This is a genomic window from Salinihabitans flavidus (genome assembly GCF_900110425.1).
Taxonomy (GTDB): Bacteria; Pseudomonadota; Alphaproteobacteria; order Rhodobacterales; family Rhodobacteraceae; genus Salinihabitans; species Salinihabitans flavidus.
Genome location: NZ_FODS01000015.1, coordinates 56,040 through 104,844 on the forward strand (window position 1 = coordinate 56,040; position 48,805 = coordinate 104,844).

At 64.3% G+C, this 48,805-nt stretch carries 59 protein-coding genes (1 of these 59 running past the window's edge); 42 read left to right on the plus strand and 17 right to left on the minus strand.

Annotated features, from left to right (window positions below; genetic code table 11):
- The 4 genes from BMW66_RS12600 to BMW66_RS20350 form a co-directional block, all read left to right on the plus strand.
- Positions 1–43 carry the final stretch of a DUF6362 family protein gene (locus BMW66_RS12600; protein WP_093119012.1) on the plus strand. It extends 404 nt beyond the left edge of the window, so only the last 43 of its 447 coding nucleotides appear in the window; its start codon lies beyond the left edge, outside the window; the stop codon is at positions 41–43.
- Positions 44–652: 609 nt separating this feature from the next.
- Positions 653–1,534, plus strand: a complete 882-nt coding sequence (locus tag BMW66_RS12605; protein ID WP_093119013.1) for a DMT family transporter — start codon at positions 653–655, stop codon at positions 1,532–1,534.
- A gap of 31 nt (positions 1,535–1,565) precedes the next feature.
- Positions 1,566–2,885 (plus strand): site-specific DNA-methyltransferase, encoded by a 1,320-nt coding sequence (locus BMW66_RS12610; RefSeq protein WP_093119014.1) that lies wholly within the window; start codon positions 1,566–1,568, stop codon positions 2,883–2,885.
- A complete protein-coding gene (locus tag BMW66_RS20350) occupies positions 2,885–3,025 on the plus strand; it encodes a hypothetical protein (RefSeq protein WP_175483239.1) in 141 nt (46 codons plus the stop codon). The genes BMW66_RS12610 and BMW66_RS20350 overlap by 1 nt, the downstream gene beginning before the upstream one ends.
- A 40-nt stretch (positions 3,026–3,065) precedes the next feature.
- On the opposite strand, the gene BMW66_RS12615 is transcribed toward BMW66_RS20350, so the two are convergent.
- From BMW66_RS12615 to BMW66_RS12625, 3 genes are read right to left on the minus strand one after another with little or no spacing between them, the layout of a single operon-like run.
- The gene (locus BMW66_RS12615) at positions 3,066–3,257 is read right to left on the minus strand and encodes a hypothetical protein (RefSeq protein ID WP_093119016.1); all 192 of its coding nucleotides are present in this window, start codon (positions 3,255–3,257) and stop codon (positions 3,066–3,068) included.
- 1 nt (position 3,258) lies between these two features.
- The gene (locus tag BMW66_RS12620; RefSeq protein WP_093119018.1) at positions 3,259–3,672 is read right to left on the minus strand and encodes a hypothetical protein; all 414 of its coding nucleotides are present in this window, start codon (positions 3,670–3,672) and stop codon (positions 3,259–3,261) included.
- Positions 3,672–4,127, minus strand: a complete 456-nt coding sequence (locus BMW66_RS12625; protein WP_139196175.1) for a hypothetical protein — start codon at positions 4,125–4,127, stop codon at positions 3,672–3,674. The genes BMW66_RS12620 and BMW66_RS12625 overlap by 1 nt, the downstream gene beginning before the upstream one ends.
- A 116-nt stretch (positions 4,128–4,243) precedes the next feature.
- On the opposite strand from BMW66_RS12625, the gene BMW66_RS12630 reads away from it, so the two are divergent.
- Positions 4,244–4,462, plus strand: a complete 219-nt coding sequence (locus BMW66_RS12630; protein WP_093119022.1) for a DUF7220 family protein — start codon at positions 4,244–4,246, stop codon at positions 4,460–4,462.
- On the opposite strand, the gene BMW66_RS12635 is transcribed toward BMW66_RS12630, so the two are convergent.
- From BMW66_RS12635 to BMW66_RS12650, 4 genes are all read right to left on the minus strand, one after another.
- Entirely contained in the window at positions 4,459–5,304 is an 846-nt protein-coding gene (locus BMW66_RS12635) for a DUF429 domain-containing protein (protein WP_093119024.1), read from the minus strand. The two genes, BMW66_RS12630 and BMW66_RS12635, sit on opposite strands and share 4 nt — an antisense overlap.
- A 50-nt stretch (positions 5,305–5,354) precedes the next feature.
- Positions 5,355–5,882 carry a DUF3489 domain-containing protein gene (locus tag BMW66_RS12640; RefSeq protein ID WP_093119026.1) on the minus strand — a complete coding sequence of 176 codons (528 nt, stop codon included), beginning with the start codon at positions 5,880–5,882 and terminating at the stop codon, positions 5,355–5,357.
- Positions 5,883–5,978: 96 nt separating this feature from the next.
- Positions 5,979–6,380 carry a hypothetical protein gene (locus BMW66_RS12645; RefSeq protein ID WP_093119028.1) on the minus strand — a complete coding sequence of 134 codons (402 nt, stop codon included), beginning with the start codon at positions 6,378–6,380 and terminating at the stop codon, positions 5,979–5,981.
- Positions 6,381–6,434: 54 nt separating this feature from the next.
- A complete protein-coding gene (locus BMW66_RS12650; RefSeq protein ID WP_093119030.1) occupies positions 6,435–6,782 on the minus strand; it encodes a hypothetical protein in 348 nt (115 codons plus the stop codon).
- A 112-nt stretch (positions 6,783–6,894) separates the two neighbouring features.
- Between BMW66_RS12650 and BMW66_RS12655 the strand changes: the two genes are divergently transcribed.
- Positions 6,895–7,497, plus strand: a complete 603-nt coding sequence (locus BMW66_RS12655) for a hypothetical protein (protein ID WP_093119032.1) — start codon at positions 6,895–6,897, stop codon at positions 7,495–7,497.
- Positions 7,445–9,430, plus strand: a complete 1,986-nt coding sequence (locus BMW66_RS12660; RefSeq protein ID WP_175483240.1) for a phage terminase large subunit family protein — start codon at positions 7,445–7,447, stop codon at positions 9,428–9,430. The genes BMW66_RS12655 and BMW66_RS12660 overlap by 53 nt, the downstream gene beginning before the upstream one ends.
- 9 nt (positions 9,431–9,439) lie before the next feature.
- On the opposite strand, the gene BMW66_RS12665 is transcribed toward BMW66_RS12660, so the two are convergent.
- Positions 9,440–10,333, minus strand: a complete 894-nt coding sequence (locus BMW66_RS12665) for a DUF1186 domain-containing protein (protein ID WP_093119119.1) — start codon at positions 10,331–10,333, stop codon at positions 9,440–9,442.
- A gap of 128 nt (positions 10,334–10,461) precedes the next feature.
- Positions 10,462–11,337: a lysophospholipid acyltransferase family protein gene (locus BMW66_RS12670; protein WP_093119035.1), complete on the minus strand. Its 876-nt coding sequence runs from the start codon at positions 11,335–11,337 to the stop codon at positions 10,462–10,464.
- Positions 11,338–11,424: 87 nt separating this feature from the next.
- On the opposite strand from BMW66_RS12670, the gene BMW66_RS12675 reads away from it, so the two are divergent.
- The 7 genes from BMW66_RS12675 to BMW66_RS12705 are packed head-to-tail and all read left to right on the plus strand — an operon-like array spanning position 11,425 to position 16,625.
- Positions 11,425–11,640, plus strand: a complete 216-nt coding sequence (locus BMW66_RS12675) for a phage head-tail joining protein (protein WP_093119037.1) — start codon at positions 11,425–11,427, stop codon at positions 11,638–11,640.
- A gap of 3 nt (positions 11,641–11,643) precedes the next feature.
- A complete protein-coding gene (locus BMW66_RS12680; RefSeq protein ID WP_245729475.1) occupies positions 11,644–13,167 on the plus strand; it encodes a phage portal protein in 1,524 nt (507 codons plus the stop codon).
- Between the two features lie 4 nt (positions 13,168–13,171).
- Positions 13,172–14,245, plus strand: a complete 1,074-nt coding sequence (locus BMW66_RS12685; RefSeq protein WP_175483241.1) for a head maturation protease, ClpP-related — start codon at positions 13,172–13,174, stop codon at positions 14,243–14,245.
- A 6-nt stretch (positions 14,246–14,251) separates the two neighbouring features.
- Positions 14,252–14,623, plus strand: a complete 372-nt coding sequence (locus BMW66_RS12690; RefSeq protein ID WP_093119041.1) for a head decoration protein — start codon at positions 14,252–14,254, stop codon at positions 14,621–14,623.
- Between the two features lie 57 nt (positions 14,624–14,680).
- A complete protein-coding gene (locus BMW66_RS12695; protein ID WP_245729478.1) occupies positions 14,681–15,685 on the plus strand; it encodes a major capsid protein in 1,005 nt (334 codons plus the stop codon).
- Positions 15,685–15,996, plus strand: a complete 312-nt coding sequence (locus tag BMW66_RS12700) for a head-tail joining protein (RefSeq protein WP_093119044.1) — start codon at positions 15,685–15,687, stop codon at positions 15,994–15,996. The genes BMW66_RS12695 and BMW66_RS12700 overlap by 1 nt, the downstream gene beginning before the upstream one ends.
- On the plus strand, positions 15,993–16,625 hold the full coding sequence (locus tag BMW66_RS12705) for a DUF6441 family protein (protein ID WP_093119046.1): 633 nt from the start codon (positions 15,993–15,995) through the stop codon (positions 16,623–16,625). The genes BMW66_RS12700 and BMW66_RS12705 overlap by 4 nt, the downstream gene beginning before the upstream one ends.
- 76 nt (positions 16,626–16,701) lie before the next feature.
- Here BMW66_RS12705 and BMW66_RS12710 read toward each other — a convergent pair whose 3' ends face one another.
- Entirely contained in the window at positions 16,702–17,319 is a 618-nt protein-coding gene (locus BMW66_RS12710) for a hypothetical protein (RefSeq protein WP_093119048.1), read from the minus strand.
- 73 nt (positions 17,320–17,392) lie between these two features.
- Positions 17,393–17,941, minus strand: a complete 549-nt coding sequence (locus BMW66_RS12715) for a hypothetical protein (protein ID WP_139196176.1) — start codon at positions 17,939–17,941, stop codon at positions 17,393–17,395.
- Positions 17,942–18,160: 219 nt separating this feature from the next.
- Between BMW66_RS12715 and BMW66_RS12720 the strand changes: the two genes are divergently transcribed.
- Complete coding sequence (locus BMW66_RS12720) at positions 18,161–18,583, plus strand: acyl-CoA transferase (RefSeq protein ID WP_093119052.1); 423 nt, start codon at positions 18,161–18,163, stop codon at positions 18,581–18,583.
- On the opposite strand, the gene BMW66_RS12725 is transcribed toward BMW66_RS12720, so the two are convergent.
- The gene (locus BMW66_RS12725; protein ID WP_093119054.1) at positions 18,556–18,948 is read right to left on the minus strand and encodes a bactofilin family protein; all 393 of its coding nucleotides are present in this window, start codon (positions 18,946–18,948) and stop codon (positions 18,556–18,558) included. The genes BMW66_RS12720 and BMW66_RS12725 overlap by 28 nt on opposite strands.
- A gap of 72 nt (positions 18,949–19,020) precedes the next feature.
- Between BMW66_RS12725 and BMW66_RS12730 the strand changes: the two genes are divergently transcribed.
- The 3 genes from BMW66_RS12730 to BMW66_RS12740 all read left to right on the plus strand — a co-directional run bounded on the left by BMW66_RS12730 (position 19,021) and on the right by BMW66_RS12740 (position 20,686).
- On the plus strand, positions 19,021–19,962 hold the full coding sequence (locus BMW66_RS12730; protein ID WP_093119056.1) for a phage tail tube protein: 942 nt from the start codon (positions 19,021–19,023) through the stop codon (positions 19,960–19,962).
- Positions 19,962–20,345 (plus strand): hypothetical protein, encoded by a 384-nt coding sequence (locus BMW66_RS12735; RefSeq protein WP_093119058.1) that lies wholly within the window; start codon positions 19,962–19,964, stop codon positions 20,343–20,345. Before BMW66_RS12730 ends, BMW66_RS12735 begins: the two co-directional genes overlap by 1 nt.
- Before the next feature lie 149 nt (positions 20,346–20,494).
- Positions 20,495–20,686 (plus strand): DUF7697 family protein, encoded by a 192-nt coding sequence (locus BMW66_RS12740; protein ID WP_093119121.1) that lies wholly within the window; start codon positions 20,495–20,497, stop codon positions 20,684–20,686.
- Here the strand turns inward: BMW66_RS12740 and BMW66_RS12745 are convergent.
- Together BMW66_RS12745 and BMW66_RS12750 are read right to left on the minus strand one after the other, a co-directional pair.
- The gene (locus tag BMW66_RS12745) at positions 20,657–20,947 is read right to left on the minus strand and encodes a HigA family addiction module antitoxin (RefSeq protein ID WP_093119060.1); all 291 of its coding nucleotides are present in this window, start codon (positions 20,945–20,947) and stop codon (positions 20,657–20,659) included. The genes BMW66_RS12740 and BMW66_RS12745 overlap by 30 nt on opposite strands.
- A 12-nt stretch (positions 20,948–20,959) precedes the next feature.
- Positions 20,960–21,241, minus strand: a complete 282-nt coding sequence (locus BMW66_RS12750; protein WP_093119062.1) for a type II toxin-antitoxin system RelE/ParE family toxin — start codon at positions 21,239–21,241, stop codon at positions 20,960–20,962.
- Positions 21,242–21,288: 47 nt separating this feature from the next.
- Here BMW66_RS12750 and BMW66_RS12755 point away from each other — a divergent pair, with 47 nt between their 5' ends.
- The 17 genes from BMW66_RS12755 (at position 21,289) to BMW66_RS12840 (ending at position 34,275) form a co-directional block, all read left to right on the plus strand.
- Positions 21,289–23,700 carry a phage tail tape measure C-terminal domain-containing protein gene (locus BMW66_RS12755; RefSeq protein WP_093119064.1) on the plus strand — a complete coding sequence of 804 codons (2,412 nt, stop codon included), beginning with the start codon at positions 21,289–21,291 and terminating at the stop codon, positions 23,698–23,700.
- Positions 23,697–24,290, plus strand: coding sequence for a hypothetical protein (locus tag BMW66_RS12760; protein ID WP_093119066.1), 594 nt, complete (start codon positions 23,697–23,699; stop codon positions 24,288–24,290). The genes BMW66_RS12755 and BMW66_RS12760 overlap by 4 nt, the downstream gene beginning before the upstream one ends.
- Positions 24,290–24,850: a hypothetical protein gene (locus BMW66_RS12765; protein ID WP_093119068.1), complete on the plus strand. Its 561-nt coding sequence runs from the start codon at positions 24,290–24,292 to the stop codon at positions 24,848–24,850. Before BMW66_RS12760 ends, BMW66_RS12765 begins: the two co-directional genes overlap by 1 nt.
- Before the next feature lie 307 nt (positions 24,851–25,157).
- Positions 25,158–25,556, plus strand: a complete 399-nt coding sequence (locus BMW66_RS12770; protein ID WP_093119070.1) for a DUF6950 family protein — start codon at positions 25,158–25,160, stop codon at positions 25,554–25,556.
- Positions 25,557–25,559: 3 nt separating this feature from the next.
- Positions 25,560–28,124 (plus strand): phage tail protein, encoded by a 2,565-nt coding sequence (locus BMW66_RS12775; RefSeq protein WP_093119072.1) that lies wholly within the window; start codon positions 25,560–25,562, stop codon positions 28,122–28,124.
- On the plus strand, positions 28,124–28,354 hold the full coding sequence (locus BMW66_RS12780; RefSeq protein ID WP_093119074.1) for a hypothetical protein: 231 nt from the start codon (positions 28,124–28,126) through the stop codon (positions 28,352–28,354). The genes BMW66_RS12775 and BMW66_RS12780 overlap by 1 nt, the downstream gene beginning before the upstream one ends.
- Before the next feature lie 50 nt (positions 28,355–28,404).
- On the plus strand, positions 28,405–28,716 hold the full coding sequence (locus tag BMW66_RS12785; RefSeq protein ID WP_093119076.1) for a phage holin family protein: 312 nt from the start codon (positions 28,405–28,407) through the stop codon (positions 28,714–28,716).
- Positions 28,717–28,764: 48 nt separating this feature from the next.
- A complete protein-coding gene (locus BMW66_RS12790; protein WP_093119078.1) occupies positions 28,765–29,037 on the plus strand; it encodes a hypothetical protein in 273 nt (90 codons plus the stop codon).
- Positions 29,038–29,134: 97 nt separating this feature from the next.
- Complete coding sequence (locus BMW66_RS12795; protein WP_093119080.1) at positions 29,135–30,070, plus strand: C40 family peptidase; 936 nt, start codon at positions 29,135–29,137, stop codon at positions 30,068–30,070.
- Positions 30,070–30,300, plus strand: coding sequence for a hypothetical protein (locus tag BMW66_RS12800; RefSeq protein ID WP_093119082.1), 231 nt, complete (start codon positions 30,070–30,072; stop codon positions 30,298–30,300). Before BMW66_RS12795 ends, BMW66_RS12800 begins: the two co-directional genes overlap by 1 nt.
- Entirely contained in the window at positions 30,297–30,554 is a 258-nt protein-coding gene (locus BMW66_RS12805) for a hypothetical protein (protein ID WP_093119084.1), read from the plus strand. Before BMW66_RS12800 ends, BMW66_RS12805 begins: the two co-directional genes overlap by 4 nt.
- A 135-nt stretch (positions 30,555–30,689) precedes the next feature.
- Positions 30,690–31,034 (plus strand): hypothetical protein, encoded by a 345-nt coding sequence (locus BMW66_RS12815; RefSeq protein ID WP_093119088.1) that lies wholly within the window; start codon positions 30,690–30,692, stop codon positions 31,032–31,034.
- 1 nt (position 31,035) lies between these two features.
- Entirely contained in the window at positions 31,036–31,263 is a 228-nt protein-coding gene (locus BMW66_RS12820) for a hypothetical protein (RefSeq protein ID WP_093119090.1), read from the plus strand.
- A complete protein-coding gene (locus tag BMW66_RS12825; protein WP_093119092.1) occupies positions 31,263–32,522 on the plus strand; it encodes a phage tail fiber repeat family protein in 1,260 nt (419 codons plus the stop codon). The genes BMW66_RS12820 and BMW66_RS12825 overlap by 1 nt, the downstream gene beginning before the upstream one ends.
- A 53-nt stretch (positions 32,523–32,575) precedes the next feature.
- Positions 32,576–33,331, plus strand: coding sequence for a hypothetical protein (locus tag BMW66_RS12830; RefSeq protein WP_093119094.1), 756 nt, complete (start codon positions 32,576–32,578; stop codon positions 33,329–33,331).
- Positions 33,331–33,762, plus strand: coding sequence for a hypothetical protein (locus BMW66_RS12835; protein ID WP_093119096.1), 432 nt, complete (start codon positions 33,331–33,333; stop codon positions 33,760–33,762). The genes BMW66_RS12830 and BMW66_RS12835 overlap by 1 nt, the downstream gene beginning before the upstream one ends.
- A gap of 3 nt (positions 33,763–33,765) precedes the next feature.
- Positions 33,766–34,275, plus strand: a complete 510-nt coding sequence (locus BMW66_RS12840; RefSeq protein ID WP_093119098.1) for a hypothetical protein — start codon at positions 33,766–33,768, stop codon at positions 34,273–34,275.
- 158 nt (positions 34,276–34,433) lie between these two features.
- Here the strand turns inward: BMW66_RS12840 and BMW66_RS12845 are convergent, their stop codons facing one another.
- The 3 genes from BMW66_RS12845 to BMW66_RS12855 are packed head-to-tail and all read right to left on the minus strand — an operon-like array spanning position 34,434 to position 36,161.
- Positions 34,434–34,598 (minus strand): DUF4236 domain-containing protein, encoded by a 165-nt coding sequence (locus BMW66_RS12845; RefSeq protein WP_093119100.1) that lies wholly within the window; start codon positions 34,596–34,598, stop codon positions 34,434–34,436.
- Positions 34,599–34,617: 19 nt separating this feature from the next.
- A complete protein-coding gene (locus tag BMW66_RS12850) occupies positions 34,618–35,283 on the minus strand; it encodes a HEPN domain-containing protein (protein ID WP_217639309.1) in 666 nt (221 codons plus the stop codon).
- Between the two features lie 26 nt (positions 35,284–35,309).
- On the minus strand, positions 35,310–36,161 hold the full coding sequence (locus BMW66_RS12855; protein WP_245729476.1) for a helix-turn-helix transcriptional regulator: 852 nt from the start codon (positions 36,159–36,161) through the stop codon (positions 35,310–35,312).
- A gap of 263 nt (positions 36,162–36,424) precedes the next feature.
- Here BMW66_RS12855 and BMW66_RS12860 point away from each other — a divergent pair, with 263 nt between their 5' ends.
- The 7 genes from BMW66_RS12860 to BMW66_RS12890 all read left to right on the plus strand — a co-directional run.
- Positions 36,425–36,703, plus strand: a complete 279-nt coding sequence (locus BMW66_RS12860) for a hypothetical protein (RefSeq protein ID WP_093119103.1) — start codon at positions 36,425–36,427, stop codon at positions 36,701–36,703.
- A gap of 143 nt (positions 36,704–36,846) precedes the next feature.
- Complete coding sequence (locus BMW66_RS12865; RefSeq protein ID WP_093119104.1) at positions 36,847–40,140, plus strand: TM0106 family RecB-like putative nuclease; 3,294 nt, start codon at positions 36,847–36,849, stop codon at positions 40,138–40,140.
- On the plus strand, positions 40,137–42,620 hold the full coding sequence (locus BMW66_RS12870) for an AAA family ATPase (protein WP_093119105.1): 2,484 nt from the start codon (positions 40,137–40,139) through the stop codon (positions 42,618–42,620). Before BMW66_RS12865 ends, BMW66_RS12870 begins: the two co-directional genes overlap by 4 nt.
- Entirely contained in the window at positions 42,617–43,948 is a 1,332-nt protein-coding gene (locus BMW66_RS12875; protein ID WP_093119106.1) for an McrC family protein, read from the plus strand. Before BMW66_RS12870 ends, BMW66_RS12875 begins: the two co-directional genes overlap by 4 nt.
- A 54-nt stretch (positions 43,949–44,002) precedes the next feature.
- On the plus strand, positions 44,003–45,433 hold the full coding sequence (locus BMW66_RS12880; RefSeq protein WP_139196177.1) for a hypothetical protein: 1,431 nt from the start codon (positions 44,003–44,005) through the stop codon (positions 45,431–45,433).
- 28 nt (positions 45,434–45,461) lie between these two features.
- Positions 45,462–48,251 carry a DEAD/DEAH box helicase gene (locus BMW66_RS12885; protein ID WP_175483242.1) on the plus strand — a complete coding sequence of 930 codons (2,790 nt, stop codon included), beginning with the start codon at positions 45,462–45,464 and terminating at the stop codon, positions 48,249–48,251.
- A gap of 342 nt (positions 48,252–48,593) precedes the next feature.
- A partial coding sequence (locus BMW66_RS12890) for a transposase (RefSeq protein ID WP_139196178.1) occupies positions 48,594–48,805 on the plus strand: 212 nt, incomplete at its 3' end.

Consider the following 48,805-nt stretch of genomic DNA (forward strand, 5'->3'; position numbering starts at 1 on the left):
GGTCGAGAACGCCGACCGGCTGTCAAGGAAAATCATCCTGTGAGGGAATTTTCGGAGAGACATCCGAGAGGGTTTCACGGATCGGCTTTGAGGCCTACAAACAGGGTATGATCGCACGAGACGTGACCGGCGGGATGATGGCTTGCACCGCTGGATTCCGGGATCCAGCCGCACGCCAGTTCGGCGGGCAGACGAGGTTGAAAGGCGAGACAGCTCGAAACAGAGCAAACACCCACCGCTTGACCGGAAAAACTGTCTCCGCCCAGCCGCAAATCTTGGGTTGTACGGTTCCTTTTCGGGCCGAAACGTATGCTGGGGGGCGAGGCGCGCAATTTCGCTAGCGTCAGAGCGGTTTTTTTGGGAGTCCACCCCGGTCGGGGTCCACCCCTGAAACCAGAAATAACCACGCAATAACAGACGCTTGGAAGGTGGACTCCGGGTGGATACCTGAGCCGTGGGAGTCCACTGGATTCCGCGCCGGTGGAGTCCACCCCGGCGCTTGCTGCCGACCGCGGTGATGCCCGTCGCGTCCGACGCCGCCGAACTGCACTCATCGACAACCAGGAGAGCAACCCCATGTTATCTGCCGTCACTCGCAACCCTCCGGCACATCTGGTAGCCGGGCCGGCAGGGATTGCCAGAGAGATCGTGCATGCGCGTGGAGCCACAGACCGAGCCCAATCAGATTTCCCGCGGGATCCTCACGATCTGCGCGGGCGTGGCGTTTCTGGTGGCGAACGACGCCATCGTCAAGGTGCTCACGGACCGCTACGACCCGGTGCAGATCATCTTCCTGCGCAACCTGATCGCGGTGCCGATGATCGCCGCGGCAGTGCTGATCCTGCGGGGACCGCATGCCCTGCGTACGCGGCACCTTGGGCTGCACGCGGCACGTGGGCTGCTGATGCTGCTCGGCGCCTATCTCTATTTCATCAGTCTGAGCTTCATGCCGCTGGCCGAGGCGACGACGCTGATCTTCTCGGCCCCGATTTTCATCACAGCGCTTTCGGTGCCGCTGCTGGGCGAGGCGGTGGGCTGGCGGCGCTGGGGGGCTGTCCTGCTGGGCTTCGTCGGCGTGCTGATCGTGGTGCAGCCGGGCGCGGCCGGGTTCCAGGCGGCGTCGCTGCTGCCGGTGGGGGCGGCGCTCCTCTATGCGCTGTTCATGATTTCCGCTCGATGGATCAGTCCGGGCGAGGGTCTCTGGACGATGATGCTGTTCGTCGCGCTGTTCCCGATGATCTACGCCGCGCCCTTCGCGCTGTGGGCCTGGTCGCCGATACAGGCCGGCGACCTGTGGCTGTTCGTCGCCATCGCGATTCTGGGGAGCCTCGGGATAACGCTGATCGGACAGGCGTTCCGACTGGCGCCAGCCGCGGTGGTCGCACCTTTCGACTATACGGCGCTGATCTGGGCCACGCTACTGGGTTGGCTGATCTGGGGCGACCTGCTGGCCTTCTGGACCATCGTGGGAGCCCTGATCATCGTTATGAGCGGCATCATCATCGTCCTGCGGGAGGCCGCTTCGCCACGGTGAGCGGCTGCGTGCAAGGCGGAGGGCTGGGGCAATGACCCTCGCTTTCGCCCCCGAGCGGATCAAGCAGTGGCCCCTTGCCGAGCTCCAGCCATATGCCAAGAACGCCAAGCAGCACGGCGCGGATCAGGTTGCCAAGCTTGCCGCCAGCATGGCCGAATTCGGCTGGACCGTGCCCTGCCTCGTCGCCGAGGACGGCGAACTGATCGCGGGCCACGGCCGCGTGCTGGCCGCGACGCAGCTGGGGCTGACCGAAGCGCCGGTCATCGTGCTGGGCCACCTGACCGAGGCGCAGCGGCGGGCGTATCGGATCGCAGACAATAAACTCACCGAACTTGGTACCTGGGACGAGGCGCTGCTGTCTGCGGAACTCAACGAGTTGCTGGCCGAGGATTTCGACCTGTCGCTCGTGGGGTTTTCCGACGGTGAACTGGACAAGCTGCTGGCCTATGTCGCGGACAGCGACGAGGAGGCGGGCGGCGACGGTGGCTCCGCGCCGCCGGTGGTCATCCCCGAACCGCCGCGCAATCCGGCGTCGCGCACCGGCGATCTGTGGATTCTCGGCGATCACCGGCTGCTCTGCGGCGACAGCACATCCCACGAGGATGTCCGCCGCCTGATGAATGGCGAGCGCGCGGTGCTGTTCGCGACCGACCCGCCCTATCTGGTGGATTACGACGGCTCGAACCATCCGACGCGCAATAAGGACTGGTCGCAAAGCTACGGCAATACCTGGGACGACAGTTCGCAGGGCGCGGAGCTCTACGACGGGTTCATTTCCGCGGCTGTGGCCGAGGCGATCACCGAGGATGCCGCGTGGTATTGCTGGCACGCCTCGCGCCGCCAGGCGATGCTGGAGGCCTGCTGGGAAAAGGCCGGGGCCTTCGTGCATCAGCAGATCATCTGGGTGAAGGACCGCGGCGTCCTGACCCGGTCGCATTACCTCTGGAAACACGAGCCCTGCTTCATGGGCTGGCGCAGGCCGAACCGCCCGCCGAAGGTGGCCGAGCAGACGCTGCCCTCGACCTGGGAGATGCCCAGCTTCACAAAGGACGAGCGCCCGGACCACCCGACGCCGAAACCGCTCGACGCGTTCGGCATCCCGATGCGCCAGCACGTGGCGCGCGGCGGTGTTTGCTACGAGCCGTTCGCTGGTTCCGGCTCGCAGATCATGGCGGGCGAGGCCAATGGCCGCCGCGTCTTTGCGATGGAGATCAGCCCGGCTTATGTCGATGTCGCCGTGGAGCGCTGGCACGCGGAGACGGGCGGGGACGCAATCCTCGACGGCGATGGCCGGACCTTCGCGCAGGTGAGAGCCGAGCGGCTGGGCAACGACGCCGAAGCCGCTGCGTGATGGCGGACTACTACAACGATGCCGATCCCGCGGCCTGCGCATGGCTGCGGGAACTGATCGCGGTCGGGCTCTTGCCTGCTGGCGACGTGGACGAGCGCTCCACTCTCGAGGTGGAGCCCGACGATGCAGGAACAACTTGAGGTGTCGCATCGCCAGGCTAGGCGAGCCGAAGGTCTGGAATTACTTTCGCTTCCCTACCACTGCACCAATCGACACGCCGATAAGCCCAAAGGCTATTACGATCACGAAGTCCAATATCCACGCAACGAAAAGAGCAGGAATCCAGCCGAGCCCCAACCCGAGGAAAAAGCCGAACTGCCCCATGGCGTAAATCCAGCCGATAAAGAAAATGATGACGCCGATGATGGTCAATTTAGTGCCCTTCCTGCCCATTTACTCTGTGAGCGATTAGTTTTCGGAAGGCTTGCAGATAAGCCTTGAGAATGTCTTGAAGCGAGGCCTCTGTAACGCCATGAGAGATGTTGACGTCAAATCGCAACGCATAGCCATCGTTTAAAGTCAGTAATGGACCTATTGTCTCATGCGCATTCCAGTGTCCGGCAGCTGTTGCAAATCCTGCATAAGGGTAACCAACCTCCCCATACAGGGTCAGTGTTTCACCGGCATGATCGAGGAAGATATTGAACGCATAGGCGCCATCCTCGATTTCGACCTTTATGGCTTTGGTCAATCCCTTAAAGTTTTCTGTAGATGCTTTGGGGTAAATGCCGCGAACGACAAATAGGATTTCATTTAGATTGGATGAGATAATCGTTGTTTCGCCCATTACATCCTCACCACGTCAGATTCTGACAGGCTCATTTCGGTCAGGAATTTTGGCAGGAAAGCGACCCAAATTTCTGCGAGACGATGAAGCGTCTTCGCAGGAAGCCCGCCGGAAATGAAGCAGTGATGCTTCAGAATGGCCATATTGCCTTCGGGAGAATATGTGAATGTCATGTAGGATTTCTTGGTGTTCCACTTCAGGATGTCCATGTCGGTCCATCCGTCACCAAGCTTGACGGCGGACAGGAAAGTCAGAACACGCCCATCTGATGTGAGTATGAAGGCAGAGGTTCCACGACGAACCCTGTAGCGCTGCATGGGCGTGTCACCCATCATTCGCTCTTCCATGGGCTCCACTGCAAAGCCTTGGGCACGCAAGAAACTTGCGGCGTCATCGAGGGAAAATACAATTGAAGGCTTTTGTCGAAAAAACTTCGATAAGACCATGAGAAACACAAAACTCCTTATGTTGCCGAGTCGCTCTTTCGTCGGACGCGCGAAGCTCGAACTTTCCAAGACAGTGCGCACAATCCTGCGACGCCCACAAGCCTTTGCAGTCGTTGAGTAAAGGCATGAAGCAGTCCCGCCTCATGTCGCTGGCCGAATCCGTCGCCAACGTGGTCGTCGGCTACGGCGTTGCCGTCGTCACGCAGATCCTGATCTTCCCGGTCTTCGGGCTGCACACGACGCTGGCGCAGAACCTGAAGATGGGCGCCATCTTCACCGTCGTGTCGATCGCGCGTTCCTTCGCCCTGCGGCGGCTGTTCGAGGCGATCCGGGTGAGAAATTAGGGATCTACAACCTGCGACGTCGGCACACCGCGCCGGATTGCTGCCTGCTGGAGTCGAGGCCACGTCGCGTCTGAGATCGGCGTAACGATGTAGCCGTGATCAACGTCGCCCAGCAATGCCGAATGGGCAGCGGGGCCCGCTCGCCAGTAGACACCAATCAGCGCGCAGAGGGCAGCATCAAGCTTGTCCTGATCGGACTTCCGAGGTTGAGCGGCGTTGCGCATCAGATGGGCCCATTCGGCAAGGCCCAGCACATTGAAACGCTCGGCTGAACGCTCGACCACGCGGGCCACCGCCTGCCAATCTTCCAAGCGGAATTTCTTCCGGTTCTGCGGATTGTACTTCGGAGCACGGAGCCGCTGAGCAAAGCCGTCGTCGAGCGCGGGAAGAGCCAGCGCGGGGAATACTTCGATAAGGAAGTGGCCAGCAGACGCAGTCCGCGCCTGAATAGGATCCTCTGTCGCGTCGAGACCGGAAATGAAAGACCAAATCGGCGAGTCGTCGCAGAACATGCCGATCTTGCTGCGGTTGGCTGGCTGAACGCCACCGCCGACAAAAGAAACGAGGGACGCAGCGACTTTGTCCACCGGGCGGCTGCCCGCGGCATTGGGCACGACCGTGGGCTGATCAAGTGCAACGAGGCTGACGGCGAAAGCCTTGCGGAGCTCGTCGATAAAAATGAGAGCCTGCGCGAACGAGACCAGCCGCGGTTCGTGGAACTGGACTTGGCCGTGGTCATCAAACGCCACGGCACAGATCGCGCCCGGCGCCTTCGGGGCATCGGTCCACGCCGAGTCGAAACCGAAAATGACCGTGCTGCTTTGCGGGTTCACGAATTCCATGTGGTCCTCCGCAAAGCAGCATAGTCAAAGGATGCAAGAAATGCAGTCGCTTACTTGTTTAGCTTGTACACCCTTCCGCGGCCCTCGACCTTCTCGGAGGTAACTTCGAGGCTGAGCTTCTTCTTCAGCGCTCCGGACATGGCGCCTCTGACGGTGTGCGGCTGCCATCTCGTTTCGGCGACAATCTCGTCGATGGTCGCGCCGCCCTCGGCGCGGAGCATCTCGATCAGCGCGTCCTGCTTGGTCCCGCTGCGGCGGCGCACGGGCTGCGGTGTGGCCTCGGGCTCCGGCTGGTCGTCGTCCTGCGCGTCGGGCGCGTCCGATATCCCGAGGGTTTTGTAGGCCAGCGGGGTGGCGCACAGGGTGATCGGTCCGCGCTCTTCATCGTGCCGCCAGACGGTGTTCAGATCGGTCGCTTCAATCTCTTCGACCAACCCATGCTTCAGGAGGCTCTTGCAGACATTGCCGACGGCGCCGCCCTTGAGGCTGGTGGTGACGGGAAACACGGCTCCATCGTCGCGCGCGCAGGCGGCGGACAGGATGACGGATTGGGCGTCGGATAGCTGGATCTGGGTCATGGATGGGCTCCGGTTTGCGAGCAACGCGGGATGCGATGCCTTCTACCGAGACAAGCCGGCCACATGGGCGGGCTGGCCGTTGAGGGATGGCGCGGTTCAGTCAGCGGCTTCCATGCTGGCCATCACCGCGAAGTGCTGAACCCAGCCAGTGAGGTACGGCAGTCCCTCGGGAATGCCGTCCTCGCGCTCGGTCCGGCGGCTGATGCGCCAGTCCTGCCATGTGCGGATGGCGGATTTGAGGGCGGTCTCGCTGTCGATGCCGCAGTCCGTCATGTTGCCGATGACGTCGTCGGAGAAGTAACGGCCCATGCGGCTGTCGAGAAAGTCGCGGATGCCGATCATCTCGTCCTCGCTGTCGGCGCCGATGGTGGCGGCGATCTGGGTCGAGGCCAGTGTCCAGACCTCGGCGCTGCGGCGATCGCGCAGTGGGCAGCTGGTCAGGGTGCCGAAGAAGCCGTGGTCTTCGTTGCGGCTGGGCAGGATGGGATGCGTGGTCATGGCGTGGCTCCTTTCGCGTGTGGTGGCGAGGCCCGCGGGCCCCGCGCGTGTGGCTCAGGCGGCGCTGGCGGCTTCCAGCGTGGCGATGTGGTGGCGCAGGGTCGCGGCTTCCTCGCGGGCGGCGTCGGCCCAGAAAGCGGCGCGGGCGCTGCAAGCTTCAGCGAGACGCTCGGCGTCATGCTGCGTGAAGCGGTTGACCTTGTGCGCGCGGCCATGGCCCGTGCAGGTGGCGCAGTGCTTGTCGCCCTCGGGTGTGAGGATGAAGGTCATCGGGGCAAAGTCGTCGATCACGATCCAGTTGTGCGCGGCGATGGTCGTGCAGCCGCTGGGGGCGAGGAGGCTTTCGATCTCGTCGGCGGTGGCGCGGAAGTCGGCGATCAGGTTTGCGGCGGGGTTGGTCATGGTGTGGCTCCGTGTGGTGAGTTGCATCGTCCTTGTGGATCGAGGTTCGCTCCGGCGCGGAAGCTTATCAACTCAATAAGCACATGATTTGGAATGATAATCGGAGCGCGGGATGGACGGGCTGAGCGAACGCCAGTATGCCGCGCGCGTCGGCCTGTCGCGCGGAGCGATCCAGAAGGCCAAGGATGCCGGGCGGCTGGTGCTGCACGCTGATGGCAGCATCGACGCGGAGGCGTCCGACAAACGTCGTGCTGAAACGACCGATCCGTCGAAATCCCGCGCCGCGCCCAAGGCGCCCGCGGCGCCCAAAGCAAAGCTGAAGCCGGTCCCCGAGGCCGCCGTCAGCGCCGTGAGCGATACACTGCGCGAACAGGGCATGCCGGCGCCCGCGCCCAGTGGCGGCATGACCTACCTGCAGGCCAAGACCGCCAACGAGACGATGAAGGCGCAGGAGCGCCGCATCCGGTTGCAAAAGCTGAAAGGCGAGCTGGTCGACAAGGCGCGCGCGGAAACGCTGATCTTCCGGCTGGCGCGCGAGGAACGCGATGCCTGGGTGACCTGGCCCGCGCGCGTGGCAGCCCTCATGGCCTCGGAACTGGCAGCCGCCCTGGGAGAGGGGATCACGGTGGAGGCGGCGGTGATGCAGAAGGTTCTGGAAGCCCATGTCCGCGCCCAACTCGACAGCCTCGCCGATATCCGCAGCGGCCTTGGATGAGGGTGTCGCAGGCTTTGATGGCGCGACGGACCTGCTGCGCGCCTGGTCGCGCGGCATCCGGCCCGACCCGGACCTCACGGTGTCGGAATGGGCGGACCGGCATCGCTGGCTGTCATCGCGTGCCTCGGCGGAACCCGGGCGCTACAAGACCGCGCGCACGCCCTACATGCGCGAGATCATGGATGCGCTCTCGCCGGTCAGCCCGGTACAGCGGGTGGTGTTCATGAAGGCCGCGCAGGTTGGCGCCACGGAAGCGGGCAACTGCTTCATCGGGTTTGTCATGCACCACGCGCCGGGGCCGATGCTGGCCGTCCAGCCGACGGTAGAACTGGCCAAACGCAACTCGCGCCAGCGGATCGATCCGCTGATCGAGGAAAGCCCGGAACTGCGCGACCGGGTCAAACCGGCGCGCGCGCGCGACGCGGGCAACACGATGCTGTCCAAGGAGTTCGCGGGCGGCATCCTGATCATGACCGGGGCCAACTCGGCGGTGGGGCTGCGCTCGACCCCGGCGCGGTACCTGTTTCTCGACGAGGTCGATGCCTATCCGGCCTCGGCCGACGAGGAAGGCGATCCGGTCAGCCTGGCCGAAGCGCGCTCGCTGACCTTCGCCCATCGGCGCAAGGCGTTGTTGATCTCGACGCCCACGATCCGGGGGCTGAGCCGCATCGAGCGGGAGTTCGAGGCCAGCGACCAGCGGCGCTATCACGTGCCGTGCCCACACTGCGGATACGCGCAATGGCTGCGCTTCGAGCGGCTGCGATGGGAGAAGGGCCAACCAGACACGGCAACGTATCACTGCGAGGGTTGCGACGCCGCAATCGCCGAGCACCACAAGACGACGATGCTGGCGGCGGGCGACTGGCGCGCGACGGCAGAGTCGGAAGACCCGCACACGGTGGGGTATCACCTCTCGGCGCTCTACTCGCCGATCGGCTGGCTTTCATGGGCGCGGATTGCGCGCGCGTGGGAGGCGGCACAGGGCAATGACGAGGCCATGCGGGCGTTTCGCAACACGATCCTTGGCGAGACCTGGTTCGAGACCGGCGAGGCGCCCGACTGGCAGCGGTTGGCCGAGCGACGGGAAGACTGGAAAGCGGGCACCGTGCCTGCGGGTGGGCTGTTCCTGACCGCCGGGGCTGATGTGCAGAAGGACCGGATCGAGATCGATGTCTGGGCCTGGGGCAGGGGACTGCAAAGCTGGCTGGTCGATCATGTTGTCATCGACGGTGGTCCCGGCGATCCGGGTTGCTGGCAGACGCTGACCGACCTGCTGGGGCGGACATGGGCGCACGAGAGCGGCCAGCACCTGACCATCGCGAAGCTGGCCATCGACACCGGCTATGAGACCAGCGCCGTCTATGGCTGGGCGCGGCAGGTGGGGTTTGCGCAAGTGGCCCCGGTCAAGGGGCTCGAAGGCTTCAACCGCGCCAGCCCGGTGACGGGGCCGACCTATGTCGATGCCACCGTCGCGGGCAAGCGGCTGCGCCGCGGGGCGCGGCTGTGGTCCGTGGCGACCTCGACCTTCAAGGCCGAGACCTATCGCTTCCTGCGGCAAGAGCGGCCAACACCCGAGGAGATCACGGCCGGTGCATCGTTTCCGGCGGGAACGGTGCATCTGCCCTCATGGGCCGACGGCGAATGGCTCAAACAGCTGACGGCCGAGCAGTTGGTGACCGTGCGCACCAAGCGCGGGTTTTCGAAGCTCGAATGGCAGAAGCTGCGCGAGCGCAACGAGGCGCTGGACTGCCGGGTCTATGCCCGAGCGGCCGCGTGGATTGCCGGGGCCGACCGCTGGTCGGACGCCCGATGGCAGGAGCTGGAGCGGCAGCTGGCCGTGGAAACGAGTACGTCCACACAGGACACGCCAGCCGTCACACCCTCGCGCCCATCAGCGCGGCGGCGGACAATGCGGTCGACCTACATGGGGTGATTGGTCTGATCAGTGCAGGCAGCACTTCTTGAACTTCCTGCCGCTGCCGCAAGGGCAGGGGTCGTTGCGACCGACCGGGGCTGTCTCATGCATGAATGACTCGGTCGAGGAAGGCGTGTGGAGCACGTTTCTGGCCTTTTGCCTTTTCATTTCCTCGAAGAACGCATCGGAATAGCAGTGCCATTTCGACAATTCCTCGATGGCATCAAGGATCAGGGATTTCTGATACCGCACATTCACTGGCACACCGCCCGCTGCAGCTGAGGCCTTCAAGTCATCGAGGATATCACTTGCATCGCAGTAGTCCTTCGGGATCAGCCCGGCATCGAACACTGCGCGGATTTCATCGGCCATATCCTCAAGGCCAAGGTCAGCGATGCCATCCATCCAGCCGAGCAGCAGGTCGCTGTTCTCCTCGGAAAAACGGCGACGAAAGTTACGGAAATAATCAGCGATTTCTGTGCGCCGCTCGGGGTGCAGCTGTGTAATCAGCACCAAGCAATCCATCATTGAACTGCGCGCAAATTCATCCGCCTTTGGGTCGTCAACGAACTCGAACAGCGGTTGCAAATCACCGTCGAATGTCCCGGCCACAACGCGAAAGCTGGTCTCGGTCAGGGCATCGCCCAAAAGAAAATCAAGGCTATCGGTGGGTTGACGCAGCATTTGAAGAAGGGGGCGATAGGCGCGGGTGTCCTGCCATTCACCCAGCAGGTGAAAGATCGGAATGAGAGCAGTCACCTCGTGGTCCTTCATGGCCGAAATCGGCTGGGCGCCAAGGCGGTCGACAAGATCGATAAAGACCGGAGCCATGGTCTCGCGCTCAGTGCGCGCGGCCGCCATGGCTGCTTTGGGGAAAATATCGTCGCGCGCAAGGTCATGCATGATCTCGGACGGGGTCATCGAGTCGCTCCTGATCGTCAGTTGTTACCCCGAGTGAACCGTTTTGTCAGACCAGGTCAATCCAGATGCCAACAATCGCGGGCCTTCGCACTCGCCGCGACGCGCTTTTGGCGCACCAGCTGGCAGCTTCAGGCGCCATCCCATCGGCGCAGGAGCCAGTACCACTGCCCCGGATTTTCGAGAATGCGGGCTGACAGGCTGTCATTGACGGCTTTCGTCATCGTTAGGGGATCGGAATGCGGGATGGGCGCTTCGAACTCGACGTCGAATTCCGAACCGTCCGGCCGGCGCGTCCCGTAGGCGGGAACAAGCGGGAGGTCGTACTTCAGCGCCAGGGCTGCAGGCGCCGTCGAGGTCAGCGCCGGCAGGCCGAGGAACGGCACGCGTTCCCCTTCGGCATATTTCTCGTCGAGCATGATGGCCAGAAAGCCGCCCCGACGCAGATGGCGCACCAGCTCCATCGTGCCGGACCGCCCCGTCGCGATGACGGGCCGACCGCCCTCTTCGATGCCGGCCAGGAACCCGCGCTGGTAAAAGCGGTTCTTCTGCTTGCGATAAACCGCGCCGGTCTCCATTCCGCGCGCCTTGAGGACGGCGCGCACCGCGTCCCACTGGCCGAAATGCCCCGACACGACGATCGCCCCCTTGCCGGCGGCGCGCGCCCTTTCCAGGGCGGCCAATCCGGGACCGGAGACATGAAAGCGGTCCGGTCTCGACTGGAACTCCGCGCTGCGGAGGATCTCGAACAGGGTGCGGCCCATGTTGCGGCCCATTTCGCGCCGCAGGGCGGCGCGCTGCCCGCGCGGCATGTCGGGAAACACGCGCAGCACTTCGCGGTCGAAGCGCCAGCGCGCGGGCGGAAACCAGCGCATCGCAAGGCCGACCATCCCTCCGAAAAGTCGTGCGCGATGATCGAGGCTGCGCAGGCGGGTCGCTGACAGCGCGGACCACAGGGGGATGTACTGGGCGCGATGCCATAGCGAGGCGAAGAAGTCGGAGATCATGCATGCAATATGTGTGCATTTCGATGCCGGACCAACCGCCAATCGCCGACCGGCCTGACATTTTTCTGATCGCGCGGAGACGCAAACATGCCCACACCCGCAACCCTCCGCACCCGCCGCGACGCTCTTTCAGCCCAACGATCCTCGGGCGTGGCGCGTGTCAGCTATGACGGCAAGACGGTGGACTATCGCAGCGTGGCCGAGATCGATCGGGCGATCGAGGCGCTGGACCGCGAGATCGCGGCCCTCGAGGGGCGGCGCATCGTGCGCCACGTGCGCGTGACCACCGCGAAGGGGCTGTGATCCATGGGGCTGTTCGATCGGTTTCGCCGCCCCAACCGGGGCGGCCCGTCCGGCGTGCGTGCCCGGCTCGAGGGCGCGATGTCCAAACGCCGGTTGCGCGGCTGGAACCCGCCGCTGGAGAACATCAACACGCTGGTCGCCTCGGGCGGCCCGAAACTGCTGGCCCGGGCTCGGGAACTAGTCGTCACCAACGGCTATGCGGCCAATGCCTGCGAGGCTTTTGCCGCGAACGTGGTGGGCGACGGGATCAAACCTTCCTCGCTGATTGACGACGCCGACCTGCGGGATCGGGTCCAGCAACTGTGGCTTGCGTGGACAGATGAGGCGGATGCCGATGGGTTGACGGATTTCTACGGGCTGCAGGCCATGGTGGCGCGGGAGATGTTCGTCGCGGGCGAGTGTTTTGTCCGGATGCGCCCACGCCGGGCCGAGGACGGGCTTTTGGTCCCGCTGCAGATGCAGTTGCTGCAATCCGAGATGCTGCCCTTCGAGAAGACGGGCACGGCCGCCAATGGCAACCGCATCCGCTGTGGCATCGAGTTCGACCTGATCGGGCGGCGCGTGGCCTATCATTTTCGCCGCAACCATCCGGGCGACAGCACCGATCAGCGTGTCGCCGTGCCGGAAACGGTGCGCGTGCCCGCCGAGGATGTGCTGCACATCTACCGCCCCCTCGATGCGGGGCAGATCCGCGGCCTGCCGCATGTGGCGCCCGCCATGGTGCGGCTGTTTTTGCTCGATCAGTATGACGACGCCGAACTGGACCGCAAGAAGACGGCGGCGATGTTCGCGGGCTTCATCACCAAGACCGCGCCGGAAGACCCGATGATGGGCGAGGAGGAGGCGGACCTCGACGGCGCCGCCATCGCCAGCCTCGAGCCCGGCACCATGCAGGTGCTGCTGCCCGGCGAGGATGTGAAGTTCTCGGCACCGGCCGACGTGGGCGGAGGGTACGAGGCGTTCCAGTACCGCACGCTGCTCGCGGTCTCGGCCTCGCTGGGGCTGCCCTATCACCTGGTGACCGGCGATGTGCGTCAGGCCAACTATTCCAGCCTGCGCGCCGAACTGGTGGAATTTCGCCGCCGCGTGCAGCAATTGCAGCACGGCGTCATCGCGCATCAGCTCTGCCGCCCCGTTTGGGCGCGCTGGCTGGAGACCGCGCAGCTGGCCGGCAGGCTGGATCTGCCCGACCCGGCATCCGCGCGCATGGTGCAATGGATCCCGCCCCGCTGGGACTGGGTCGATCCCCTCAAGGATATCCAGGCTCAGGTGCTGGCGATGGAGGCGGGCATCACCTCGCGGCGCAAGGTGGTCGAGGCCACCGGTTACGACGTCGAGGAAGTCGACCGCGAGAACGCGGTGGATACGGCGCGCGCCGAGGGGCTCGGGCTGCGTTACCGCACCAGCCCGGGCGAGACGCAGGGTGCCCGCGCGACGCCGGCCACGCGACCGGATCCGGGTGACGGCGCCGGTGGCAACAATGGCGAGGATGCGGCCGCGACCGGCCGCGCCACCACACAGGAGTAGAACCATGAACAGCTGGTACACGATCCGCGCCCGGGACACCGGCGCGGAGGTGCTGATCTATGACGAGATCGGCGCCTATGGCGTCAGCGCCAAGGGCTTTCTGGCCGAGCTCGGCGCACTGCCGGATGTGGCCCCCATCGACCTGCGCCTTAACAGCCCCGGCGGCTCGGTTTTTGACGCCGTCGCCATTTACAATGCGCTGAGCCGCCACAGCGGCACGGTCACGGTCTGGATCGACGGGATTGCGGCCTCGGCTGCGAGTTACATTGCGATGGCGGGCGACGAGATTGTTATGCCGGAAAACGCCTTCATGATGATCCATGACCCCTCCGGCCTCGTCATGGGCACCGCGGCGGACATGCGCGACATGGCCGGGACGCTGGACAAGATCGCGGCCAGCATGACGCGCGGCTATGCGGCCAAGTCCGGCAAGTCGGAGGATGAGATCGCCGCCCTGCTGGCGGCCGAGACCTGGTTTGATGCGGCGGACGCGCTCGACGCAGGCCTTGCCACGCGCCTGGCAGAGCCCGTGCGCATCGCCGCCGCCTTCGATATCGGGCGGTTCCGCAATGCGCCGCCCGAACTGGTTGAGGCGGTCGAACCGGTCGAGCCGGTCCAACCGGTGGAGGCCGTCGAGCCGGAAGCCCCGGCATCCACAGCGGGGGACATCGTTGGAGACGCCAACGATGTTGACCCCGCCGCGGGTGCGGGGCCGCAGGCGGCGGGCGCGCCGGGTGTTGCAGACGGGAACACCCAATCGAGCGGGGCGGAGAGCTGCGTTGCAGTCGCCAACGCACCTCCCGACGCCAGCGCACCTCCCGACGCCAGCGCGATCCGCGCCGAGGCCATTGCCCACGCCCGCGCCGTGATCGATTTGTGCCGCCTGGCAGGCCAGCCGCAGATGGCCGGCCGGTTTCTCGAGGAGGACGCCAGCCTGGATGCCGTGCGTGCAGGCCTTCTGGACGCGCGGGCCGAGGCCGCGCCGGAGATCACCCCGCATCACCCGCAACCCGGGCGCAGCGAGACCACGCGCCCCTGGGGCGATGTCATCGCCCAGGCATTCAAACTGAAGGGATAAACTTCCATGGCCATGCTATCCGAGTCCAAACACGCCGGCGGGTTCCTCACCTGGGAAGTGCTGCGCGACTATACCCGCGACACAGTCACCGTCGCGTCCGGCGCCGGCAAGCTCGCCCCCGGCACCGTTCTGGGCAAGATCACCACGGGTGGCAAATACACCGTGCTCACCCCCGGCGCCACGAATGGCAGCCAGAACGCCGCTGGCATCCTTTGGGGCCCGGCTGATGCGACCGATGCCGACGCGCCCGGCGTGGTGCTGGTGCGCGGCCCGGCTATCGTGAACCGCCACGAGATCGCCTTCCCCGACGGTGCCACCGAGGCGCAGATCACCACCGCCACCACGGCCTTGGCCGCGCTCGGCATCCTCCTGCGCTGAGCCACGGCGCAGTTTCCCCATCACATGTAGACCAGAAGGAGGCACGCTGTGGCCACCATGGACATCTTTGAAGGCGATGCCTTCTCCATCATCGAGCTCACCCGCGCGCTCGAAAACATTCCCTTCAAGCCCGCGATCCTCTCGGGCGCAAACCTCTTCGGCAGCCGCGGGGTGCGCACGCGCACCGTGATGATCGAGAGCCGCGACGGCACGCTGTCGCTGATCCCGTTCTCGGAGCGCGGCTCGGCCTATGAGAGCCAGATCCCTGAGCGCCGCGAGATGCGTGCCTTCGTCTGCCGCCAGTTCAAGAAGCAGGACGTACTCTGGGCCTCGGAGATCCAGGCGATCCGCGACTTCGGCTCGGACACGGCGGTCCAGCAGGTGCAGACCGAGGTCGCGCGTAAGCTCGGCCGGCTGCGCAATGACGCCGAGGCCACCTTCGAGTTTCATCTCTTCAACGGCATTCAGGGCGTGGTGAAGGACCCCAAGGACGGCGCGACCGTCATCGACTACCACGCCGAGTTCGGCATCACCCCGGCTGCGGAGGTCGACTTCGATCTAGACAATGCAACCCCCGGCTCGGGCGCGCTGCGCAAGCGCTGCCAGGCGTTGATTGAAAGCGTCGAGGACACCCTTGGCGGCCTGGCCGCCGGTCAGGTGCAGCTGCGCGCCGAATGCGGCTCGGCCTTCTTCGCCGATCTCGTGGCCCACAAGGAAGTGCGCGAGACCTATCTCAACACAGCCGCGGCGGCCGATCTGCGGGGCAGGGTAGGGGAAGAGGTCAGCTTCGGCGGCATCACCTTCCGGCGCTACCGTGGGGGCTTGGGCTTCGGCGTGCCCACCGACAAGGCGTATTTCTACCCCGAGGGCGTCGAGGGCCTCTTCGAGATCTACTACGCCCCCGCCGACACCTTCGAGACGGTCAACACCGTGGGTCTGCCGCTTTATGCGCGCATGATCCCCGATCGCGACCGCGACGAATGGGTGCGGCTTGAGATCGAGAGCAACCCGCTGCCGATCTGCACCCGCCCGCAGGTGCTGCGCAGCGCAAGGCGGACGTGATGTCAGCCGTCGCCATGGCGCTCGACGCGCTCTTTGTTGATGCCAATATCTCGGTCGAGATCTGGCATCGCGATGGTGAAGGGCGCTTCACTCGAGCGCGAGGCATTCTGCGCCGACCTGACGAAATCACGGAGTTCGGGTCGGCGCGGCTCTTGTCCGAGACCATCCGGATCGATGTGCGGGTGGCGGAAATCCCCGATCCGCGGCCACAGGAGCAGATCCTGATCGGCGATGAAACCTTCCTGATCCAGGGCGAGCCGGTCCGGGATCGGGAGCGGCTGATCTGGACCGTGGAGGCTGCGCCAGCATGAAGCTCAAGCTCGACGTCAGCCCGGATCTCGCCGCCATGATGGCCGCCGAGATCAAGGCCGGCGAAAAGGCTGTCAGCACCGCCACGCGCATCGCCGGCCAGGACCTCAAGACCGCCTGGCGTGCCCAGATCACCGGTGCCGGGCTCGGCACCCGGCTCGCCCGCACCATCCGCGCGGCGCAATACCCGAAGGGCAAGTCCAGCCTCAATGCTGCGGCCTTCGTCTGGTCGAACGCCCCGGAGATCGTGGGCGCCCACGACACCGGCCCGCTGATCCGCTCGAAGGCCGGGTTCTGGCTGGCGATTCCGACGCCAGCCGCCGGGCGCGGCCTGCGTGGCGGCAGGATCACCCCCGGCGAATGGGAGCGTCGTCGCGGCCTGAGGCTGCGGTTCGTCTACCGCCGCAGCGGACCAAGCCTGCTCGTGGCAGACGGGCGCCTCAACAATCGGGGGTTCGGAGTTGCCTCTCGCTCGAAGACAGGCCGCGGGCGTGCCACGGTGCCGATCTTCCTGCTGGTCCCGCAGGTGAAACTGCGCAAACGGCTGGATCTGGCGCGCGATGCCGAGCGGGCGCATGACGCGCTGCCGGGGCTGATCGTGACGAATTGGGCCGAAAGAAAATTCATGTGACAGATGTGTAAACATTGGCGAAGCGCTTCGCCGACTATTGAACTCTCAAAGAAGGGAACGGAAAACCACCGGGATCCTAGAACCGTATGCTCCCTTGGTCCGGATTCTGGATGAGCCAAATGGCTTGAGAGTGAAGATGCACGCAGATGCTATCGCCTTCGTCTCCATTTGCGCAGACAACATAAGCGTCTTCAGTCGGTTTGCGGAATTCGGAATTGACAACTCGTCTTTGGATCTGCCTAACAACCTCTTCGAGGGAATAGGCACAGGAGCCGATGTACTCGCACTCGAATATGATCCTACCGCCATTTTGGAACCAGACCATGCGTAAACGATCCCTCAAGTCTTTGAAGGGATGGTTAAAACAAGCATCGGAGCGACCCCCTTTCGTCGAGCACGCTCGATGCCAGTCGTTGAAGGCGTCTCGTAAGGCGTCTACATTCGCGCCTGACCCTTGGTCGGCAAAACACATAGGCATCGGGTTGTTCGATGCCGAAACCTTCGTGGGAGATACAAAGGCATCCCAGCCCCGTTCACGGACACAGTCTAGACCTGCGCTCTCGAGTACCGCTACTTGCTCGGACTGTGACATTGACCAGTCGATGCCGCGGATGGAGATGGACTCGGCGCTTGCTGTGCTTGTCGTCACGGCGAAGAGGAAGGCCGCTGCGCGGAACAATGCCTGGATCTTCATAAAGTCTCCTGGAATCTAAAGATATCTTGCCTGAACGTTCGGTTTTGAGACGGCGGCCGCCGGCTGCAGAGTTTTACGACTTGACCCGACCCGATCGCATAACCCAAGCTTCGTCTCCGAGTTCGACATCGTGGTCCGAGGTTGAGCTTTCGTCGACCGAAAACTCGTCCCAGATCTTTTGCATTTCCTCGTCGGCGGTCGATTCCTTGACGGTCTCCAGTCCCAGAGATTTCGCTAGGGAGTTGGCGGCGCGCCGGATTGCGCCGGTATCGGACACGCCCTCGATCATTAGGTAGGGTCGCCCCCATTTGTCGATGCGCTCTTCCGGAGTGCCGAGGGTATACAGGATTTTTTGGGCAGCGGCAGTAAGCTTGACAAGATTGGGATAGGCTTCGATGTCCATCGGCCCGGGAGACTTGATGGCGAGCGGCTCGGGAATGAGATCTGTGCCTTCTGGCCGCTTGAAGATGGACGGCCTCGCACGCCGCTCGCGCGGCGGATCATGGGGCAAGTCTTCGCCGGACGTCGCGGTCATTACAGTGTAGCAGCTGCCCTCGTCGACGTAGCGTAGCAGTACATAGCCGCCGGCCTGCATGTAAAACTGCCGATTCTGCTTCGGCATCTTAGACGTTGAGGCCATGTGAGCCATATAATCTTCTCCTGCTTCTAATGACCGCAACGTATCGCCTTCCAATAGCTATGATAAGGTGCAAAATCCATATAAGCGTTTACCGCGCTTGAGCGCGGCCCCGAACTCGGCTCGGGAGATGTGACCGACCGCCGCTTGCCGCCCTTATGTCTCAGTTCGAGTTCCTGTCGGCGCTCAAGTCAGGAATAGCCAATGCCCACCCCCCGCGAAACCATCCTGACCGCGCTGGCGGACCTCTTGCGCACCATTGCGCATGCACCAGTTCTGCGCGGAGAGGTCCTTCCGGAGCGCGTGCCGGCCGGTGGCCTGCTGATCCTGCGCGACGGCAGCCCGGGCGAGCCCGACATGACACTCTCGCCGCTGGCCTACCACTACCAGCACCGCGCCGAGATCGAGGCGGTGGTACAAGGCACCAAGCGGGACAGCCTTTTCGATGCACTGACAGCGCAAATCGGCGCCGTGATCGCAGCCGACCGCACGCTGGGCGGCCTCTGCGACTGGGTCGAGCCTGAGGCGCCCGAACCGGTCGACCTGCCCGTCGAGGCCGGAGCACCCCTCAAGGCCGCGGTCATACCGGTGGTGCTGCACTATTCCACGGCCGACCCGCTTTCCTGATCGGTCGGGGCTGTGGCCCTGGGCGTCGCGCGGGGGATGCACGCCCCCTCCAGCTGCGCACCGCTCTCGATTCTCAGGCTGTCATAGGTGATGTCACCGACCACGCGGGCGCTGGCGTGTAATTGCACCGCGCCGCCTTTGATCCGGCCCTTGAAACGCCCTTTGATGGCAATGCTTGAGGCGCGCAGTTCGCCTTCGACCTCGCCGGCCTCCTCGATCACGATCCCGGCAGCTTCGACGTTGCCGTTCACGTAGCCAGGCAACTCGACTGTTCCTGGAAAATAGAGCTCGCCGGTGATGCGTGAGCCGGCACCGAGGTGCGACCGGCCGCCAGACCCCGCCGGGGCGCGCGGTTCATCCGTCATTCAATACTGTCCCTTTTTCGTTTCCTGCCGCTTTTAGCAGATCGGCAGCTTGACCCTACAGGAGAAACCACCATGGCACGAGCGCAAGGCGCGCGGGCGCAGATGGCGCTCGGCTTCGAGACGACCTATGGAACCCCGCCTGCGAGCGGCTTCACGCGGATGCCGTTTGCGAGCACGACGCTGGGGGCGGAGCAGCCGCTGCAAACATCGGAGCTTCTGGGCTATGGCCGCGATCCGCTGGCGCCGATCAAGGACGCCGTGACGGCGGACGGCGATGTGGTCATTCCGATCGATGCGCGGGCGTTCGGGGTCTGGCTGAAGGCGGCGTTCGGCGCGCCCACAACCACGGGGCTGGAGGCGCCCTACACCCACGCGTTCCACTCCGGCAATTGGTCGCTGCCGAGCTTCTCGATCGAGACCGGCATGCCCGAGGTGCCGCGCTATGCGATGTATGCGGGCTGCATGGTGGATTCCCTGAGCTGGCAGATGGCGCGCTCGGGGCTTTTGACGGCCACTGCGCGCATCGTGGCGCAGGGCGAGGAGGTGGCCGCGTCCACGCAGGCTGGCTCTCCGACGGAGCTGACGCTGCAGCGGTTCGGCCACTTCAACGGGTCCGTGACGCGCGACGGCACCGCGATCGGCAATATCGTTTCGGCCGATATCAATTACGCCAACAATCTCGATCGCATCGAGACCATCCGGGCGGACGGCAAGATTGCGGGAGCCGATCCGTCGATCGCGGCGCTGACCGGCAGTGTTGCGGTGCGGTTCTCGGATCAGACGCTGGTGAGCCAGGCAATCAACGGTGAGGCCTGCGAGCTGGAGTTCTCCTATGCACTGGCGTCGGGCGAGAGCCTCACGGTCACGGCGCATTCCGTCTATCTGCCGGTGCCGCGGGTGGAGATCTCTGGCCCGCAGGGGATCCAGGCCACGTTTGACTGGCAGGCCGCGAAAAACGACACGGCGGGCCGCATGGCCACGGTCACGCTCGTCAATGACATGGAGGCATACTGATGCTGCGTCTCAATATGGACAATCGCGAGCCCTCCTGGGTCGATCTTGGCCACGGTGTGCGGCTTCTTGTGGAACCTCTCTCGACGGCGGTGATGCTGGCCGCGCGCGCGGACCCGGCGGTGATTGCCGCAGCGGGCACGACGGCCGACCTCGAGGGGGCGGCGGATCCCGGGCGCGATGAGACGGTGGCGGTGATCGTGGCAAAGGCGGTGGCGCGCATCGTGGTGACCGACTGGGAAGGCGTGGGCGACGCCGATGGCACGCCGCTGCCTGTGAGCCCCGACGGCATCGACGCGCTTCTCGACCTCTGGCCGATCTTCGAGGCGTTCCAGACACGCTATATCGCGGGCGGCCTGATCCTGGAGCAGGAAAAAAACGCCTGACCGCCCTCGCCGACTGGGAGTTCGGCGGGGGCGGTGCCTATTGCGCGGCCTGCAATCGCACGTGCCCGGATTGCCCACGGATCGTACATGCGCCGCAAACGCTCGAAGGCTGGCAGGTCTGGGATCTGGTGCAGCGTCTCGGCGGGCAGATGCGGGTGGTGGCGAGCGGCCAAGGCGGCGCTGTCACCGGCTGGGACATGAGCGCGGCCCTGCAACTGGGCACCGCCCTTGGGCTTTGCCCCCGCATCGTCGCGGAGCTGCTGCCGCCCATCGAGGCGGTGATGGTCCGCAAGATGAGCGAGCAGCGTGGCTCAGGCGACCTCGAGGGGTTTGATCCCTGAGACGTCAATCGTTTCCCGGGCCCGGGCAAGGTCCCAGGCGCGCTGGAGGTTCATCCAGTATTCCGGCGTCGTCGAGAAGAACCGTGCCAGCCGCATGGCGGTATCGACCGTGATCGCGGTCTCACCTTTGACCAGGCGCTCGATGCGGGTGCGGGGCACGTTGAGGTGCGCTGCCAGTGTAATCGCGCTCATGTCGAGCGGTTCAAGATAAAGCTCGGCCAAAACTTCGCCTGGATGGGATGGGTTGGTCATGAGGCTCATGTGGTGCCCCTCCTAGTGATAGTCCACGATCTCGACCTCGGCAGGCCCCTGATCGGTCCAGATGAAACAGATGCGCCATTGTCCGTTGATGCGCACCGAATATTGTCCCGCGCGGTCGCCGCTCAGGGCTTCGAGATGGTTGCCCGGCGGAAACCGCAAATCCTCAAGTACGACCGCGGCGTCCAATGCCGAGAGCATGGCCCGGGTTCGCTTGATCAGATCAGCCGGGAAGCCCTTGCCGAAGCGGTCCTGAACCGCGCCTGCGGCAAGCTTTCCACGTGTGCTGACGATCATGTCTCCATGTATCATGACGTGATACATTGTTCAAGGGCGCTATTGTGATGGCCACAAAACAAGTCTCCGTCCGCCTGTCAGCCACGGGCGGGCGCCAGGTGCGCGCCGAGCTCGAGGGGGTGGGCAAATCCGGGTCCAGGGGCATGCAGCGCCTGTCGCGCGAGATGGACGCGGCCAACAGGCGCATGGCGGCGTTTGGGCGCCGCGCGCGGGTGGCAGCGGCGGCCGCCACTGCTGCTGTTGCCGCGGCCGGCGTGGCGCTGGTGCGCACCGGGCTGCAGACGGTGGATGCGCAGGCCAAGCTGGCGCAATCGCTCGATACCACGGTGGCGAGCGTGCAGGTGCTGGAGCGCGCGGCGGAGCTGTCCGGCTCAAAAATGGCCGAGCTCGAGGCGGGCGCGGCGCGGCTGACGCGGCGCTTGTCGCTGTTCGCGGCCGATGGCAGCGGGCCGGCGGCCGGGGCGATCGAGCGGCTGACCCTCAACGCGGGTGAGTTGCTGCGGCTGCCGCTGGACAAGCGCATCGCGGTGGTGACCCAAGCCATTCGCGACAATGCGGCGGCCTCGGAGCAGGCGGCGCTGTTCAGCCAGCTGTTTGGCGACCGGGGCTTTGTGGCGTTCCAGCGCCTGGACAGCGCCACGCTGCGCCAGGCGACCGAGGATCTCGCGGCCTTCGGCGTGATGGTCTCGGATCAGGATGCGGACCAGATCGAGCGGACCAATGACGCGCTGTCGCGGCTCGGGCTCATCGGGCGCGGCGTGGCAAACCAGATCGCGGTGGCGGCGGCGCCGGCCCTGGAGACCCTGGCCGACGCCTTGGCCTCTGCGGCCCGTGTCACCGGGCCGCTTGGCCGGGTGATCACCGGGCTGATCGGCAATCTTGACCGGATCGCGGTCCATGCCGGCACGTTCGCGGGGCTCATGGCGGGCAAATGGGTGGCCGGCCTGGCGGCGGCGGCGCTGTCGGTGCGCGGGCTGGCGACCACGCTGGTGGTCCTGAAGGGCGCGCTCATCCGCACCGGCATTGGCGCGCTGGTCGTGGGGGCGGGTGAGCTGGCCTGGTGGTTCACCAGGCTGGTGCGCGGGGCTGGCAGTTTTGGGGAGGCAATGGGGCTTTTGAAAGCGCTGGCCTCGGAGGTCTGGTCGAAGGTGTCGCTCTCGGCGCAGGCAGCCTGGGCGAATGTGGAGAGCAGCTGGGCCGATGCGCAGGCGGCGCTCCTCGACGGTCTGCAATCTGCGACGGACGGGATCACGTCCTGGGCCAACAGCACGATCAACAGCTTTGAGGGTACGTTCCTTGCGGTGCAGGCGATCTGGGAGGCGCTTCCGGGGGTGTTCAGCCGCATCGGGGCTTTGGCGATCAACGGGCTCGTGGGGGCGATGGAGACCGGCCTCGAGGGGCTGACCGAGGGGGTGAACAGCCTCTTGACGCTCGGCGGCCGTCGCCCGGACTGGGCCATCGCGGCGCCGGATCTGTCCGAGTGGAAGGCCGCGGTGCCGGAGGCCACCAATCTGGGCGAAGCTGCGCGGGATGCCTATGAGAGTGCCTTCATGGATGACCCGTTCAAGGCGCCGGTACTGTTCGACGGCATGGCCGATGACGCGCGGCTCCGGGCGGACGGTTACCGGGACGCGGCGCGCATGCTGAGCACGGCTGCGGCGGGGCCGCTGACCTCGTGGCAGGCGCTGAAGGATGCCATGACCGGGGCCGGCGATGCGGGCTCGGCGGCGCTCGAGGACGCGGCGGCTTCGGCTGAGAAGGTCACGGATGCGCTGACCAAAGCCGGCGGCGCGGCGAAAGACACCAAGGAGGAGCTCTCCGGGTTTGCCGCGGTGAGCCAGAGCCTGAAGGACTACGCCAGCACGGCGATGGACTGGGGCAAGGGGCTTGGCGAGACGCTGACCGGGGCGTTCAGCGGCGCCGAGAGCGCGTTCCGCAGTTTCGTGGAGACCGGCAAGCTGGACTTCAGGAGCCTGGTGCGCTCGATCCTTGCGGATCTGGCGGTGCTCGCCTTCAAGAACGCCGTTCTGGGGCCGATTGCAAACGCGCTCTCGGGCGTGTTCGGCGGCGGATCGGTGGCCGCGGCCGTGTCGCATAACGGTGGCATGGTGGGGCTCTCGGGCATGGCGCGGCGGGTGCCGGCGGCGGTGTTTGCCGGCGCACCGCGGATGCATTCGGGGGGCACCGTGGGGCCGGGGGACGCCTGGGCCGGGCTACGCCCCGATGAGGTACCCACGATCCTGCAGCGCGGTGAGCGGGTGCTGAGCCGTCGTGAGGCGGCCGGGTATGGGCCGGGCGCACCCGGTGCGGGCGGTGTCACTGTCCATATCGACGCGCGCGGGGCGCAGATGGGGGTGGCCGAGCAGATCGATGCGCGGCTGCGCGCGGCGCTGCCGGAAATCAAACGGGTTGCGATCGAGAGCGTGCGCGATCGCCGGCAGCGGGGGTATGCGGTATGAGCGAGCTTCCGTTGACGCTGATCCAGTCCATCGAGCGGCGGCTGGTGACGGCGGTCTCGGCGCAAACCTCGCCCTTCACCGGCCGCCAGCAGATCCAGGACTGGGGCGGCGAATGGTGGGAGGTCACGTTTGACGTGGCGCTGACCAAGGGCCGGGCGGGCCGGCGGCTGTCGGCGGTCTTCACCGCGCTTGGCGGGATGCGGGGCTGGTTTGTCCTGCGCGATCCTTCCATGGCGCGGCCGGACCTGGCGCAAAAAACCATCACCGTGCGTGGCGCCGGCCAGTCGGGCAATGCGCTCACCACGTTGGGGTGGGATGCGCAGGCGCTGGTGCTCGCGGCGGGGGATTTTGTCTCGCTCGGGACGGGCCAGGACATGCGGCTTTACCAGGTCACCGAGGATGCAGTGGCCGATGCCAACGGCGCCGCGGTGCTGCGCGTCACGCCGCGGCTGCGCGCGGCGCCGGTGGATCTGAGCCCGGTGGAGGTTGCCGCGCCCGGGATTGTGCTGCGCTTGACTGCGCCGGTGCCCACGCGCATCAGCCGGGCCGACAGCTTCCGCTTCTCTGTGACCGCCCGGGAGGCGCTCTGATGGCCCGGGAAATGTCGGCGGAGATCGCCGCGGCGCTGACGGAGGGCGAGCTGCGCCCCATCCTCTTCTTCGAGGGGGAGTTCGCCTCGGGCTGGGTGCGGATCTGGTCCGGGCTGGGCGATATCACCTGGACCGGGCAGACCTGGACCGGGGTTGGCAGTCTTTTGGGGCTGGGCGCGATCGAGGAGACGCAGCAGGTCGTGGCGGGTGGCACCACGGTGTCGCTGTCGGGCGTGCCGCTGGAGATGGTGGCGCTGGCCATTGATGAGGCGCGCCAGGGCAAGCCCGGCCGGGTGTGGCTGGGGCTCTTGACGGAGGATCGCGAGATCATCGCGGATCCGGTGCAGGCCTTTACCGGCCGGCTCGACGTGCCGGAGATCGCGGATACGGGTGAGAGCTGCACGGTGACGATCAGCTACGAGAACCGGTTGATCGATCTGGGGACGGCGCGCAACTGGCGCTACACGCATGAAAGCCAGCAGGCGCTGGCGCCGGGCGATCAGGGCTTCGCCTTCGTCACCACGATCCAGGACAAGGAAATCACCTGGGGGCGGGGATGAGATGCGGCGATGCAGAACCATCAACACTTGACATGTGACTGTCACAGAGGTCCGCTCGCGCACCCGTGCTCACTTCTCTGGCGCCTCTCATAAAAATTAATAACGCCAAATCAATGGCTTGTAGTTTTTGCCTAATTTTTAGGCGAAACCCCTAAGCTACGGTTACACCGGCGCTTTTTGGCGCCGCCCGCAATCCGTGCACACCATTATCCACAGATTCTGTGAACACTTCGGCTCTTGCCAACCCCCGTCTCCTGGCGGGTGGCGATTCCAAGGGCCAGTTCCCGAGAACGCGATGTGAACATCCATGCCTGACCGCCAGACCCGCCTCATTCTTGCGCTTGACGCGGCGCGGGATATTCCCTTCGCCTGGGGCTGCCATGATTGCGCGACCTGGGCGTTCGATCTGCGCCGGGATCTGACGGGCGGCGCGGATCACGCGGCACGCTGGCGCGGGCGCTACCGCACCGCGCGTGGCGCGCACCGCGTGATGCGCCGTCTGGGCTGGGAGAGCCTCGAGGGGATGGGGCGCGATCTTCTGGGCAATCCGCTTTCCACACCGCTCCTGGCGCAGCGCGGGGACCTGGTGCTGGGCGGCGCGGATCCGGCCTTCGGGATCTGCGCGGGCGCGCGGGCGGCGTTTGTAGCGCCAAAGGGGCTCATATTCCTGCCGCTGGCCTCCTGTTCTCTGGCCTGGAGGGTCTGATCCATGCCGCCTGTTGTGCTTGGCGCTGTCGCTCTGGGTGGGGCGGCGGTGGCCGCGGGCGGCCTGGCCGCGGCTTTTGCGGCGGGCGGCCTGATCGGCTTTGCTGCAAGCTTTGGCGCGTCGATGCTGCTGTCGGCCGCCTCGCAAGCCCTGATGGGCACGCCGTCGGTCTCGATGCGGCCCAGAACCGTGAGCGTGCGCGAGCCGGTGATGCCGCGCGACATGGTCTATGGCCGGGTGCGCAAGGGCGGCGCCATCGTGTTCCTGCACGAGGCCGGGCCGTCGAACAACTATCTGCACCTGGTGATCGTGCTGGCCACGCATCGCGTCAAGTCGATCGGGGCGGTCTACTTCGACGGGGAGATGGCGGTGGACGCCGCGGGCAGGGCGCTGGATCGCTGGGCGGGCAAGGTGGAGATCGACACCCGGCTCGGGCATCCGGACCAGACGGCGTTCGCGGATCTCGCCGAGGCGGTCTCGGAGCATTGGTCCTCTGCACATCGCCTGGACGGCTGCGCGGCGATCCATCTGCGTCTCAAGTACACTGCGGATGCCTTCCCCGGCGGCATTCCGAGCATCTCCGTCGACATCATGGGCAAGGACGACATCCTGGATCCGCGCACGGGCGTGCGGGGCTATAGCGAGAACGCCGCGCTTTGCGTGGCCGACTACATGGCCGATCCGGTGTTCGGTCTGGGGGCCGGTATTGGCCTCGAGGACGGGATCGAGACCGAAAGCCTGATCGAGGCAGCCAATATCTGCGCGGAAGCGGTGCCGCTGGCGGCGGGCGGCAGCGAGCCGCGCTATGCCTGCAACGGGGTTGTCACGCTCGATCAGACGCCGCAGACCATCATCGAGGCGATGCTGACGGCGATGGCGGGTCGCTGCATCTGGCAAGGCGGTGCCTGGCGCCTCCATGCCGGGGCTTACCGTGCGGCGGATGTGACGCTTGGCGCCGATGATCTGCGCGAGGGCGGGATTGTGCTCACCACGCGGCAAAGCCGGGCCAACAGCTTCAACGGGGTGCGCGGGCAGTTCATCAGCCCGGAAAATGACTGGCAGCCCGATGACTTCCCGGCGTATGCCTCGCCCGCCTATATCGCCGAGGATGGCGGCACGCCCGTATGGCGGGATATCTCGCTGCCGTTTACCATCTCGCCTTCGGCGGCGCAGCGCATTGCCAGGATCGAGCTGGAGCGCGCGCGGCGCCAGCAGGTGGTCAAATGGTCGGGCAAGCTCAGCGCCTGGAAGGCGGCGGCCGGCGATACGGTCACGGTGGATTACGCACGCTGGGGCTTTGCCGGCAAACCCTTCGAGGTACAGTCTTCGCGACTTGATCTGAGCGCGGTGGGCGAGGGCGTGATGCTGGTGCCGGAACTGATCCTGCGCGAGACCTCGCCGCTGGTTTATGACTGGGACGTCAGCGAGGAGCAGATCTACGCGGCCGCGCCGCGCACGACATTGCCGTCAGCGTTCCGCACGGTGGCGCCGGGCACACCGGAGATCTCGGAAGAGCTCTATATCACCCGCGATGGCGGCGGCGCCAAGGTGCTGATCACCGCCACCTGGGCGCCGGCCCCTTCGAGCTTTGCCGCGAGCTACCAGATCGAGGCGCGCCGCGACGGTGGGGACTGGATCGACTATGGCCGCCAGGTCAGCACGACCCTGCAGATCCGCGACGCCAGCCCCGGCCAGTGGGAGATCCGCGTCAAGGCGGTGTCCGCGCTCGGCGTGTCGTCGCAGTGGCGCGCGCGCACGGCCGAGATCCTCGGGCTCACCGCGCCGCCGGTGGCCCTTGAGGACGTGACGCTGCAAACAGCCGGCGGGCTCGCGATCCTCAAATGGGCGCGGGCCCGCGATCCCGATGTGCGGGTGGCGGGCAATATCGTCATTCGCCACAGCCCCGAGGCCAGCCCCGCATGGGCCAACAGCTATTCCATGGACCGGGTGGCCGGCTCGGAGGCGATCGCGGTGGTGCCGCTCAAGCCCGGCGCCTATCTGCTGCGCGCCGAGGACAGCGGCGGCCGGCTGGGGCCGGTGAGCACGATCTCGACCAAGGGCACGCAGGCGCTGGCCTTTGCGGCGGTGGCGCGCCTGCAGGCCGATGGCACCTTTCCGGGTGCCAAGACGGATTTGGTGGTCGAGGGCGCGACGCTGCGCCTGGCGACGGCCCTCGATGGCAGCGGCGTGCCTTACGTGCCGCAGACCGAGGGGCTCTACGCCTTCGGGGCGGGGCTCGATTTTGGCGCGATACGCCGGATCCGGCTGCGCAGCGAGATCAGCCTGGCGGTGCTGGCGCTCCTTGACAAGATCGATGCGCGCCTGGAGCCGATCGACACCTGGGCGGATTTTGACGGCACCGATGGCGCGGAGGTGGATGTGGTGGTGGAGATCCGTGAGACGGATGACGATCCATCGGGCACGCCGGTCTGGTCCGACTGGGGCCGGGTGGACAATCACGAAATCGAGGCACGGGCGGTTGAGGCGCGCGCCTGGCTGCGCACGGCGGACCGGGCCTTCACGCCGGTGGTCTCGCGGCTGCGGCTGCATGCGGACGAGGTGGCCTGATGGCTCAGACAGACAGTTACGCGCTGACCAATGACGCAGGCCTCGCGGTGCGCCAGCGCCTCAACGAGATCCTGGCCGCGCTGCACTCCTCCAATGCCGGGGCCACGGCGCCGACCGCGACCCGGCCGGGCATGCTGTGGCTGGATACCGGCCAGAGCCCGGCGGTGCTCAGGATCCGCGATGCCACCGATACCGGCTGGGAGGCGCTGCTCGATGGCGGCAGCTACTGAGGATCGCGGCCTGTCCGGGACCGGCCCCGCAAACAACATGAGGTCGCGCCATGGACGACGGCAGCTTTATTGAGACCATCAACGCGCTGTTTGGCGGGGCCATCACCACGCTGATCGGCGCCTTCACGGGGCGGCTGATGTATCACTCGGGCGAGGTCAGTCTGGGGCGGCGGCGCTTCTTCGGCCGCGAGCTCTTGTGGGAAGTGCCCGTCGCCATCGGGATGGCGATCATCGGCGAAGCCCTCGCCAGCCATCTCGGCCTCGCCCAGCCGGTCAGCACCGGGCTGGTGGCCACGCTGGCCTATCTCGGCCCGCGCGGCGCCGAGGCTGCGATCTGCGCCTGGCTCCGGCGCAGGAAGTAGTCAACGGCTTGAAAGCAGATTCTCAGCTCACATCTGGTATACGCAAAGATGCATCAGATCGAGCGCAGGGTGGATAGTGCGATGAAGAATATCGAACAGGTTCTGGCACAGCTTGAGCAGGCCGCCGACCCGGAACAGGCAGTCAAGGCCCTGGTACTGGCCGAGGGCGGCACCTGGGTCGATCCGGATGGCACGCCCGGCATTGTGGAAATCCAGCTGGCAGGTTTGCGAGGGATTGGACCCTCTGTGGCGGCAGCGGTGGATGATTGGATGCAGCAAGCCAGAACACCCCATCATGCGGAGCACGAACGCTTCGCCTGAACAGCCCGGCCGGTCTGGCGGCGCTGAACACACAAAAACAAGCACATCGGCAAGCCGTCCCTTCGGGGCGGCTTTTTGCTTTGCATGGAGGCACGCAATGACCGCTTTTGAAATCGCCCGGAGCTATATCGGGACCGCAGAGGCCCCGGGGCCGGTCAACAACCCCGACATCATGGATATGTACAGCTCGGTCGGTCATGACTGGGTGGAGCATGACAGCGTGGCCTGGTGTGCCGCCTTCGTGGGGCATTGCCTCGAACAGGCCGGCCTGCGCTCGACCCGGCGGCTGACCGCGCGCTCCTATCTCGACTGGGGCCTGCCGGTAGACCTGGACGACGCGCAGGAGGGCGACATCGTCGTGTTCTGGCGCGGGCGCCGCGACGGGTGGCAGGGCCATGTCGGCTTCTTCGTGGCGCGCGCCGGCGCCAGCATCGAGGTGCTCGGGGGCAACCAGGCCGATGCGGTGACCATCAGGCGCTATGCCAGGGCGAAACTGCTCGGCGTGCGCCGGGCGGGCAATGTGGCTCCGGCCGTGGCCCTGTCGGTCCGCAAGGTGCAGACGCGCCTGCGCGCGCTCGGCTACCACGAGGTCGGCGCCGCCGACGGCGTTGTGGGCCCGCGCACCCGCGGGGCGCTCCTCGCGTTCCGCGATGACGCGGGCCTGCCGCCGCGCCCGGTGATCGACGTGGCGCTGACCGAGGCGCTGGCGCGCGCGGCCCCGCGCGAAATCGCGCCCGCGCGCGCCCAGGGCATGCCCGAGAACAGCCGCATCGTGACGGCGGCCAACGCCCAGATCGGCCTTGGCCTGATCGGTGCGGTGGGATCGGTCGGCACCCAAATCGCCCCGGCGGTCGCGCAGGCCGAGGGGGCGCAAACGCTCGCGGTGCGCGCGCTGGCCCTGCTCGGGCTCGATGGCGCGGTGTCCGCAGCCCTGCCGTGGATCGGCGCGGCCGTGTTCATCGGCGTGATCCTCTACGCCGTCAAAGCCCGCACCGCGCGGATCGAGGACCATCGCACCGGGCGGACGCCCTGATGTGGAGGCTCGTCGTCTCGATCTGCGTGGCCGCGCCCGATGGCCCGGCCTGCGTCTCCGGCCTCCATCCGGGCACGATGGCCAGCTTCGCGGTCTGCGCGGACGCGGCCGTCGTCACCACCGATGTCATGCGCGCCGCCGCGCAGAGGGACGGGAGTGAGATCCTCTCCCTCAATACGCGCTGCATCCCGCTCAACGCCGTGCGAGCCGGTAGCGGGGGCCTGCAATGATCCCGGTCCTGACGGCCGTGCTGTCCGGCCTTGGCCGGCGTGCCGCCCTGTGGGGCGCGCTGGCGCTGGCGGTGGTCGCGGCGCTTTGGATCGCAGTCCACCGCGGCCGCCGCGCGGCGCAGGCCGCGTTCATCATCCGCCGGGCCGATGCCCGCATCCGCGCCATGCAAACCGCCAGGGAGATCCGCCATGAGGTTCGTACCGCTGACCGCGCTGAGCTTGAGCGCCGCGCTGAGCGCTGGATGCGCGATTGATCCGGGCCGCTACCAGGACACCTGTGATTGGGCCGAGCCGATCCGGCCGTCACGAAGCGACGTGCTGAGCCTGGAGACCCGGCGCCAGATCGTGGCCCATAACGAGATTGGCGCGCGGCTCTGCGGGTGGCAGCCATGACGACACACATCCTTGAGGGGCCGGCGATCATGATCGGCTATGCGTATCGGTTGCGCCTGGAAGCGGAAGGGCCGGTGTTCCCGGACGGGGCGACGTTCGCCGGCCAGGTGCGCCCCGCGGCGGCGTCGGAAGACGTGCTGGTCACGCTGACGACGGGCAATGGCGGGCTGGTGCGCATCGCCGACAGCGCCCTCGATCTCCGGATCGCCGCGGCCAACACCGCCGGCATGTCGGTGGGCTCGGTGGTGGTCGACGTGGTGCGCACGGATGTCGCGCCGGATCTGCATCTCGGGTTTGCCCTGGACATCCCGGTGATGTTGCCGGTCACGCGGGGGCTGTGACATGAGCGGCAGGATTGACGTGGCCGGCCCCGGCGTGCCGATCCGTCTCACCGTGTCCGATGACGTGCCGCTCAGGGTGGGTCTTGCCGCCGGGCCGGTAGCGGTGCGCGTGCCGGGGCTGCCGGGCCCGGAGGGCAAGGCCGGCCCCCCGGGGGCCCGGGGTGAGCAGGGCGATCCCGGCGTCACCGTTCTTCCAACAGATGCGCCGATCAACGGAGGGTTCTTCTAGTGGCCAATACGATCCAGTTCAAACGCCGGGTGTCCGGCAATGCCGGCGCGCCCGCCGCGCTCAAATCGGGCGAGGTCGCGCATAACGAGGTCGATGATACGCTCTATATCGGCAAGGGCGACGACGGGGGCGGCAATGCCACCTCGATCGTGGCCCTTGCGGGGGCCGGTGCCTTCATGGCGACGACCGGCACGCAGACCATCGCCGGCAAGAAGACCTTCAGCGCGGTGCCGGCGGCGTCCCAGGATGCCGCGGCCGCGGCTGACCTGGTGCGCAAGTCGCAGCTGGAGACGCTCCTGGGCGGCAAGGCGAGCAGCAGTCACACGCATGGGGTCTCGGATGTGTCGGGCTTGCAGGCCGCGCTGGATGGCAAGGCAGAGAGCGGCCACACGCACACAGCGGTCGCAATAAGCGACAGCACGCTTGCAGGGCGTGCGCTCTTGATGGCGGCGAATGCGGACGCGCAGCGCACGGCGCTCGGGCTTGGCTCGGCAGCCCTGTCGAGCACATCGGCCTTTGCCGCGGCGGCGCATGGCCACGCGATCTCCGACATCACCAATCTGCAAGCGGCGCTGAACGCAACGGCGCCGCTGGCCTCGCCCGGCCTGACCGGCACGCCCACGGCGCCAACGGCCACAGGCGGCACCAACACCACGCAGATCGCGACCACCGCCTTCGTGCAATCGGCCGTGGCGAGCTTCGGCGCCGGCGACATGCTCGCCGGGACCTATGACACGGACGCCGACGGCAAGGTGGACGCGGCCGAGGTGGCCGATGCGGTGGCCTGGTCCGGCATCACCGGCAAGCCGGCGACCTTCGCGCCCTCCGCGCACGGGCACGCGATCTCGCAGGTCACAGGGTTGCAGGCGGCGCTCGATGACAAGGCGCCGCTGACTTCGCCGGGCTTCTCGGGCACGCCGACCGCGCCAACAGCGGCAAGCAGCAGCAACAGCACGCAGATCGCGACCACGGCCTTTGTCTCGGCCGCCATCGGGGCGCTGATCGATGCCGCGCCGGGCGCGCTGGATACGCTCAGTGAGCTGGCTGCGGCGCTTGGAAATGACCCGGATTTTGCCACCACGGTGACCAATGGGCTCGCGGGCAAGCTCGGGAAATCCGCGAACCTCTCGGACCTGGCCGATATGGCCACGGCGCGGTCCAACCTGGGGCTTGCCGGCATGGCCACGCAGGCCGCGAGCAATGTGGCAATCACCGGCGGCAGCATCTCCGGCGTCGCGCTCGATGGCGGCACGTTCTGATCCCGCCGCCCCGGCAATACCCGGTCTGAACAGGCAAGAAGAAGGGAGGCCACATGGCTTTGAAACTGAGGCGCTCGGCGGTGGCGAACAAGGTGCCCACCATCGCGCAGCTGGAGCTTGGAGAGCTGGCCGTCAATACCCATGACGGCCGGCTGTTTCTCAAGCGCGACGATGGCTCCGAGAGCATCGTCGAGATCGTCAACAGCGGGCGCGTGATCTCCGCCGGGACCGGTTTGACCGGGGGCGGCTCACTCGCGGCCGATCGCACGCTGGCGGCGGATATCGCGAGCCAGGCGGAGGCCGAAGCAGGCGCCAACAGCACCCGGCTGATGACGCCCGAGCGCACGGCGCAGGCGATCGCGGCGTTGGCCAGTTCCGGAGCGAGCACGCTCACCGCCGGTGAGACCATCCGCAGTCGGGTGGATGCCTATTACCAACGGACGTCGACATCCTGGGGCACACGGCATGCCTTTGATTTTGCCCAGGATGGCACGATCCGGATCAGTTTTGACGGCGCTTCGAGTTCGTCTGAACCTGCTTACTTCCGGGTGACGCGCCTGAGAAACGCCATCACAACGGTTATGGGAAGCTGGACGATCACCGGTACAGCATGGGCCGGTAAGTTTATTGATGTGGATGTGGCGCAAGGGGACCGTGTCAGCGTTCAGTCCCAAGCCTCAACGCGCACAAGCGGCTCCGACAAATCAACCACAACCTACTACGGATACGCGCGGATCCAGAACGCCCGCTTCAAGACCGGCGGTGAGAACCTCGTCCCCGGTGTCTACGCGCCCGTGGAGAATGACTGATGCAAACCCCTCAATATGTGACGGCGGATCAAAGCTCCATTCGCCTGGAAATGGAGGGCGGCGCGGTGCGCGTGGTGGATCGCGACGGGCCGTCGGATCTGTTTGGCCGTGCTGAAGCCGGCGAGTTTGGCGCCGTCGCGCCGTTCGATCCGGGGTTTGATGTCTCCCCACCCCCGGAGCCTGCCAGGCGGGTCAGCCGCCTGCAGGCCAAGGGGGCGCTCTTGCAGATGGGGCTTCTGGACCAGGTGGAAGCCCTGATGGCTGGCATGGACCAAATGACCCGGCTGGCCTGGCAGGAGGCGAGCACATTCGACAGGGCAAGCCCGCTGCTCAACGGTCTGGCGCCGTATCTCAGCTGGCCCGATGGCTCTGCGCTCACGGGCGCGGACCTGGACCAGCTCTTCCTTCTGGCCGAAACGATCGAGGTATGACGGATGCGCTATGAACAGGTGGAACTGGCCGAGGCGGCCGCGCACTTCGAGCGGCTTGCGGTGATCGTGGATGAGGTGCGCCGCGCGCGGGAACTGCCGGCTCTGGATGGCGGCGCGTCCCTTGCCGGATACGCCCGACGCGGCGACACGGCCGCCCTGGCCTGGGATGGTGCGCAGCTGGTGGGCGTGAGCTGCCTTGGTCTGTGCCATCACTTCATGGCCGGGCCGCAATGGCTGCCGATCAAGGTGCATCTGGTGCGCGCGGGCTATGATCTGTCGAGACTTGGTTGCTCGCACTTCGTCTATCTCAGCCCGGACTACTGGGGCGGGGGCGCAACCGCCGCCCTGACGCAAACCGCGCGGCGCAGCAACCCGCAAGTGAGCCACACGCTGTCGCACAGCTTCGCCACGCCGGCGCTCGAGGCCTGGGCGGCCGGTCTGCCCGGGATGGTGGAGTTGGGCCTCAAAGCGCCCGATGGTGGGCGCGTGTTCGTTTGGGCGTGTGAGTCCTGATCGTCGCCGTTCAAAGCGCGGATGCCATCCACAATTCGCTGCTCCTCCGTGCGTGTGAACAGGCGCTGGAAGCCCCCCAGTGTTAGCCGGTCCTGCTCCGCCACCTCAGGCGCGGGTGCAGCGCCACCGCGGTCAGCTCGCTTGCGATCGTGAATGACCTAGAACAGCGCTGTGCCGGTGATGCCAGCCGTCACCCGATTACCGCGCGGGCTGATGGCGTATTTCGCGCCGCGTTCGCCCAGCGACAGAGACGCCGTCGACTTCGATAGGTTGAGCGTGACCCCGGGAGGCAGACGGATGCGGCGCCAGAAGCGGAAGGGCATGACAGATCGCTATACTGGTTCAATCAATCACCGGATAGAAGGGTTGCCCCCAATTCTCGACTGGATTGTCCATCATGATGTCAATGAAGACGGGCATAAGGAAGCCGAGGATCGCGGCACCGTCGCGCACTTGCGCGCGGTTCACGCCGCTGTTCCAGGTCGCCCCGCCATGCACAAGCTGGTTGCGCAGCACATAGAGCCGGTCGAAAACGAAACTGAGAACCTTTGCGCTGTCGCCACTCTGAAAGGCGTGTGCAAAGCTGCGCGAAGATGTCCGGAACCTTTCCTCCCAATCCTCGAACCCGTCAATTCCATTGTTATGCTGCCAGAACGGATTGAAGACGAAACGGTTCTCCATGAGCGTGCGAACCGGACCCGAGAACCGTTGCCAAAGCGCCTTGTAGATACGCTGACCATTATCACGCGCGACCAGCTTGCCGAAATAATCGACGAATGCGGCCCGTTCGCCATACGCCACCGACTGGAATTCGCGCTCGTCCGCATAGACAGCGTTGAAAGAGATCCAGAGGAAGATGAAGCGCGCATCGTGATCGTCACCGCATGCCTCCGCCCGACCGATCCAACTGATGGCGCGATGCACGCGCAGGCCCATGGTCTCGGGGAATTCCACACGGATGGCCCGCTGTTTTTCCTTCAAGCCGCAGAACGTCAGGCTGTCAGACATCGAATTCCTCCGTCTCAAATACTCGTTCAAGGCATCGCGCCAAAATCGGACCTGCGATACCCGTCGACCATCGCCCGCAGCGCCTCCGGGGCAATCACCTCGACCTTGTTGCCCCACTGGTAGAGGTGCCAGGTCATCTCCAGCCAACCTGCCGCCTCGAAACGCACGACAAGGCTACCGTCATCTTGCGGCTCAAGCACTTGCCGGGGGTGGAAGTGGAAGCCCGTGGCGCGTTCGGCCGCCTCGGGCGTAAAGCGCCAGATCACCTCGCCGTATTGTTCAGGATCCTGCCAGACGCCGAAAGACCGCGCGGCGTAATCCGCGATGCTGAATCCGTCCTGAAGCGCAAAGCTCTCGTCGAGCACTGTCACATCGCGGATAAGGTCGATCCGGAAATTTCGCACCTCATCGACCTTTGAGGGGTCGCGTGCTGCCAGGTAAGTCCGGTGACCCAGCAATACGCCGTGCGGTTCCAGGATGCGGTTTGAGTCGTCCTGGTTGTAGCGCACACTCAGCCGAAACGGGCCGCGCAGCGCCTCGATGATGGCATCGAGAACGTCCGTCTCGACGCTGACTTTCGGGCCGGGGCGCGTGACCTGTCCCATGGCGGTCAGGACCGCCTCGGCATCGGTCTCAATGCGGGACCGGGAGGGCGTCTGAGCCAGCAGCCCCTCGCGCAGATCAGCCAAGGCGCGTGCATGACGCAGCCGACCCTCAGCCTCTGCCTCGCGAGCGGCGATCTCCAAGGCCTCTACACCTGTTTCGTGGTGAAGTTGCAGGCGGTCGAGACCGGATTCGATCAGCCGCCAGCGTCGTTTGCGATCCTCGCCATCCTGTACCAAGACGTTTCCGAAGGTCGCCTCCAGCGCGTCGGTCATGCGCTGCGCCGTCCGGTGGGACACTCCGAATTCCGATTCGATCTCTTCAAGGCTAATCCCGCTGCGACGGGCAGCAGCAAGTTTTGCTAGCCGGATCAAATCCTGAGCCTTGGAAAAGGACATACTCTTTTCACCACCTGCCAAATTTTGTCACCCTTGCAGGCTAGGAAGGTGGTTGCGTCCTGTCGAGTCGATTCTCTGAGGTGTTGTCGGGTGACGAGTTCAAGGCCCGACAGGCGCACCAGCGCGAGAAAGGAGTTGCAATGAACAGACAGGTGATCAGGATCGAACGGGTTTCTCCCCGTAAGGGTGTGGTAGAAGAACCCGACTTCACGTCGAAGGGTTATCGGTTGGGCGACCCGGCCCACGGCAAGCACAAACACCACGCTGAACACACGGTATATGTGAAAACACTGGATGAAGCCGGGGCGCTGATCGAGGAGGGTTTCTCGCTCTGGATGGGTGCGAAGGGGAAAAGGGCCTCTCTGATTGCTCCCAAGAGCCTCCGCATGGTGCGGAGCGGGGATGCCAATATAAGTTGACGGAGAGCTTGGTCAGCGCTTGCCGCATGACGGATCAACTTTCGATCCGACAGTTATTGACACCCATCGGTGTGTGTGACGATCCTGTAACCAGGAGGCGTTTGCACGGTTCGGGTTGCGCTCAATGGAGAATGTAGGAGTACATGCGGGAATTCGGCGGCAACATGCTCCTTTCGGCGAGCGACCTGATGCGGTTCATGGGCTGCGCCCACGCGACGACACTCGACCTCATGCATCTGCGGGGCGAGGGCCCGGAGCCCGGCGAAGACAGCGAGGATGCTGCGCTTCTGCAGAAGCAGGGGGACGCCCATGAGGCGGCACATCTCGAGCGACTGAAGGGATCCGGCAAGGGTGTCGTCGAGATCGTTCGCGAGAATCTGGCGCGCGATGCCGAGGCTACGCGTGCGGCACTGGCTGATGGAGCCGAGGTCGTCTTTCAGGGGGCGTTCCAGTCGGGCAACTGGGGCGGCTGGTCGGACTTCCTAGAGCGCGTGGAGCGTCCCTCGGCGTTGGGGGCCTTCAGCTATGAAGTGGCGGACACCAAGCTGAAGCGCCGGCCGCACCCGAAACACGTCCTCCAGCTCGTGCTCTACTCCGACCTGCTCGCCGAAGTGCAAGGCGTGGCGCCCGAGTTCGCCCATGTCGAGCTCGGCAGCGGCGAGCGCGCGACGCTGCGGCTGGCCGATTACGCCCACTATGCGCGAGGCGCGCGGGCGCGGCTCGAGGTCTTCGTGGCAGACCCGTCGCCCACGCGCCCCATCCCCTGCGCCGATTGCGCGCTGTGCCGCTGGGCCGACCACTGCGCCAGCGTCTGGGCCGCCGAGGACAGCCTCTTCAATGTCGCGGGCATCAGCCGCGGACAGGTGAAGAAGTTCGAAGCGGCGGGGATCACGACGATGGAGGGGCTGGCCTACCTCGATCACCTGATCCGCGGCATGGCGGAGACCACGCGGGCAAAGCTCGTCACTCAGGCCCGCCTTCAACACGCCCGCAAGACGGGGGAACCTGCTTACGAACTGCGCGCGCCCGAGCCGGGCAAGGGCTTCGACCTGCTGCCCGAGCCGACATCCGGCGACGTCTTTTACGACATCGAGGGCGATCCGCATTACGAAGGCGGCCTGGAATACCTTCACGGCGTGTGGTGCGACGGGGAGTTCCACGTCTTCTGGGCGCATGACCATCGGGCCGAAGCACAGTCGTTGTCGGACCTGCTGGCGTTCTTCCGGGCGCGGCTCGATGCGCATCCGGATACGCGGATCTACCATTACGCACCCTACGAGATCACTGCATTGCGTCGGCTGACTACGAAATACGGGATCGGCGAGGCGTTTCTCGACCGGCTCCTGCGCGAGCGCCGTTTCGTCGATCTCTACGCCGTCGTGCGCGGCGGGCTGATCTGCTCGGAAGCGAACTATTCGATCAAGTCGATGGAAGCTTTCTTCGGGCGTAAGCGCGAAGGTGAGGTGACGACGGCGGGCGGGTCGGTGGTCGCCTACGAACGCTGGCGCGAGACGGGCGACCAACAGATCCTCGACGAGATCGAGGACTACAACCGCATCGACTGCATCTCCACTGAGGAGCTCCGGGACTGGCTAGTCGGGGTCCGGCCCGAAGGCCCTTGGCCGCATTTGGGCGAGGACGCGGGCGACAAGGAAGAGGCGGAAGACGCGGACCCCGAACAACTGCGTGCCATGCTCGCCGCATCCGGTCTGCCCGAGGAACGGCAGCAGATGCTCTTCAACCTCGGCCTCTTTCACAAGCGAGAGGCCAAACCGGCGCAATGGGCCGTCTTCGACAGCGCCGGGAAGGATGAGGACGAGTTGATCGACGACCTCGACGCGCTTGCCGGTCTCGAGGCGGTTGGCCCGGCGGAACCGGTGAAGCGATCCATGGCGCGCACCTATCGGTTCCCGCCCCAGGAAACGAAGCTGAGGGGCGGCAAAAAGGCCACGGTGCCAGTTGGTGACGGACCGCCAGCGACCGTAGAGATCACCGCGCTGGACCGGAGCGGGCGAGAGATCACTCTCAAGGCAGGGCCGAAGAAGGCTGATCTGCTGACCGATCGCCTGACGCTCCACCCGGATTGGCCGATTAACACCGGCGTCATCGCGGCCGCTCTGCGTGACGTGATCGCGGATCAATGCGGGCCGCGTCGGTTCACCGCCATCGACGACCTGCTGTCGCGTGCCGCCCCGCGCCTGACGACCGGCACGAAACCCGACCTTCTAAATGGCGCCGATCCGGTCGCTGGTACGATCGCGGCCGTGGGCGCGATGGACGGCACCGTGCTGCCGATCCAGGGTCCGCCGGGCACGGGCAAGACCTATGTCACGGCGCGCGCGATCCTGTCGCTGGTTCGGAAAGGGCACCGCGTCGGCGTGGCCTCGAACAGCCACGAGGCCATTCGCAATGTGCTGATGGGCTGTCTTCTTGCGCTGGAGGACGACGATCCGGACATCACGCTGGAGAACGCCGAACTCGCTCACAAGGTGAGCGGTGAAGACGACGGCTATCCCGAGGGATTCACCGGCATCACCCGTGCCACGTCCAACGACGATCCCGCGCTGACAGGGGCCCATGTCGTCGGCGGCACCGCCTTTTTCTTCTCGCGCCCGGAGTTCGAACAGACGCTGGACTGGCTCTTCGTGGATGAGGCTGGCCAGGTGGGGCTGGCGAACATGGCGGCCATGGGGCGGGCGGCGCGCAACATCGTCCTGGTTGGCGACCCGCGCCAGTTGCCGCAAGTAATCCAGGGGGCACATCCGCATCCCGCGAACCTTTCCTGTCTCGACTGGATGCTGGGTGATCACGCCACCGTGCCGCCCGACCGCGGCATCTTCCTTCAAACGACGCACCGTATGCATCCCGATGTCTGCCACTTCATCTCGGAGCAGGTCTACGAGGGGCGGCTTGATAGCCATCCCGATACGGCGCGACAGAAGGTGAGCGATACGCCTTGGCCCGAGGCAGGCGCTTTCTGGGTGCCAGGTGTCCACGAAGGAAATGCGCAGGTGGCCTTGGAAGAGGTCGCGGCCATTCGCACCGCGATCGACCAGCTGCTGGACGGTGCCTGGTCCGAAAAAGATGGCAAGGTGCGGCCAATGCGGGAAAGCGACATCATCGTGGTCGCGCCGTACAACGCTCAGGTCAATGCCCTCCGCGAGGCTCTGCCGGAGAGGATCCGCGTTGGAACCGTGGACAAGTTCCAGGGGCAGGAGGCGCCAATCTGCCTCGTCTCGATGACGGCGTCCTCGGCCGAGGAAACGCCGCGTGGAATGGATTTCCTGTTCTCACTCAACCGCATCAATGTGGCGGTGTCGCGGGCCAAGGGCTTGGCGCTGGTATTCGGCGCACCGCGCCTGCGCGAGGCGAAGTGTGAGAACGTAGAGCAGGTGCGGCTGGTGAATACGTTGTGTGCTTTGGAGAGTATTCCATGACCGCACTTACACAGTCCCGCCGAGTTGTCTTCTTCGACGCTCAAGGCGCGCCCTATCAGCCCGTCCGGCACGGCGACCGGAAGACGGGCCGTTCGGTCTTCAAGATCAAACCCAAAGGGGCGAGCAACCGCGCCGCTGAGGCACTTCAGACCGAGGATATTCTCGAGGTGGCCCGAGCCATGTTGGTTGACGGGCTCGCCGCACGGTGCAAGGCCTTGGGCGGCGGAGATGTGAATTATCTGCGCTACGGCGCAGAAAAACTACTAAGCTACGAAATCGGCCCGGAGATCGCTCAAGCGTTAGGTATTCCAGCCAAGGGGAGCGCTGGCGACATGGCCGTTGTCGTGTCCCGGAAAGCAGTCGAAGCGGCAATGGATGCTTTCGATCGCTACAGCCAAAATGGCGAAGAGAGCGAAATCTTCCGCCATTTCGGCGATCCGCGTGACTACTGGGTGAGATCCAGTCGTGATCGCGACAATCGCGTCTATCCCAGCAAGCCGATCGTGGGATACCTCCTCAAGAAGACCGAGCTGAATGGTGGATGGGGCCAGAAAGCTGATGCCGCAGCAAGACTTCACAACTCCGGCTTCATTATCGTTGATCAGAAAGATGAGCCTGTCCAAGCGCCCGAAAGATGCGAGCACCTAATTTCAGGTGCCGATCGCATCCGGTTATGTGCGCTTAATTACTTCATCGAGCCGGCTCGGGAAAAGGGCCTCATGAATGTTGCCATCCGTGCTGGAGACCTTGCCAGTGCAATGGGGCTGAAGAACGCTTTTCCAAATATCTGTCAAACTCTCGGGGGCGAGAAGCTTCAGCAACTAGCGCAAGTGCCACCGCCCATTATTTCAGAACCGAACCCTAGCAGCTCAACGGCATTCACCTACGAACTTGGATCTAAATTGGAAGCGGACACAATGAACCAAACGAGCACGACGATATCTGCATCCGCGACCAACCTCATCCTATATGGGCCGCCCGGTACGGGGAAAACCTTCACCACCGCGGCCGAGGCAGTTCATCTCTGTGGCGAACATGTCCCGCAACATCGTGCGGAGCTCGTGAAGATCTACCGAAGGCTCGTCGCTGCCGGTCGCATAAAGTTTGTAACCTTCCACCAGTCCATGAGCTACGAGGAGTTCGTAGAAGGTCTGCGGCCGGAGACATCGGGCGCAGAGGGGAAAGAACCTGAATCTGACGGAGTGGATACAGGCGGTTTCCGCCTCAAAGTTGAGGATGGCGTTTTCAAGCGAATATGCGAACGAGCTAGGCTCGACCCAGGCGAACATGGCTCGCGCCAAGGCCTCGATCGCCAACGCAACCTCTTCAAACTCAGTCTTATCGGTGCAAATTGGCAGGAACAGCTTTCATCCGCTTTGGCAAATGACAGGATCTTCTGGGGGTTTGGCGCGGGAGTGGACTGGTCGCCGCCAGAGTTCGAGGAGTTCGAAGCGGTCAAGCAGCGGTGGCGCGAAGACGACCCGCAAAAGCATGGAACTTCAGCGGACATCAGCGGAACGTGGTACTTTCGCGGGGCGGTTGATGTTGGAGACTACGTGCTTCTCAGCGTTGGAAAGAATCGCATCGTGGGCCTGGCAGAGGTCGTCGGTGACTACGAGCATGATCCTCGCGAGGACCGCGAGCATTCCCGTCGCGTGCGTTGGATTTGGCACAGTGCGGATGGCGCGCAGCGCTCGGATTTCTATCCTGAACGCTTCAGCGCGTTTCAGCCAATTTATCAGCTTGCCGCGGACCGCATTGACTGGGACGTACTTGACGACATCGCGTTTGGCGCGAAGCCACCACGCGAGCCCAGTGAAGCCCGCGATTACGTCTTGATTATCGACGAGATCAACCGGGCGAACATCTCCAAGGTCTTCGGCGAACTCATCACGCTTCTAGAGCCTGACAAGCGTCTCCTGGCTGATAACGAAATCCGGCTCACGCTGCCATATTCCAAGAGGCTCTTCGGAGTACCGTCGAACCTGCACCTGATCGGCACCATGAACACCGCCGACCGGTCGATTGCTCTCCTCGACACCGCTCTAAGGCGCCGCTTCACCTTCCGCGAGATGATGCCTGATGCATCGGTGCTGGAGGAGGCTGGCCAGAAATGCGGGATAGACCTTCCGGGACTTCTCTCGACGATCAATGAGCGGATTGAGTATCTTTACGACCGCGAACATCAGATCGGACACGCCTACTTTTCATCGTGCCGTTCCGAAGGGGATGTTGACGAGGTCATGCGCCACAAGGTCATCCCACTTCTCGCGGAATACTTCTTCGAGGACTGGGCCAAGATCGCCGCTGTGCTCGGCGATCTGGAAACGCACGAAGGTCCGATCACCGGTGGCTTTCTCAAGCGTGCGATCCTGAATGCGCCTCCGGGCCTCGAGGATGGTGACACGGTCCCCCGGTTTCGCTGGCAGGTCCGGTCCGTAGATGAGGGCTTCGACTACGGCAGGTTGGTCGGGACATGATCCGCCGCACAATCCTCGAATGGGAGCGCATCGGCTACGGGTCTGGCAACGCCGATATCCCGGAGGCAGAGGCAGACCGCCTTGCAGCAATCGCGCGGGCCTCGGCCTTTTCCGGCCGCGGGGGTGAGGGTGTGCTGGAACACGGGCGGAAAGGGCTGCGCGCACGTGGCGTCGTCGGCGTCATTGCTACCCCCGGCTGCCAACTCGAAATTCTTCCAAAGATCGAGGGTGACGGCGAAACTAACCTGTCCGATGCGACCCTCCGGACGCGCCTCATCCACATGCTCGCGGTGACCCACGATCTGCCGATCGAAACCGGGGCCATGACGTACCTCGGCTGGCAGCGCGATACCGTGCTCGAGCTGCTGATCCGCCTGTTTTGCGCGAAGCTCACCGACGCGGTTCGCCAAGGGATGCCGCGCCACTACCTCGAACACGAAGATGACTTACCTGCGCTTCGGGGACGCCTCGACGTTACACGGCAATTCTCCACACTCGCGGTCTCGCCAGAGAAACTCGCGTGTCGTTTCGATGCTCTGTCTCCAGACATCGCGCTGAATCAGGTCATGCGAGCAGCAGTCAGTAAGCTGTCGCGTCTGTCCGGCGCACCGGACAACCAGCGCGTGCTACGTGAGCTGAGCTTCGTGTACGCCGACGTAGCTGACGTTCCCCCAAACGCACTTCGGTGGGATCGGATCGTCCTCGACCGCACCAATCGTCGTTGGCGGGATCTCCTGTCCTTTGCGCGCCTTTTTCTTTCTGACCGATACCAGCAGACAAGCGCGGGGGCCATCAATGGGCACGCGCTGCTCTTCGAGATGAATGTTCTGTTCGAGAGATACGTCGAGCGAATTCTTTCGCGGGCACTAGCCGGCACAGGCTTACGAGTATCTTCGCAGGGCGGGCACCGCGACTGCCTGTACGAGGGTGACATTGGTCGTTTTCGGACGCGACCGGACCTCATTGTCCGGGACATTGACGGGATAGCACTGATCATCGACACCAAGTGGAAGCGCATGACCCCGCGGATCGATGATCCGAAGCAAGGCGTCAGCCAATCGGACGTTTACCAGCTAATGGCTTACGGGAGGCTCTACGGTTGCCCGAACGTCATGCTGCTCTACCCGCACCAGGGCGACTTGCCGCCCGGCCCGATCTGCCGAAGGTATTCAATAGCGGCGAAGGGAGCGGATGAGACGCTGATCGTGGCTACGCAGGACCTTGCCGGCACACAGCGAGACCACAGTGAAAGTTTGCGACAGCTAGTCGTCAATTCGCTCGTCTTCGGTGCATCTCTCCTCGAAGGAGTGGATTATGAAATGGTTTGAGCAGATGCGACTAGTGAATGCTCTGTGCGCGCTGCCCTTTGCGCGAACGGCTGAATGATGAAGAGCCTGTTTTCGAAGTTGAGGCGCAAGTTGGATGTATCTACGGAGACACCCTCACATCCAGATTTGAACCCACCGTCCGATTCGGGTGTCCCCCAAGCCGAATGCTTGCCCGAAGCCTCACAGGCTGTGGCCGGCTCGGAGCCTGGCGAACCCGCGGCCGCTCCCGCGGAGGTAATCGAGGACAGCCTTCATCCGGACCTGCATCTTATCGAGTCTCAGCTTTTCGCGGCGGATCTTCCTTACAATCCACGCGCCGAAGCCCCAATACAAGCGGATGTTCCCGCTTCTGGGCATCAACCGTCGACAGCCGAGGCATTCACAGAGCTTGAGGCGGAAAATGAGGTTTCGACTAAACAGGAGCCGGCCCCGGATCCCGCCTTGGCTTCACCAACTTCCGATGCTTCGAACTTGACTGGCGAACTCGACCTTGCTGAGGCGGATTACGAATACGATGAACTCACCGGTGAAGACGATGAGTTCGCTGAACAGTCCGACGACCGCTGGGAGGCTGCGCTTTCCTACGAGGTCGGTGAGGAAATTGAAGGCGCCCGCACCGACGACGCTTCGTTCGATGTTGCTGATTGCGGCGAGCTTCCGGAGTTCGATCTGCAAGAGATCGAGAACGAAGCTGAGAGCGCCCATTGGGAAGACCTTTTGGAGCTGGATCTATATGAGGAAGATCCAGATGCATCGGTTCCCTCTGTCGAAGAAGAGACCATCACCGATGATCACCTATTGGATGATTACGCCGCTAGGCTAGTCAGTCAGATGCGTATCATAAAGCTTGACGAGCGTTCCGTGCTTCAAGGTCGCTTGAAAGCAATCTTGGAAGAGTTCCCGTTCTCGTCGAGTTACAGGGCTCTCTCAAGGCTGGTGAGAGCTGGAAAAAGCCTCGAAGAGCTTGAGGATGCGTGCGAACTGAAATGCCTTTGGCGGGACTCTCCTTGGCTTTGGTCTCATCGGAAATTCAACAGAATGCAGCGCGCTTGGGAGACAGAAGAGCGCTCGAGCTATCGCAGCGCTCTCTCTTGGAAACTTGCATTGGCATTGATTCATCGGGTTGGCCGGGTAGAGGCCGAGAGAAGGATTTTCGACGATTGGCGAAACGAATGGCTCGCGATGCAGCCAGAGCACTCGAGCGAGGGTGTCCGTATAGACCCACGGTTCTGGAGCTATCCTGCTTTCCTTAATCTCGATTACGAAAGCATTGAACTAGCTGATAGTGAATCTTGGTATTACGAGGAGCCTATCGACATTCAACCGCCGAGTTCCTTCCGCCTTGAGGATAGCGAAGGTCAGATTTGGCGTTTCGAACCAAAAGATGGACGCTGCGACAGTGGCTTTCTGTCATTACTTCCACACTCCAAACGGGTAGCAGCACAAGAGGAAGCCGAGGCAAAAGAGGCAGGCAAGGATGCATAGATCGCTATTTCCATCAAAGGGCGCTCTCGTGAAGTTGGAAGACGACGCGCGCGGGGTGATCCATGATCTGAGGCCGAAGGCAGAGCCAAACGAGGCTCAACTCGCCATGGCAGGCAATCGCCGAGCATGGGTGGCGCTATCGGACCTAAAGCCCGCATATGCGCCTGGACAGCAAGTACAGCACAAGCCACCGCGAGGTCGCGGACTGAGCCTTGGGACCGGAGTTGTACTTGCAACGCGTTCGCTCGGAGGCTTCGAGCAGGTTCTCGTTCAGTTCGCAGAGACTGGAGAAACCAGGTGGCTGGACTGGCGTGTTCTCGCACAGGCGATGCCTGTCGAGCTGCGGATCGCAAAACGACAAACTGGCCAGCATATGAACCATGCAGAGCGATTCCGGCTCCGAATGCTGTCCAAGGCACTTCAGATATGGAATGCGAACACCGGAGCATTCGGCCGTCTCGACATCGACCCTCTGCCGCATCAACTCGATGTGGCGCGGAAGGTCGTAACTTCCCCTCAGGCGCGTTGGCTGATCGCCGACGATGTCGGGCTTGGCAAGACCATTGAGGTTGGTCTTATTCTTCACGCCCTCTCGCAGCGTAATCGCTGCAGGCGCGTTCTGATCGTGTGTCCTTCTTCGCTGACTAAGCAGTGGAAGGATGAGATGCGCGCCAAGTTCGGGCGCGCCTTCGAGATCTATCAGCGCGACTTCCGCCCCGAATTCGCCGACGAGATGCGACTGAGGGAGAATGTCATAATCTCGCTTGATCTCGCGAAGCGCGACGAGCATTTGGCACGGCTCATCGAAGCTGGCTTCTGGGATGTTATTGTGTTTGACGAGGCGCATCGGCTCGGGCGGTCCGAAACCGGCGAGCAGACGGAACGCTACGCGCTCGCTCACAAGCTTCGCGACCGGACCCACTCGCTGTTATTGCTCACCGCAACGCCGCACCAAGGTAAAACCCGTCGTTTCGCGGCTCTATTGGAGTTGGTGCGACCGGACCTCCTGCCTGAAATCCGAACGCTGGAGATGAACCCAGAGGTGGTTGGAGATATCATCATTCGTAATCGGAAGACCCGCGTTACGGATGCAGAAGGCAACCTGATTTTTCGCGGCCACGACACGCTTCGCCACATGGTAATCCCGTCGCCCGAAATGCGCACTGCGGACAAGGCGCTCCGGAGGTATTTGAGCGAGGGGTATCGCGCCAGTGCCGACGCGAAGGATAGAATGATCGGCCGAGCCATCGGGTTTGTCATGACGACGTATCGCAAACTCGCTTCATCTTCCGTGGCGGCAATCGAGCGGGCGCTAGAACGTCGCTTGGAGCGGTTGCAAGATTTCGATGCCGCTTCGGCGAAGGCGATACCTTCAGACGAGCAACTCGAAGGCGACGATAACCTTGCTGAAACTGGGCCCATCGCTGAGGTTGGCGCCTTCTTCGCTGATGAAGCAAGCGAGGTTCAGGCCGTTCTAAAACTCATCCGCGTGGCGCGGCAATCGGATGCGAAGCTGCAGACATTCCTAAATGACGTGGTTTCTCCGCTTCTAGCACAGGACCAAAACCTTTTGGTGTTTACTGAGTACAGGGCTACCCAGAGTTACCTAGCAGAGGCGATCGCACACGCATGTCCGGGGGTCCAAGTCACCGCGATCAACGGCTCTATGCCGCTGGATGAAAAAATAAGGAATGTGCGCGCCTTCAACAGCCGAGAAGCACAGGTCATGGTATCGACTGAGGCGGGGGGCGAAGGCCTAAACCTGCAGGACGCCTGTCATATCATGGTGAATTATGATTTGCCTTGGAATCCTGCACGTCTGGTGCAACGGATCGGCCGTTTGTACCGTTATGGTCAGACGCGGCGAGTCCAAGTCATCAACTTGCAGTCGGATGATGGCTTCGACAACAGTGCCATCACTTTATTGTTGGACCGTGTCAGCACGATTGCACAGGACATGGCAAGCGTTGCCGGCGAGATGAAGGACGCCTTGGCTGCGGAAGTGCTCGGTGAGCTGATGTCCTACATCGACATGGAAAGCATCCTGGAGCGTGCGACCAGCATGAAGATGGACCAGACGGAAGAGGAGATCGCTGAAGCCATACGCGAAGCACAGAAGGCGCGAGCGGCCGAGGACGATATTTTGCAGTTTGCATCCGCACACCAGACTCGCGTTTCGGGCGGCTTCGACTTTCGGCATATGGTCAGCTTTGTGAAAGGGATGGCACCAATCGCCGGATACGACGTGCGAGCTGAGATGCATGGCGGAAAGACGCTTGAGCTTGAGCTCGCCGAAGAGGATATCGGCCGTTGGCCAGAGTTCGGCCGTCGTAGCATTGTGCGGCTGACTGCCGACCACACAAGGGCGATCGCTGACCCGTCGCTTGTTCCGATGGACTTCGAAGCCGGCTTTGTGCGTGATCTCTCAGAGCTGGCCAAAGACCGGCTGGCTTTCGACGGGCTTTACGCGGAGGCCGAAACGGAAGCCGTTGCGGGTGAGGACGAGGATGTGGTCGCCGTTCATCAGGTTCGTTGGCAGGGTCTTTCTGGCGAGTTGCTGGAGGAAGAGCTGATTGCCCTGTCCGGCAAGAAGGACGGTGCCACGGAGCTGGCGCATGAAGAGTTCGCGGAACTGCTGCTAAGGCCGCTGGACAGTGTGCCGGCATCTACGCCCAGCGATGAGAACCGGTTGATCGCAAAGGCCTTTGCGCCGGCAGTGGACGGTTTTGTCTCGCGCTGGGCCGAAGCCGACCGCATGCCCTCGTCAGTGTTCCTGGCTGCAGGTCTGAAGAGGAGGCGTCAATTCCCCCGGACGTAGCAGGTCGAGGGCAATCCGGTGTGGAGAACGTCCGATCCCAGACCCATCCCCTCCGCCATTATCCCCATTGCGAACCAGTGACACCGCCCTGACGGGCACGGATTTTTCCGTGTTTTCAAAGGGGTTTGCGGGAACCGACCGAACCTCATAGGCGCGCCGCCAGGCCGAAGCTGGGCTCAGAATGGCCCTCAGTCTCAGTTTGGACGTCGTGGTGTTGAAGGACTGCGTGACGGACACGAAGGTGACGCAGTGTTTGCTGTCTGACGTCAGCACCTTTGGGACAGATTTGAGGATTTGAACAACGGAGGGTTCCTGGTTCATCATAGCCTTTAAGGAGCGAAGATGAACAAGAAGCCCGGAACATCGAAAGACGCAGCTGACAAGCTGGTCAAAAACATCCGCCGCAAGACCCGCCAGACCTACTCGGCGGAGGAGAAGATCCGCATTGTTTTGGCCGGATTGCGCGGGGAGGAAAGCATCTCGGCGTTATGTCGCCGCGAGGGTATCTCTGACAGCCTGTATTACACTTGGTCGAAGGAATTCCTTGAGGCTGG

Bases quoted from the DNA above. Each gene is read 5' to 3' on its own strand.
- BMW66_RS12770 (WP_093119070.1), top strand. From the start codon at position 25,158: ATGCCTGACCGCCAGACCCGCCTCATTCTTGCGCTTGACGCGGCGCGG.
- BMW66_RS12695 (WP_245729478.1), top strand. From the start codon at position 14,681: ATGGACATCTTTGAAGGCGATGCCTTCTCCATCATCGAGCTCACCCGC.
- BMW66_RS12870 (WP_093119105.1), top strand. From the start codon at position 40,137: ATGACCGCACTTACACAGTCCCGCCGAGTTGTCTTCTTCGACGCTCAA.
- BMW66_RS12850 (WP_217639309.1), bottom strand. From the start codon at position 35,283: ATGTCTGACAGCCTGACGTTCTGCGGCTTGAAGGAAAAACAGCGGGCC.
- BMW66_RS12610 (WP_093119014.1), top strand. From the start codon at position 1,566: ATGACCCTCGCTTTCGCCCCCGAGCGGATCAAGCAGTGGCCCCTTGCC.
- BMW66_RS12645 (WP_093119028.1), bottom strand. From the start codon at position 6,380: ATGACCACGCATCCCATCCTGCCCAGCCGCAACGAAGACCACGGCTTC.
- BMW66_RS12680 (WP_245729475.1), top strand. From the start codon at position 11,644: ATGGGGCTGTTCGATCGGTTTCGCCGCCCCAACCGGGGCGGCCCGTCC.
- BMW66_RS20350 (WP_175483239.1), top strand. From the start codon at position 2,885: ATGGCGGACTACTACAACGATGCCGATCCCGCGGCCTGCGCATGGCTG.
- BMW66_RS12760 (WP_093119066.1), top strand. From the start codon at position 23,697: ATGAGCGAGCTTCCGTTGACGCTGATCCAGTCCATCGAGCGGCGGCTG.
- BMW66_RS12860 (WP_093119103.1), top strand. From the start codon at position 36,425: ATGAACAGACAGGTGATCAGGATCGAACGGGTTTCTCCCCGTAAGGGT.
- BMW66_RS12640 (WP_093119026.1), bottom strand. From the start codon at position 5,882: ATGACCCAGATCCAGCTATCCGACGCCCAATCCGTCATCCTGTCCGCC.
- BMW66_RS12605 (WP_093119013.1), top strand. From the start codon at position 653: ATGCGCGTGGAGCCACAGACCGAGCCCAATCAGATTTCCCGCGGGATC.
- BMW66_RS12665 (WP_093119119.1), bottom strand. From the start codon at position 10,333: ATGACCCCGTCCGAGATCATGCATGACCTTGCGCGCGACGATATTTTC.
- BMW66_RS12685 (WP_175483241.1), top strand. From the start codon at position 13,172: ATGAACAGCTGGTACACGATCCGCGCCCGGGACACCGGCGCGGAGGTG.
- BMW66_RS12855 (WP_245729476.1), bottom strand. From the start codon at position 36,161: ATGACCGACGCGCTGGAGGCGACCTTCGGAAACGTCTTGGTACAGGAT.
- BMW66_RS12750 (WP_093119062.1), bottom strand. From the start codon at position 21,241: ATGATCGTCAGCACACGTGGAAAGCTTGCCGCAGGCGCGGTTCAGGAC.
- BMW66_RS12620 (WP_093119018.1), bottom strand. From the start codon at position 3,672: ATGGGCGAAACAACGATTATCTCATCCAATCTAAATGAAATCCTATTT.
- BMW66_RS12745 (WP_093119060.1), bottom strand. From the start codon at position 20,947: ATGAGCCTCATGACCAACCCATCCCATCCAGGCGAAGTTTTGGCCGAG.
- BMW66_RS12780 (WP_093119074.1), top strand. From the start codon at position 28,124: ATGGCTCAGACAGACAGTTACGCGCTGACCAATGACGCAGGCCTCGCG.
- BMW66_RS12700 (WP_093119044.1), top strand. From the start codon at position 15,685: ATGTCAGCCGTCGCCATGGCGCTCGACGCGCTCTTTGTTGATGCCAAT.
- BMW66_RS12660 (WP_175483240.1), top strand. From the start codon at position 7,445: ATGTCCGCGCCCAACTCGACAGCCTCGCCGATATCCGCAGCGGCCTTG.
- BMW66_RS12840 (WP_093119098.1), top strand. From the start codon at position 33,766: ATGCGCTATGAACAGGTGGAACTGGCCGAGGCGGCCGCGCACTTCGAG.
- BMW66_RS12800 (WP_093119082.1), top strand. From the start codon at position 30,070: ATGTGGAGGCTCGTCGTCTCGATCTGCGTGGCCGCGCCCGATGGCCCG.
- BMW66_RS12715 (WP_139196176.1), bottom strand. From the start codon at position 17,941: ATGCCGAAGCAGAATCGGCAGTTTTACATGCAGGCCGGCGGCTATGTA.
- BMW66_RS12765 (WP_093119068.1), top strand. From the start codon at position 24,290: ATGGCCCGGGAAATGTCGGCGGAGATCGCCGCGGCGCTGACGGAGGGC.
- BMW66_RS12710 (WP_093119048.1), bottom strand. From the start codon at position 17,319: ATGAAGATCCAGGCATTGTTCCGCGCAGCGGCCTTCCTCTTCGCCGTG.
- BMW66_RS12755 (WP_093119064.1), top strand. From the start codon at position 21,289: ATGGCCACAAAACAAGTCTCCGTCCGCCTGTCAGCCACGGGCGGGCGC.
- BMW66_RS12820 (WP_093119090.1), top strand. From the start codon at position 31,036: ATGAGCGGCAGGATTGACGTGGCCGGCCCCGGCGTGCCGATCCGTCTC.
- BMW66_RS12875 (WP_093119106.1), top strand. From the start codon at position 42,617: ATGATCCGCCGCACAATCCTCGAATGGGAGCGCATCGGCTACGGGTCT.
- BMW66_RS12815 (WP_093119088.1), top strand. From the start codon at position 30,690: ATGACGACACACATCCTTGAGGGGCCGGCGATCATGATCGGCTATGCG.
- BMW66_RS12730 (WP_093119056.1), top strand. From the start codon at position 19,021: ATGGCACGAGCGCAAGGCGCGCGGGCGCAGATGGCGCTCGGCTTCGAG.
- BMW66_RS12670 (WP_093119035.1), bottom strand. From the start codon at position 11,337: ATGATCTCCGACTTCTTCGCCTCGCTATGGCATCGCGCCCAGTACATC.
- BMW66_RS12880 (WP_139196177.1), top strand. From the start codon at position 44,003: ATGATGAAGAGCCTGTTTTCGAAGTTGAGGCGCAAGTTGGATGTATCT.
- BMW66_RS12790 (WP_093119078.1), top strand. From the start codon at position 28,765: ATGCATCAGATCGAGCGCAGGGTGGATAGTGCGATGAAGAATATCGAA.
- BMW66_RS12650 (WP_093119030.1), bottom strand. From the start codon at position 6,782: ATGACCAACCCCGCCGCAAACCTGATCGCCGACTTCCGCGCCACCGCC.
- BMW66_RS12845 (WP_093119100.1), bottom strand. From the start codon at position 34,598: ATGCCCTTCCGCTTCTGGCGCCGCATCCGTCTGCCTCCCGGGGTCACG.
- BMW66_RS12835 (WP_093119096.1), top strand. From the start codon at position 33,331: ATGCAAACCCCTCAATATGTGACGGCGGATCAAAGCTCCATTCGCCTG.
- BMW66_RS12735 (WP_093119058.1), top strand. From the start codon at position 19,962: ATGCTGCGTCTCAATATGGACAATCGCGAGCCCTCCTGGGTCGATCTT.
- BMW66_RS12805 (WP_093119084.1), top strand. From the start codon at position 30,297: ATGATCCCGGTCCTGACGGCCGTGCTGTCCGGCCTTGGCCGGCGTGCC.
- BMW66_RS12635 (WP_093119024.1), bottom strand. From the start codon at position 5,304: ATGGAATTCGTGAACCCGCAAAGCAGCACGGTCATTTTCGGTTTCGAC.
- BMW66_RS12785 (WP_093119076.1), top strand. From the start codon at position 28,405: ATGGACGACGGCAGCTTTATTGAGACCATCAACGCGCTGTTTGGCGGG.
- BMW66_RS12830 (WP_093119094.1), top strand. From the start codon at position 32,576: ATGGCTTTGAAACTGAGGCGCTCGGCGGTGGCGAACAAGGTGCCCACC.
- BMW66_RS12775 (WP_093119072.1), top strand. From the start codon at position 25,560: ATGCCGCCTGTTGTGCTTGGCGCTGTCGCTCTGGGTGGGGCGGCGGTG.
- BMW66_RS12675 (WP_093119037.1), top strand. From the start codon at position 11,425: ATGCCCACACCCGCAACCCTCCGCACCCGCCGCGACGCTCTTTCAGCC.
- BMW66_RS12655 (WP_093119032.1), top strand. From the start codon at position 6,895: ATGGACGGGCTGAGCGAACGCCAGTATGCCGCGCGCGTCGGCCTGTCG.
- BMW66_RS12795 (WP_093119080.1), top strand. From the start codon at position 29,135: ATGACCGCTTTTGAAATCGCCCGGAGCTATATCGGGACCGCAGAGGCC.
- BMW66_RS12720 (WP_093119052.1), top strand. From the start codon at position 18,161: ATGCCCACCCCCCGCGAAACCATCCTGACCGCGCTGGCGGACCTCTTG.
- BMW66_RS12740 (WP_093119121.1), top strand. From the start codon at position 20,495: ATGCGGGTGGTGGCGAGCGGCCAAGGCGGCGCTGTCACCGGCTGGGAC.
- BMW66_RS12690 (WP_093119041.1), top strand. From the start codon at position 14,252: ATGGCCATGCTATCCGAGTCCAAACACGCCGGCGGGTTCCTCACCTGG.
- BMW66_RS12630 (WP_093119022.1), top strand. From the start codon at position 4,244: ATGAAGCAGTCCCGCCTCATGTCGCTGGCCGAATCCGTCGCCAACGTG.
- BMW66_RS12705 (WP_093119046.1), top strand. From the start codon at position 15,993: ATGAAGCTCAAGCTCGACGTCAGCCCGGATCTCGCCGCCATGATGGCC.
- BMW66_RS12725 (WP_093119054.1), bottom strand. From the start codon at position 18,948: ATGACGGATGAACCGCGCGCCCCGGCGGGGTCTGGCGGCCGGTCGCAC.
- BMW66_RS12865 (WP_093119104.1), top strand. From the start codon at position 36,847: ATGCGGGAATTCGGCGGCAACATGCTCCTTTCGGCGAGCGACCTGATG.